The 55,829-nt window shown below is 63.0% G+C and carries 56 protein-coding genes and 1 pseudogene (1 of these 57 running past the window's edge); 31 read left to right on the top strand and 26 right to left on the bottom strand.

Annotated features, from left to right (window positions below; genetic code table 11):
• The 3 genes from IAG25_RS29130 to IAG25_RS29120 form a co-directional block, all read left to right on the top strand.
• A protein-coding gene (locus tag IAG25_RS29130) for a fimbria/pilus outer membrane usher protein (protein WP_187607928.1) crosses the window boundary here: on the top strand, window positions 1-2,416 show its 3' portion. 191 nt of this gene lie to the left of the window's left edge; 2,416 of the gene's 2,607 nt are visible here — the last part of the coding sequence; its start codon lies beyond the left edge, outside the window; it ends in the stop codon at window positions 2,414-2,416.
• A gap of 23 nt (window positions 2,417-2,439) precedes the next feature.
• The gene (locus IAG25_RS29125; protein ID WP_187607927.1) at window positions 2,440-3,462 is read left to right on the top strand and encodes a fimbrial protein; all 1,023 of its coding nucleotides are present in this window, start codon (window positions 2,440-2,442) and stop codon (window positions 3,460-3,462) included.
• Between the two features lie 120 nt (window positions 3,463-3,582).
• Complete coding sequence (locus IAG25_RS29120; protein WP_187607926.1) at window positions 3,583-3,789, top strand: hypothetical protein; 207 nt, start codon at window positions 3,583-3,585, stop codon at window positions 3,787-3,789.
• A gap of 11 nt (window positions 3,790-3,800) precedes the next feature.
• Here IAG25_RS29120 and IAG25_RS29115 read toward each other — a convergent pair whose 3' ends face one another.
• Window positions 3,801-4,232 (bottom strand): hypothetical protein, encoded by a 432-nt coding sequence (locus tag IAG25_RS29115; protein WP_187607925.1) that lies wholly within the window; start codon window positions 4,230-4,232, stop codon window positions 3,801-3,803.
• A gap of 294 nt (window positions 4,233-4,526) precedes the next feature.
• Here IAG25_RS29115 and IAG25_RS29110 point away from each other — a divergent pair, with 294 nt between their 5' ends.
• A complete protein-coding gene (locus tag IAG25_RS29110) occupies window positions 4,527-4,865 on the top strand; it encodes a hypothetical protein (protein WP_250484896.1) in 339 nt (112 codons plus the stop codon).
• 62 nt (window positions 4,866-4,927) lie between these two features.
• On the opposite strand, the gene IAG25_RS29105 is transcribed toward IAG25_RS29110, so the two are convergent.
• A complete protein-coding gene (locus IAG25_RS29105) occupies window positions 4,928-5,101 on the bottom strand; it encodes a hypothetical protein (RefSeq protein ID WP_187607923.1) in 174 nt (57 codons plus the stop codon).
• A 285-nt stretch (window positions 5,102-5,386) separates the two neighbouring features.
• Between IAG25_RS29105 and IAG25_RS29100 the strand changes: the two genes are divergently transcribed.
• Window positions 5,387-5,677 (top strand): hypothetical protein, encoded by a 291-nt coding sequence (locus tag IAG25_RS29100; RefSeq protein ID WP_035506045.1) that lies wholly within the window; start codon window positions 5,387-5,389, stop codon window positions 5,675-5,677.
• A gap of 63 nt (window positions 5,678-5,740) precedes the next feature.
• Here IAG25_RS29100 and IAG25_RS29095 read toward each other — a convergent pair whose 3' ends face one another.
• From IAG25_RS29095 to IAG25_RS29085, 3 genes are read right to left on the bottom strand one after another with little or no spacing between them, the layout of a single operon-like run.
• The gene (locus tag IAG25_RS29095; RefSeq protein WP_187607922.1) at window positions 5,741-6,778 is read right to left on the bottom strand and encodes a S1C family serine protease; all 1,038 of its coding nucleotides are present in this window, start codon (window positions 6,776-6,778) and stop codon (window positions 5,741-5,743) included.
• Between the two features lie 54 nt (window positions 6,779-6,832).
• Entirely contained in the window at window positions 6,833-7,708 is an 876-nt protein-coding gene (locus tag IAG25_RS29090; protein ID WP_187607921.1) for an ATP adenylyltransferase family protein, read from the bottom strand.
• Window positions 7,696-8,994, bottom strand: coding sequence for an L-fuconate dehydratase (locus tag IAG25_RS29085; RefSeq protein ID WP_187607920.1), 1,299 nt, complete (start codon window positions 8,992-8,994; stop codon window positions 7,696-7,698). The genes IAG25_RS29090 and IAG25_RS29085 overlap by 13 nt, the downstream gene beginning before the upstream one ends.
• Window positions 8,995-9,154: 160 nt before the next feature.
• Here IAG25_RS29085 and IAG25_RS29080 point away from each other — a divergent pair, with 160 nt between their 5' ends.
• The 6 genes from IAG25_RS29080 to IAG25_RS29055 all read left to right on the top strand — a co-directional run bounded on the left by IAG25_RS29080 (window position 9,155) and on the right by IAG25_RS29055 (window position 15,377).
• Window positions 9,155-9,883 (top strand): GntR family transcriptional regulator, encoded by a 729-nt coding sequence (locus IAG25_RS29080; RefSeq protein ID WP_309243984.1) that lies wholly within the window; start codon window positions 9,155-9,157, stop codon window positions 9,881-9,883.
• Window positions 9,884-9,937: 54 nt separating this feature from the next.
• Complete coding sequence (locus tag IAG25_RS29075; RefSeq protein ID WP_035506036.1) at window positions 9,938-11,416, top strand: extracellular solute-binding protein; 1,479 nt, start codon at window positions 9,938-9,940, stop codon at window positions 11,414-11,416.
• A gap of 54 nt (window positions 11,417-11,470) precedes the next feature.
• Window positions 11,471-12,619 carry a carbohydrate ABC transporter permease gene (locus IAG25_RS29070; protein ID WP_187607919.1) on the top strand — a complete coding sequence of 383 codons (1,149 nt, stop codon included), beginning with the start codon at window positions 11,471-11,473 and terminating at the stop codon, window positions 12,617-12,619.
• Window positions 12,619-13,656: a carbohydrate ABC transporter permease gene (locus IAG25_RS29065; protein WP_187607918.1), complete on the top strand. Its 1,038-nt coding sequence runs from the start codon at window positions 12,619-12,621 to the stop codon at window positions 13,654-13,656. The genes IAG25_RS29070 and IAG25_RS29065 overlap by 1 nt, the downstream gene beginning before the upstream one ends.
• A 5-nt stretch (window positions 13,657-13,661) precedes the next feature.
• On the top strand, window positions 13,662-14,780 hold the full coding sequence (locus IAG25_RS29060; RefSeq protein WP_309243983.1) for an ABC transporter ATP-binding protein: 1,119 nt from the start codon (window positions 13,662-13,664) through the stop codon (window positions 14,778-14,780).
• 87 nt (window positions 14,781-14,867) lie between these two features.
• Window positions 14,868-15,377: a hypothetical protein gene (locus IAG25_RS29055; RefSeq protein ID WP_035506030.1), complete on the top strand. Its 510-nt coding sequence runs from the start codon at window positions 14,868-14,870 to the stop codon at window positions 15,375-15,377.
• Here the strand turns inward: IAG25_RS29055 and IAG25_RS29050 are convergent.
• Entirely contained in the window at window positions 15,355-15,525 is a 171-nt protein-coding gene (locus IAG25_RS29050; RefSeq protein WP_187608072.1) for a hypothetical protein, read from the bottom strand. The two genes, IAG25_RS29055 and IAG25_RS29050, sit on opposite strands and share 23 nt — an antisense overlap.
• Before the next feature lie 578 nt (window positions 15,526-16,103).
• Here IAG25_RS29050 and IAG25_RS29045 point away from each other — a divergent pair.
• The 3 genes from IAG25_RS29045 to IAG25_RS29035 all read left to right on the top strand — a co-directional run bounded on the left by IAG25_RS29045 (window position 16,104) and on the right by IAG25_RS29035 (window position 18,402).
• Window positions 16,104-16,868: a ParA family protein gene (locus IAG25_RS29045; RefSeq protein WP_187608054.1), complete on the top strand. Its 765-nt coding sequence runs from the start codon at window positions 16,104-16,106 to the stop codon at window positions 16,866-16,868.
• Window positions 16,869-16,924: 56 nt separating this feature from the next.
• Window positions 16,925-17,308 (top strand): methyltransferase family protein, encoded by a 384-nt coding sequence (locus IAG25_RS29040; protein ID WP_255504021.1) that lies wholly within the window; start codon window positions 16,925-16,927, stop codon window positions 17,306-17,308.
• A 191-nt stretch (window positions 17,309-17,499) separates the two neighbouring features.
• The gene (locus IAG25_RS29035) at window positions 17,500-18,402 is read left to right on the top strand and encodes a LysR family transcriptional regulator (RefSeq protein ID WP_187607917.1); all 903 of its coding nucleotides are present in this window, start codon (window positions 17,500-17,502) and stop codon (window positions 18,400-18,402) included.
• A 9-nt stretch (window positions 18,403-18,411) separates the two neighbouring features.
• Here the strand turns inward: IAG25_RS29035 and IAG25_RS29030 are convergent, their stop codons facing one another.
• From IAG25_RS29030 to IAG25_RS29020, 3 genes are all read right to left on the bottom strand, one after another.
• Window positions 18,412-18,576, bottom strand: coding sequence for an FmdB family zinc ribbon protein (locus tag IAG25_RS29030; protein WP_187607916.1), 165 nt, complete (start codon window positions 18,574-18,576; stop codon window positions 18,412-18,414).
• A gap of 81 nt (window positions 18,577-18,657) precedes the next feature.
• A complete protein-coding gene (locus tag IAG25_RS29025) occupies window positions 18,658-19,470 on the bottom strand; it encodes a mechanosensitive ion channel family protein (RefSeq protein WP_187607915.1) in 813 nt (270 codons plus the stop codon).
• A gap of 159 nt (window positions 19,471-19,629) precedes the next feature.
• The gene (locus IAG25_RS29020; RefSeq protein ID WP_035506019.1) at window positions 19,630-20,160 is read right to left on the bottom strand and encodes an Lrp/AsnC family transcriptional regulator; all 531 of its coding nucleotides are present in this window, start codon (window positions 20,158-20,160) and stop codon (window positions 19,630-19,632) included.
• A gap of 138 nt (window positions 20,161-20,298) precedes the next feature.
• Here IAG25_RS29020 and mdeB point away from each other — a divergent pair, with 138 nt between their 5' ends.
• Window positions 20,299-23,010, top strand: a complete 2,712-nt coding sequence (gene mdeB, locus IAG25_RS29015) for an alpha-ketoglutarate dehydrogenase (protein ID WP_187607914.1) — start codon at window positions 20,299-20,301, stop codon at window positions 23,008-23,010.
• On the opposite strand, the gene IAG25_RS29010 is transcribed toward mdeB, so the two are convergent.
• Together IAG25_RS29010 and IAG25_RS29005 are read right to left on the bottom strand one after the other, a co-directional pair.
• Window positions 23,007-23,657: a phosphoribosyltransferase gene (locus tag IAG25_RS29010; protein WP_187607913.1), complete on the bottom strand. Its 651-nt coding sequence runs from the start codon at window positions 23,655-23,657 to the stop codon at window positions 23,007-23,009. The genes mdeB and IAG25_RS29010 overlap by 4 nt on opposite strands.
• Window positions 23,654-24,460: a crotonase/enoyl-CoA hydratase family protein gene (locus IAG25_RS29005; RefSeq protein ID WP_187607912.1), complete on the bottom strand. Its 807-nt coding sequence runs from the start codon at window positions 24,458-24,460 to the stop codon at window positions 23,654-23,656. Before IAG25_RS29005 ends, IAG25_RS29010 begins: the two co-directional genes overlap by 4 nt.
• 292 nt (window positions 24,461-24,752) lie before the next feature.
• Here IAG25_RS29005 and IAG25_RS29000 point away from each other — a divergent pair, with 292 nt between their 5' ends.
• From IAG25_RS29000 to IAG25_RS28990, 3 genes are all read left to right on the top strand, one after another.
• Window positions 24,753-25,955, top strand: a complete 1,203-nt coding sequence (locus tag IAG25_RS29000) for an ammonium transporter (protein ID WP_187607911.1) — start codon at window positions 24,753-24,755, stop codon at window positions 25,953-25,955.
• Between the two features lie 60 nt (window positions 25,956-26,015).
• The gene (gene nadE, locus IAG25_RS28995; protein WP_187607910.1) at window positions 26,016-26,873 is read left to right on the top strand and encodes an ammonia-dependent NAD(+) synthetase; all 858 of its coding nucleotides are present in this window, start codon (window positions 26,016-26,018) and stop codon (window positions 26,871-26,873) included.
• 86 nt (window positions 26,874-26,959) lie between these two features.
• Window positions 26,960-29,155: a hybrid sensor histidine kinase/response regulator gene (locus IAG25_RS28990; RefSeq protein ID WP_255504016.1), complete on the top strand. Its 2,196-nt coding sequence runs from the start codon at window positions 26,960-26,962 to the stop codon at window positions 29,153-29,155.
• Between the two features lie 6 nt (window positions 29,156-29,161).
• Here IAG25_RS28990 and IAG25_RS28985 read toward each other — a convergent pair whose 3' ends face one another.
• The 3 genes from IAG25_RS28985 to IAG25_RS28975 are packed head-to-tail and all read right to left on the bottom strand — an operon-like array spanning window position 29,162 to window position 31,129.
• Entirely contained in the window at window positions 29,162-29,623 is a 462-nt protein-coding gene (locus IAG25_RS28985; protein ID WP_187607909.1) for a hypothetical protein, read from the bottom strand.
• A complete protein-coding gene (locus IAG25_RS28980) occupies window positions 29,624-30,910 on the bottom strand; it encodes a PQQ-dependent sugar dehydrogenase (RefSeq protein WP_222946700.1) in 1,287 nt (428 codons plus the stop codon).
• Window positions 30,911-30,961: 51 nt separating this feature from the next.
• Window positions 30,962-31,129: a hypothetical protein gene (locus IAG25_RS28975; RefSeq protein ID WP_187607907.1), complete on the bottom strand. Its 168-nt coding sequence runs from the start codon at window positions 31,127-31,129 to the stop codon at window positions 30,962-30,964.
• 243 nt (window positions 31,130-31,372) lie between these two features.
• Here IAG25_RS28975 and IAG25_RS28970 point away from each other — a divergent pair, with 243 nt between their 5' ends.
• Window positions 31,373-31,555 (top strand): hypothetical protein, encoded by a 183-nt coding sequence (locus IAG25_RS28970; RefSeq protein ID WP_187608071.1) that lies wholly within the window; start codon window positions 31,373-31,375, stop codon window positions 31,553-31,555.
• Window positions 31,556-31,620: 65 nt separating this feature from the next.
• On the opposite strand, the gene IAG25_RS28965 is transcribed toward IAG25_RS28970, so the two are convergent.
• The 6 genes from IAG25_RS28965 to ehuB all read right to left on the bottom strand — a co-directional run bounded on the left by IAG25_RS28965 (window position 31,621) and on the right by ehuB (window position 36,790).
• Complete coding sequence (locus IAG25_RS28965) at window positions 31,621-31,995, bottom strand: DUF3175 domain-containing protein (protein ID WP_187607906.1); 375 nt, start codon at window positions 31,993-31,995, stop codon at window positions 31,621-31,623.
• A gap of 4 nt (window positions 31,996-31,999) precedes the next feature.
• Complete coding sequence (locus IAG25_RS28960) at window positions 32,000-33,562, bottom strand: FAD-dependent oxidoreductase (protein ID WP_187607905.1); 1,563 nt, start codon at window positions 33,560-33,562, stop codon at window positions 32,000-32,002.
• Window positions 33,563-33,638: 76 nt separating this feature from the next.
• Complete coding sequence (ehuA, locus tag IAG25_RS28955; protein ID WP_304502676.1) at window positions 33,639-34,463, bottom strand: ectoine/hydroxyectoine ABC transporter ATP-binding protein EhuA; 825 nt, start codon at window positions 34,461-34,463, stop codon at window positions 33,639-33,641.
• Window positions 34,464-34,536: 73 nt separating this feature from the next.
• On the bottom strand, window positions 34,537-35,205 hold the full coding sequence (gene ehuD / locus IAG25_RS28950; protein ID WP_187607904.1) for an ectoine/hydroxyectoine ABC transporter permease subunit EhuD: 669 nt from the start codon (window positions 35,203-35,205) through the stop codon (window positions 34,537-34,539).
• Window positions 35,202-35,885, bottom strand: coding sequence for an ectoine/hydroxyectoine ABC transporter permease subunit EhuC (gene ehuC / locus IAG25_RS28945; RefSeq protein ID WP_187607903.1), 684 nt, complete (start codon window positions 35,883-35,885; stop codon window positions 35,202-35,204). Before ehuC ends, ehuD begins: the two co-directional genes overlap by 4 nt.
• A 50-nt stretch (window positions 35,886-35,935) precedes the next feature.
• Window positions 35,936-36,790 (bottom strand): ectoine/hydroxyectoine ABC transporter substrate-binding protein EhuB, encoded by an 855-nt coding sequence (gene ehuB, locus IAG25_RS28940; RefSeq protein ID WP_187607902.1) that lies wholly within the window; start codon window positions 36,788-36,790, stop codon window positions 35,936-35,938.
• Window positions 36,791-37,023: 233 nt separating this feature from the next.
• Between ehuB and ehuR the strand changes: the two genes are divergently transcribed.
• The 9 genes from ehuR to IAG25_RS28895 all read left to right on the top strand — a co-directional run bounded on the left by ehuR (window position 37,024) and on the right by IAG25_RS28895 (window position 47,339).
• Entirely contained in the window at window positions 37,024-38,421 is a 1,398-nt protein-coding gene (gene ehuR, locus IAG25_RS28935) for a MocR-like ectoine utilization transcription factor EhuR (RefSeq protein ID WP_187607901.1), read from the top strand.
• 81 nt (window positions 38,422-38,502) lie between these two features.
• The gene (eutB, locus tag IAG25_RS28930; protein WP_187607900.1) at window positions 38,503-39,468 is read left to right on the top strand and encodes a hydroxyectoine utilization dehydratase EutB; all 966 of its coding nucleotides are present in this window, start codon (window positions 38,503-38,505) and stop codon (window positions 39,466-39,468) included.
• Window positions 39,469-39,472: 4 nt separating this feature from the next.
• A complete protein-coding gene (locus IAG25_RS28925; RefSeq protein WP_035505983.1) occupies window positions 39,473-40,477 on the top strand; it encodes a cyclodeaminase in 1,005 nt (334 codons plus the stop codon).
• Between the two features lie 11 nt (window positions 40,478-40,488).
• Window positions 40,489-41,715, top strand: a complete 1,227-nt coding sequence (gene doeA, locus IAG25_RS28920; RefSeq protein WP_187607899.1) for an ectoine hydrolase DoeA — start codon at window positions 40,489-40,491, stop codon at window positions 41,713-41,715.
• Window positions 41,716-41,719: 4 nt separating this feature from the next.
• Entirely contained in the window at window positions 41,720-42,742 is a 1,023-nt protein-coding gene (gene doeB, locus IAG25_RS28915) for a N(2)-acetyl-L-2,4-diaminobutanoate deacetylase DoeB (RefSeq protein WP_187607898.1), read from the top strand.
• A gap of 1 nt (window position 42,743) precedes the next feature.
• Window positions 42,744-43,226 (top strand): Lrp/AsnC family transcriptional regulator, encoded by a 483-nt coding sequence (locus tag IAG25_RS28910; RefSeq protein ID WP_187607897.1) that lies wholly within the window; start codon window positions 42,744-42,746, stop codon window positions 43,224-43,226.
• Between the two features lie 818 nt (window positions 43,227-44,044).
• Window positions 44,045-45,523, top strand: a complete 1,479-nt coding sequence (locus IAG25_RS28905; protein ID WP_187607896.1) for an NAD-dependent succinate-semialdehyde dehydrogenase — start codon at window positions 44,045-44,047, stop codon at window positions 45,521-45,523.
• 46 nt (window positions 45,524-45,569) lie between these two features.
• Entirely contained in the window at window positions 45,570-46,988 is a 1,419-nt protein-coding gene (locus tag IAG25_RS28900; protein ID WP_187607895.1) for an aspartate aminotransferase family protein, read from the top strand.
• A gap of 117 nt (window positions 46,989-47,105) precedes the next feature.
• Window positions 47,106-47,339 (top strand): hypothetical protein, encoded by a 234-nt coding sequence (locus IAG25_RS28895; protein ID WP_255504014.1) that lies wholly within the window; start codon window positions 47,106-47,108, stop codon window positions 47,337-47,339.
• A 62-nt stretch (window positions 47,340-47,401) separates the two neighbouring features.
• On the opposite strand, the gene pqqA is transcribed toward IAG25_RS28895, so the two are convergent.
• The 4 genes and pseudogenes from pqqA to IAG25_RS28875 all read right to left on the bottom strand — a co-directional run bounded on the left by pqqA (window position 47,402) and on the right by IAG25_RS28875 (window position 52,221).
• Window positions 47,402-47,476: a pyrroloquinoline quinone precursor peptide PqqA gene (gene pqqA, locus IAG25_RS28890; RefSeq protein WP_008353049.1), complete on the bottom strand. Its 75-nt coding sequence runs from the start codon at window positions 47,474-47,476 to the stop codon at window positions 47,402-47,404.
• 273 nt (window positions 47,477-47,749) lie between these two features.
• Window positions 47,750-47,983 carry a DUF2795 domain-containing protein gene (locus IAG25_RS28885; protein ID WP_187607894.1) on the bottom strand — a complete coding sequence of 78 codons (234 nt, stop codon included), beginning with the start codon at window positions 47,981-47,983 and terminating at the stop codon, window positions 47,750-47,752.
• A gap of 84 nt (window positions 47,984-48,067) precedes the next feature.
• Window positions 48,068-50,989, bottom strand: a complete 2,922-nt coding sequence (locus IAG25_RS28880; RefSeq protein ID WP_187607893.1) for a bifunctional diguanylate cyclase/phosphodiesterase — start codon at window positions 50,987-50,989, stop codon at window positions 48,068-48,070.
• Between the two features lie 175 nt (window positions 50,990-51,164).
• Window positions 51,165-52,221: pseudogene (locus tag IAG25_RS28875) on the bottom strand (GlxA family transcriptional regulator).
• 57 nt (window positions 52,222-52,278) lie between these two features.
• Here IAG25_RS28875 and IAG25_RS28870 point away from each other — a divergent pair.
• Complete coding sequence (locus tag IAG25_RS28870; protein ID WP_187607891.1) at window positions 52,279-52,968, top strand: DJ-1/PfpI family protein; 690 nt, start codon at window positions 52,279-52,281, stop codon at window positions 52,966-52,968.
• Window positions 52,969-53,025: 57 nt separating this feature from the next.
• Here the strand turns inward: IAG25_RS28870 and IAG25_RS28865 are convergent, their stop codons facing one another.
• Complete coding sequence (locus IAG25_RS28865; RefSeq protein ID WP_187607890.1) at window positions 53,026-53,448, bottom strand: GNAT family N-acetyltransferase; 423 nt, start codon at window positions 53,446-53,448, stop codon at window positions 53,026-53,028.
• Between the two features lie 10 nt (window positions 53,449-53,458).
• Complete coding sequence (locus IAG25_RS28860; protein WP_187607889.1) at window positions 53,459-54,196, bottom strand: ABC transporter substrate-binding protein; 738 nt, start codon at window positions 54,194-54,196, stop codon at window positions 53,459-53,461.
• An 89-nt stretch (window positions 54,197-54,285) separates the two neighbouring features.
• On the opposite strand from IAG25_RS28860, the gene IAG25_RS28855 reads away from it, so the two are divergent.
• On the top strand, window positions 54,286-54,795 hold the full coding sequence (locus IAG25_RS28855) for a cupin domain-containing protein (RefSeq protein ID WP_187607888.1): 510 nt from the start codon (window positions 54,286-54,288) through the stop codon (window positions 54,793-54,795).
• 55 nt (window positions 54,796-54,850) lie between these two features.
• Complete coding sequence (locus tag IAG25_RS28850; protein WP_187607887.1) at window positions 54,851-55,633, top strand: IclR family transcriptional regulator; 783 nt, start codon at window positions 54,851-54,853, stop codon at window positions 55,631-55,633.
• The last annotated feature ends 196 nt before the right edge of the window (window positions 55,634-55,829 follow it).

Genomic DNA, 55,829 nt, shown 5'->3' with positions numbered 1-55,829 from the left:
ATTTTCACGCGGCAACATCGTGTCGCCGGGAGTCTACGCGGTCGATATCGTCGTCAACGACAATCGCGTCGCGCGTGACGAAGTGCGTTTCGTGGCGGCGGACGAAGGCGGCAACGCGATGCCGTGCCTGACGAGCAAGATGCTCGAGAGCGCGGGCCTCGACCTCGCCCGACTCGCGGCCGAGCGCGGGCAAAAGGACGAGACGCCGGCCGACGCCTGCATCGATTTGCGCGCGCTCGTGCCGGAAGCCTCGATCGACTTCGATTTCAGCGAACAGAAACTGGCGCTTTCCATTCCGCAGCGTTACATGCGCGCATCGGCGCGCGGATACGTGTCGCCGGAATTGTGGGATCGCGGCGTGAATGCGGGCTTCCTGAGTTATAACGCGAACACCTATCGGACGCGGGCGGGCGGCGAGCAATCGACGCAGAATTATCTTGGGCTCAACGCGGGCGTGAACGTCGGCGGATGGAACCTGCGTCATCAGTCGTCGCTGACTACATCAACCGGGCAGGCAACGCAGTTCGACAACATCGCGACTTACGTCCAGCACGACCTAACCCGCTTGCGCGCGCAAGCCGTGATCGGCGACGCGCAGACGACCGGCGACGTGTTCGACTCCGTGGCGTTTCGCGGTGCGCAGATCGCCACGGACGATCGCATGGTGCCCGAATCGTTGCGCGGTTTCGCGCCTGTCGTGCGTGGCACGGCGGATTCGAACGCGCTCGTGACGGTGCGTCAGAACGGGCAGATCATCTACGAAACGGGCGTGACGCCCGGCCCGTTCGAAATCCGCGATCTCTATGCAACGGGTTCGGGCGGCAATCTCGATGTCACCGTCATGGAAGCCGACGGACGCGCGAAGCGCTTCACGGTGCCGTATGCATCGGTTGCGCAATCGCTGCGTCCGGGCACGACGCGCTTCGCGGTCACGGCGGGACAACTCCGCGACGATTCGCTGGGCACGAAGCCCAGCTTCGCGCAATTCACGCTACAGCGCGGCCTGACGAATTTGGTCACGCTCTATGGCGGCGCGATTGCATCGGAGGGCTATGCCGCCGTGAATGCCGGCGCGGCGCTCAATACGAAGTACGGCGCATTTGCGAGCGATATCACGGTCGCGCGCACGCAGGTTCCGGGCAAACACGCGATGCAGGGCAAGAGCCTGCATATCGGCTATGCCAAATTCGTCGATCCGACCGGCACCAACCTCACGCTCGGCGCATACCGTTATTCCGACAGCAGCTATCTTTCCTTCGCCGATGCCGCCCGCGTGCGCGACGCCGCGCGAGACGGCGGCAATCCGGCCGATCGCAATCGCGGCCGCGCGCAACTGACCATCGATCAGCGGCTCGGCAATCAAGGCTCGGTGTTTGCGACGGTCTCGTCGCAAAGCTACTGGAACCGTCCGGGAAACGACACGTTTTTTCAGGCGGGTTATTCGAACCGTTTCAAATACGGCACCTATAGTGTGACTGCGGACCGCACGCAGAACTCGGACGGCGCCATGTCGAATCGGTTGATGGTGAGCACGACCATTCCGCTCGGTCATTCACGTCATGCGCCGCAACTCACGACGAGTCTGAACACGGGCGGCGGCGCGACGAACATGCAGGCGAACATCGGCGGAACGGCGGGGGAACGCAATCAGTACTCGTACAACGCGTATGGTTCGCTGGGGCAGCAGCCGGGCACGGCCATCGATTCGAACGCGGGCGTGAGCGGCGCGTGGCGCGCGCCGCGTGCGCAGGTCAGCGCGTCGGCAAGCGGCGGGCCGGGCTCATCGCAGGTGTCGGCGGGCGTGAGCGGATCGATCGTCGCGCATCCGGGCGGCGTGACGTTCTCGCAGACGGTCGGCGATACTTTCGGCATCGTCGAGGCGAAGGGCGCGGAGGGCGCCAGCGTGTCGAGCGCGACCGGCGTGAAGATCGATTCGCACGGTTACGCGGTCGTGCCTTATCTCACGCCCTACAGCATGAATAACGTGGACATCGATCCGAAGGGCAGTTCGCTCGATACGGAACTTCAGTCGACGTCCGAACAGGTGGCGCCGCGTTCCGGTTCGATCGTCATGCTCAAGTACAAGACGGTAACGGGACGCGCCGCGCTGATCCGCGCGCCGCGCCTCGGCGGCGATGCGCTGCCGTTCGGCGCGGAAGTGTCCGATGGCGCGGGTCATGTGGTGGGCGTCGTCGCGCAGGACAGCCGCATTTTCGCGCGTGGCGTCGAGGAGAAGGGCACGCTCGTCGTCAAGTGGGGCAACGAGGCGAGAGAGCAATGCAGCATCGCGTATGCGTTGCCCGCGAAGAGCAATAAGTTGACTGCGGGGTATGTGTCGGTGGAGTCGCATTGCGTGGCGTCGCATGCATTCATTGCTGCGTCAGCCGGCGACGCGGGTTCTCAAGACCGATGGTGATCGAGATGAGCTTAGGCGAATGGATGAACACGCTTCGCAAGGACCGCACGCCCAACGCTTCGCGCGCGATGTGCAGGATCATTTCGAAAGGCGGAGCAGCGAAAACATGCGCGATCCTCGCGCTAGCTGCGTCGTGTCTCCAGGCAGTGGCCGGCACCTTAACATTTCCGACCGCCGGTTCCATGCCTGTCCTGAGCTTTCCCGCCACCCTGTCAGCGTCGCGCGATGCACCCGTCGGCAGCATTCTGAATACGGCAGCGGGCAACGGGGGCCTTGCCGCCACCGGCTTCACCTGTGATGTGCAGAAGAATGTGACGGTGAGCGGCACGCTCGTTCCGGGAAGCACGAATGTCTATCAGACGAGCGTCCCGGGCATCGGCGTGCACTTTTACATCACGAGCGGATGGGGCGGCTCATGGGTTTCGGTGCCGGTGTCGCAGACGCTGACACAGCCGAACGGAAGTACGGCGCACTACATGCGGGCCGATCTGGTGGTAACGGGGCCGGTCGGCAGTGGCGCCATTGCAACGTGGCCTTCCGCGACAGTGACGTTCACGGGCAGTTGCATGACGACCGTGACGGCGACGCAGTACCTCACAGGCAGCGTGGCGATGACGAGCAACACATGTAGCGTGACCACGCCGAGCCTCGACTTTGCGCTTCCGAAGGGGTTGAGCAAGGATCTGGTCGCGCCCGGCGCCACTTCGGGCGATACGACCGTGTCGCTCGGTCTGAACTGCGCTGCGGGCGTCAAGGTTGCCGTGACGCTGTCGGATGTCGTCAGTCCACAGAACCGGTCTACCACCTTGAGCCTGGCTCCCGAATCATCGGCTGCCGGAATCGGCCTGCAAATCCTGAATGGAGCGACTCCCGTGGCGTTCGGCGCAGATTCGGCGGTTGCGGGCAACACGAATCAGTGGACGGCGGGCACGGCAAGCGGCGGCGTCATGCAGATTCCGCTCACGGCGCGCTACGTTCGCACAACAGGCACGCTCATTCCGGGAAGCGTTCACGGCAAGGCGACCTTCACGATGTCCTATCAGTAGCGCGACACTCGTCCGGAAAGCATCGGAACCGGACTTGTTTGTTTCACACGAAAGCCTTGCCAACCTCGCTCCGACGCCTACACTTAAAGTAGTTTCTGAACTGCTTCAACGGAGGCAACAATGAGAACGAGAACTCGCGAAGTCGTACGCATGCTCGCGACATTCCGTCATTCGGCGCATTGCCGAAACTTGCGTGCTGCGGCGGCAGCTCAGGAAGTTCGCGATCTCGCCAACGAAACGTCGTCCGTCGGGACATCCGAAGAGGACGAGCGTGCTGAACCGGAGATCGGACCGGTTGTCCGCAAGCCGCATCCCGGCATGCATTGAAATGCGCACGCTCAGACGCCTGCCGGATTCCTGAACGGCGAGAAGCGCCAGTGCCCGCCCGCATCCTTCACGGCGATCGCCCCATGCTCGTGCAGCACTTCGCCGATGGCGCCCGGCTTGATGTCGTCGGAGATACGGATGACGAGCAAGGTGCGTTGCGGCGCGGCGTCGTCGCTGACTGACGGCGTCTGCGGTGGCTGTAGCGGCTCTTGCGGCACGTAGCGGTTGCGCGAGCCGATCACGCCCTGATGTTCGCCGTGCGCAACGTACTCGGCATCGTCTTCGTCGTGCGTGGGTGGCAGCAGCGCATCGATGTCGATTTCGCCGCGTCCTGCCCGGTAAAGATGCGCATCGTCGCGTCGCAGGCCTGCGAGCTGCAATGCGCGAAGCGCGTCATGTCCGTCGCGATAGCATCCGAACACCCCAACTATGACCTGATTCATCGTCGCCCCCTCTCTCGGCCCGCATCGTTTCCTCGAACCAAGCAACTGATGTCATCATGCGCGGTCTTCGATTCGCTTCCGCGCTGTTCGATTCGTCAGATGATCTCCAGCAACGGGCGTTCCCGCATGATGGTTTTGAAAGGAATACTGTCAATGAGCCGTTTCCCGCAGGTTGCGACCCCAACGGCTATCACCTAAAGTAGCTGAGCTTCTTTCCCGGATCCGCGCGTCACGCAACGCGCTCTTCGCGAGGTTCGAATGATTGCGAAAGCCTGTGCTTGGGTACTTGTACTGATGGCAGGCTCCGCAGCGGCGGCGCCTTGCTACAACGACGGCGATGTCGTCACGCTCGAAGGCACGGCGACGCGCCAGGCCGCGCATGAAGGGGATGCGTCCGCGAAGCCCGCGTGGGTGCTTGCGCTGTCGGGCCCGATCTGCGTGCTGAGCGCGAGCACGGGCCAGAACGCGCGGCAGCAGTCGAACGTGTCGGCGGTGCAGATCATCGATGCAACGCCCACGGAAAACGCGCGCATCCAGGTGACGGGCAAGCTCGTCACCGGCAACGTCAGCGGTTATTACGCGGTGCCCACCGCGATCTGGGTGCTCAAGCAGCGCGTGCTATCGGGACAATGACGCCCTCGGCCCGCATGGGCGATGCGTCGAAACCCACGAGAAGTGCGAACGATCAGGAACGATCAGGCCGCTTTCGCGTGCGCCTGATAGCGCCAGTATTCAGCGACGACGATATGCAGCGGTTGATCGTCGAGCTTGCGTTCCTCGGCAAATCGCAATAAGGCGTCGAGTTGCGCGCCGGTGCAACGGAACGCTTCGCGGCGCGGAGCCGTCTGGTTTTTCTTGTGCGTGGTCATGGCAATCCTTTTTAGGACCTTCCCCGACAGGGCAGGATCGTTCGACGGGGCGGCCCGTGCGCGCGAACGCAGCCTGCTGCTTTCACATTAAGCCGGAGCCGGGCACGCGCGACCGGCTGTTAGCGCACATAGCCGTCAAGACATGACAGATAACGCAAAGCGCGGACCCGGGTATGTGCTTAGGTCTCGTTTGCTTTCACCGCTGGAATAAACCGTTCGACTGTGCCGTTTAGCATGTGTGAACCCGCGCGGGAACCGAGACGCGGGACGAGGGAGGAGAAGCCTGTGAGCGCCGATCAACAAGCGCACGAGGAGCTCGCGCACATCGGGCGGATGATCGCAGAACTGGAGCGCGTCGCGGCGACGGAGCGCGGCGAACCGAAACGGTATGCGGTCATGCGGCCGGAGTACTGGCAGCGGCGCATCGATGCGTTGATCGTCGCATCGACGAACGAGCCGCTGCGGCGCGATGCGGCCGCGTTGCGCGAGCGCCTGGCGGAAGTATTCGCCGATGCGCACGAACGAGATACGGGGCACGCGGGAGAACCGGCGCGGGAGACCGGCAGCAGAAAATGAAGCGAAGCGACGTGCGTGGCGGCGCGTGTGACGATCGGACGATCGACACGCGCCGCCGCAGCGTCAACCCGTTTGCTCGACGGGCGTCACGTCGATATCGAGCTTCTGCGTGCCGCGCAGCACCGCGATCTTCACGGGCTTGTCGATACGCGATGCATCCAGCGTGCGCTGCAAGCCATCGACACTATCGACGGCGATGCCATCCACCGCGACGATACGATCGCCCGTGCGCAAACCGCCGAGCGCGGCCGGACTGCCTTTCACGATCTCCATCACATGCACGCCGCTCGCAAATGCGAGCTCGAAGAAGCGCTGCACGCGCCGCGAGATCGGCGTAGTCGTGCCCGCCACGCCGATATACGCACGCCGCACGCGCCCATACGCGAAGATCTGCATGATGACCCACTTGGCCGTGTCGATCGCGGTGGCGAAGGAGATGGCCTGCGCGCCGGAAATGATCGCGGTGTTCACACCGATCACTTGCCCCGCCGAATTGATGAGCGGCCCGCCCGAGTTGCCGGGATTGAGCGCGGCATCGGTCTGGATGACGTCGTAGATCATGCGGCCCGAGGTCGAACGCAGCGAGCGGCCGAGCGCGGACACGACGCCTGTCGTGACGGTCTGCGCGAGCCCGAGCGGATTGCCCACCGCGATCGCGATCTGCCCGACGCGCAGGCTGCCCGAATCGCCCAACTCGACATGCGGCAGCGGCTCCGCCGAGCCGATGCGCAGCACCGCGAGATCGCTCGCGGGATCGTCGCCGACGAGATCGGCGTCGAAACGCGCGCCATCCGCGAGCGTGACCACGATATGCGTCGCGCCGTGCACGACATGGCTATTCGTCAGCAGATAGCCGTCCGGCGTGAAGATGAATCCCGAGCCCGTGCCGCCGACATTGCGGCGCGTGCCGCGCGGATCGGCGACCTGGCGCTCGACTGCGATGAACACTACGGCTTGCTGCACGCGCTCGAGTGCGCCGATGACCGTGCGCGAATAGGTGTCGAGCAGGGCTGAATCGTCGATATTGCCGAGCGGGGCGGAGGGCGCGGCGTCCTGCGCCCCGCGCGCAAGATCGTCGATGAATTGAGGCCGGCTTCCCATGTTCCTAGAACTCCCGATGTCTGGAAGCCGACATGCGGGTCGCTGCCGCCGATTTCAAGAGATGGTTGCGTTTGCGAGCAGCTTCATCGGCCCGAGCGATTCGACGACGTCGCGCTGTGCGGCGTCGCGCACGAAGAGCGAGCCGGCGAAGCCGAGCGCATTCACGGCGACGCCTTCGACATGCGAGACCCCGCGCGGCACCGCGAGCATCCAGCGGCGCGTGACGAGGAGGTTGTAAGGCGCGCTCTGATGCGCGACGCCCGCGACGTCGAGCGGCTGCACGCCGATCGCGTCGAGCAGTTGCAGATAGTTTGCGTGGGCGTTCGCGGGATCATCGCCGTCGAGCCATGCGGCCGCGTGCGCGAACGCGAGTTGCGGCGCGCGAAAAATGCCGCTCGTGTGCGCGGCGTCGATGAACGGTTCGATGGGCAAGGCGTGACCATCGAGCGGCAGCGGCACGATCTGCAGATGCTTGTGCGGCTGGCTCGATCCGGCGATCGTGCCGCCGTTATAGAAGCCGAGCCCATCGAAGCGCTCGAGGCATGCGAGGAGCGCCGCGAAGTCATCCTCGCCGATGAGCGATTCCTGCGGCTCGAAGTCCGTCGTCACGATCAGCAGATGATGCGCGAGCACGTTGAACTTGTTGAGCAGCAGGAAGTGCCGCTCGCCGATATCGCCCACACGCAGCGCTTCCTCGCAGGGAGAAAACGGATCGCGCCATGCGCTTGCGGCGTCCGCCGTGGCCTTCGCCGCGAGCTTCGATGCTTCCTCCTTGCGCGCGAGGTTTGCCGCTTGCCGCACGAGAAACGGTACGCCGCCATCTTCGATCACGCTTTGCACCGTGTCGAAGGAACGCAGCGCGCCGCATGCGAGCGCGCGCTCCGTTTGCGTGACGACGTCCTGCCACGAAGGGGCGTTCATTCGCGCCATGCTTCTCCTTTGCCGAACTCGTATCGATCGAGCGATGCCGCGTGCATCTCGATGCTGTAGCCGGGCGCCTGCGGCGGCATATAGCGCCCGTTTTCGATGACGACGGGATCGAGAAAATGCTCGTGCAGATGATCGACGTATTCGAGCACGCGACGATCGAGCGAGCCCGACACGCAGATGTAATCGAACAGCGAAATATGCTGCACATACTCGCACAAGCCGACGCCGCCCGCATGCGGACACACCGGCACGCCGAACTTCGCGGCCATCAGCAGCACGACGAGCACTTCGTTGAGACCGCCGAGACGGCAGCTATCGATCTGACAGAAATCGATCGCTTCCGCTTGCAGCAACTGCTTGAAGATCACGCGGTTCTGGCAATGCTCGCCGGTCGCGACGCCGATCATCGGTGCGAGGCGCCTGCGAATCGCGGCGTGGCCGAGCACGTCGTCGGGGTTCGTGGGCTCTTCGATCCACCACGGATCGAACTCCGCGAGACGGCGCATGTTCGCGATCGCTTCATCGACTTCCCAGACCTGGTTCGCGTCCATCATCAGCTTGCGCTCGGGGCCGATTTCCTCGCGCAGAATGCGCGCGCGCCGCATATCTTCGTCGAGATTGCCGCCGACCTTCTGCTTGAAATGCGTCCAGCCCGCCGCGACGCCTTCACGCGCGAGCCGGCGAATCTTGTCGTCGTCATAGCCTAGCCAGCCCGCGGACGTCGTGTACGCGGGAAAGCCCTGAGCGAGCATTTCCTTTTCCCGTTCGCCGCGTGTTCCATGAATGCGCTTCAATAAGGCCAGTGCTTCGGATGGCGTGATCGCATCGGTCACATAGCGGAAGTCGAGACAACGCACGAGCTGCTCCGGACTCATGTCGACGAGCAGTTTCCACACGGGCTTCTTCTCGCTCTTCGCCCACAGATCCCACACGGCATTGACGACGGCAGCCGTCGCGAGATGGATCACGCCTTTCTCCGGGCCGATCCAGCGCAATTGACTATCGGATGTGAACGCGCGCCAGAAGCCGCCCATGTCCGCGGCGATATCTTCGATGCTCCTGCCGACGACGAGCGGCGCCAGCGCCTCGACCGCCGCGACGACGACTTCGGTGCCGCGTCCGATCGTGAACGTGAGGCCATGACCCGCGAGTCCGGGCGCATCGGTTTCGAGTATCACGTAGGCGGCGGAATAGTCGGGCGCGGCGTTCATCGCGTCCGAACCGTCGAGCGAACGCGACGTGGGAAAGCGGATATCGCGCACGGAGAGCTTCGTGATGCTGGTCATGTTCATCTCCTCAGATGGTGTCGTGACGGCGATGCTCAGGGTTCGAACGGAGGCCTTTATAAAGGCCCGAATATGCTGCAACGCACGGGCGCAATGGACATTGACAACCCGTGTTGCACCTCCTAGCCTGCTAGCATGTTAGTGCGAAATCAAGGGCGGCGTGAGCTCATCGACGAATGAAAACAGTCTTGCCGCCGACCCTTACCGCGCGTTGCCCCGCTTGCACGGTTCGGAGCGCGGCAGCCTCACCGACGCCGTCGAGGAGGCGCTGCGCGCGGCCATCGTCAATCTGGCGATGGAGCCCGGCATGATGATCGACAAGCTCGCGGTGTGCGAGCGCATGGGCGTATCGCGCTTTCCGGTTTCGTCCGCACTGGCCAAGCTTGCAACCGTGGGGCTCGTCGAAGTCTTGCCGCAGCGCGGCACACGCGTCATGCCCATCGTCATGCACGACATACGTCAGCATCTGTTCATCCGCAGCGCGCTCGAAGTGGAGACCGTGCGCACGCTTGCCGTTGCGTGCGATGCAGCCACGCTCGATGCACTCGATGCGAACCTCGAACGGGAAGTCGAAGCAGTGCAGCAAGGTCTGCGCCGCGAGTTTCATCTGCTCGATCTCGCGTTCCATGAACTGCTTCTCGATGCAATCGACTTGCCGCGCGTGAAGGAAATCGTCGCTGCATCGCGCAATGCGCTCGATCGCGCGCGCCGTCTGATGGCGAGTCCAGAGCGTCACGCGCATACGCTCGCCGAGCACACACGTATCGCCGATGCGATCCGCGCACGCGATGGCGATGCCGCCGCGCGCGCGATGCACGATCACCTGGATGAAGTCGTCGCGGAACTGCGGCGCTTTTCCGCTGAAAGACCGGACCTGTTCAGGGAGTAGGAGACAAGAAAGACGAGCGATACATGTGGTCAACCGCAATGGAGGAGACACACAATGAACCTGTTCAAGCAAATGGGCGCCGTGACCGCGCTTGCGGCCGCATGTCTCGCCGCTTCGCCGGCGATCGCGGCCGAGGACTTCAAGGGCGTGACCGTCAACGTGATGACTTTCGTCGGTCCGCAAATCGCCGAGCCGCTGCAACGCCGCGCGCCCGAGTTCGAGAAGCTCACGGGCGCGAAGGTGAATGTGCTGACGGTGCCGTTCTCTGACCTTTATCAGAAGCTTTTGACGGACTGGGCGTCGGGCACGAATTCCGTCGATGCGGCGGTCTTCGCGCCGCAATGGATGGTCGATTACACGAAGGGCGCCTTCCTCGAAGACCTGACGCAGCGTGTCGCCAAAGACACGGCGTTGAAGGAAGACGACGTCATGCCGTTCTTCGTCGATTTCTCGCAGAAGTACAACGGCAAGACCTATCTCGTCGCGCTCGACGGCGACTTCCAGATGGTCTACTACCGCACGGATATCCTTCAGCAGCTCGGCAAGCAGCCGCCGAAAACCTGGGACGATTACCTCGATATCGCGAAAGCCGCGAACGGCAAGGCCTTCGGCGGCGACGGCAAGCCGGTCGCGGGTTCGTGCATTTCCAAGAAGCGTAACGCGCAGGCGTATTGGGCGATCATCTCGATCGCGGGCGGTTATCTGCAATCGAAGGGCACGGCGCAGGGCGCGTTCTTCGATCCGCGCAACTTCAAGGCGCTCGTGAACAACGACGGCTTCAAGGAAGCGTTGCGCATCTACAAGGAATCGACGACTTATGGACCGCCCAACGAAATCAATCTCGATGTCGGCGACACGCGCAGCGCGTTCATCTCTGGCCATTGCGCATTGACGCTCGACTGGGGCGATGTCGGCGTGCTCGCGATCGATCCGAAGCAGTCGAAGGTGATCGATAAAGTAGGCGCGGTGATTCTGCCCGGCTCGCGCAAGGTGGTCGACCGCGACACGGGCAAGCTCGTGCCGTGCGACAAGACCCGGTGTCCTTATGCGATCGACGGCGTGAATCACGCACCGTTCGCGGCCTTCGGCGGCTGGTCCGGCGGCATCAATGCGAAGGCGAAGCCGAAGGTGAAGGACGCCGCTTATGCGTTCCTGTCGTTCATGAGCCAGCCGGCGCAATCGAACGTCGATGTGACGATCGGCGCATCGGGCTTCAATCCGTATCGGCGTTCGCAATTCACGGACATGTCGGCGTGGAAGAAGGCAGGCATGAGCGACGCGGCCGCCAAGTCGTATCTCGGCGCGATCCAGCAGAGCCTGCAAAGCCCGAACATGATTATCGATCTGCGCATTCCGCAGAACCAGCGCTATGAACAGGTCGTGCTCGATACGGCGGTCGCGCGCTTCGTTGCTGGAGAAATCGATGCGGACGCCACGATGAAAGCCATCGATAGCGGCTGGGGCGAAATCACCGACGATCTCGGCAAGGACACCCAGTTGCGCGCATACAAGGCATCGATCGGCGCGAAGTGACGAGTAAGGCGGGCGCGTTCTTTCCCGACGCGCCCGCGTCGCAATGGAGATTCGATGATTACGCCGTCCCACGCATCGTCCGTGGTCGCGAACGAGCGAGGCTCGCGCGCGCGTGTCGCCAACTGGCTCGACCGGCAGGCGCCCTTCGTATTCGTGTTGCCTACCGTGCTGCTGATTCTTGCGTTCTCGATCTTTCCGCTCGTGGCGTCGGCCTATCTTTCGCTCACGCGTTTCGAACTCGGGGAGGGCGGCTATCAACTGACCTTCACGGGACTGCGCAACTACGTGCGGCTCTTTTCCGGCAGCCAGCAATATCACTTCACCGGCGTGTTCCGCGCGCCGGGAATCGTCAGCATTGCGACTATCGTGGTCGCCGTGCTCGCGGTGATCTACTGGTTCTATCGCTATCTAAGGAGCGACGGGCGCTCGATCATGGGCACGCTCGGCCGATCGATCAGCGCGGCCGCGTTTCTCGCGCTCGTGTGGCTCGCAGCGAACACGCTCGGCGGCGGTGGCGCGCTCGGCAGCCTGATGGTGACGATCTTCTATGTCGTGCTCGGCGTCGCGCTGCAATTTCTCGTCGGCCTGGGTCTGGCCTATCTGTGCACGCTGCCGCTGAAGGGCGGGCGCTTCTTCCGGCTCCTCTTCTTCTTGCCGCTGATGGTGACGCCCGTCGGCATTGCGTATATGTTTCGCATGATGGCCGATACGTCCATCGGACCGCTTGCGCCGGTATGGTCGTGGCTCGGCCTCGGCCAGATTTCGTGGGCGGCGGACCCGTGGCTTGCGCGGCTCGTCGTCGTGATCGGCGATACATGGCAATGGGTGCCCTTCATGTTCCTCGTGATGCTCGCCGCGCTCGAAGGCACCTCGCGCGAGCAGATCGAAGCGGCGCAACTCGACGGCGCATCGGCGTGGCGCGTGTTCCGCGATGTCACGTGGCCGTCCATCGCGCCGGTCGCGGCGAGCGCGGTGCTGATCCGGCTGATCGAGGCGTTCAAGATCGTCGACTTGCCGAACGTGCTGACGAATGGCGGCCCCGGCATCGCGACCGAATCGATGACGCTGCACGCGTTCATCGAATGGCGCGCGCTGAATCTCGGCGGCGCTTCAGCGGTGGCGTACATGCTGTTCTTCGTCTCGACGATCGCATGCGTGTCGTTCTTCCAGTTCGTCGTGCGGCGCGCGCGGGGAGATCAGTGATGAACGCGTTGAAACGCTGGTTCGTGCCCGCGCGTCTGGATGAGCTGCCGATCGGCGGCAAGGCGATCGCGTATCTGCTGCTCGGGTTCTGGTCGCTCGTCGTGCTGTTTCCGCTTTACTGGATGGCGATAACGTCGTTCAAGCTGCCGGTGGATGTATCGACGGGACCGCTCTACGTTCCCTTCGTCGACTTCGAGCCGCATCTCGACGCGTGGCATTACATCTTCGTCGATCTCGGGCCGGACACGTATCGGCCTTATATGAACTCGCTGATCGTCGCGACATGCGGCACGGCAGCTTCGGTCTTTCTCGGCTCGATGGCCGCGTATGCACTCGCGCGCATCGAGTATCGGCCGCCGGTTGCAGCGGTGGGTTTCGGCATCGTGCTGATCGCGTTGCTGATCGCGGCGGTCGCGTGGGGACATGTCGATCTGCGCATCGCGCTCGCGGTCGCGCTCGCGCTCTTCTTCCTGCTGTTGCGCCCGATCGTGCGGCGCGCGCGCAGGCATCTGAGCAACGACGACATTCTCTTCTGGGTCGTATCGCAGCGCATTTTGCCGCCCGTCGTCACGGTGATCCCGATCTATCTCACCTTCAGGGACGTCGGCCTGCTCGACACGCATCTCGCGCTCATCATCACCTATGCGACGGCGAACCTGCCGATCGTCGTATGGCTGATGTTCGATTTCTTCGATGGCGTCCCGCGCGAGATCGAAGAGAGCGCGCAGATAGACGGCGCGACGCGCTTCTCGATACTCTTCGGCATCGTGCTGCCGCTCGTTGCGCCGGGTCTCGTCGCAACGGGTCTGCTCGTGCTGATCCTCTCGTGGAACGAGTACCTTTTCGCGCTGTTTCTGACGACAGCGAACGCGCAGACGATGCCCTTGCTCGTCGCCGCGCAGAACGCGACACGCGGACCGCAATGGTGGAACATGTCGGTGCTGATACTCATCATGATCCTGCCGGTGATGCTGCTGACGCTCACGCTTCAGCGCTTCATCGTGCGGGGCATTCTCGTGGGAGCCGTGAAAGGATGACGGTCATGGATAGCGAGGCGGTGAAGGTCGATGACGCCCGCCTGACGAAGATCGCGACGGCGCGCCAGTCGAAGAGCGTGTCGTTGAGGAACGTCGGCAAGACGTTCGGCGATACACGCGTGCTGCACGATTTGTCGCTCGACGTGCAGGCGGGCGAATTCCTCGTGCTGCTCGGCGAATCTGGTTGCGGCAAGACGACGGCGCTGCGCATCGTCGCGGGACTCGAATCGGCGACGGAAGGCGCGGTGTTCGTCGGCGATACCGATGTCACGCATCAGTTGCCGCGTGATCGCGATGTGGCGATGGTGTTCCAGTCGTATGCGCTCTATCCGCACAAGACCGTGTTCGAGAACATCGCGTATCCGCTCATCGTGCGAAAGCGCCCGAAAGCCGAGATCGATGCCGCCGTGCGCGAAGTGGCCGCGAGCGTGCAACTGGAGCCGTTGCTGTCGCGCTTTCCGCGACAGTTGTCCGGTGGACAGCGTCAGCGCGTGGCGCTTGCGCGCGCGATCGTGCGCCGGCCTGCGGCGTTCCTGATGGACGAGCCGCTCTCCAATCTCGATGCCAAGCTGCGCGGCCACATGCGCGCCGAGTTGAAGCACATGCAGCACGAACTCGGCATCACGACGATCTATGTGACGCACGATCAGATCGAAGCGATGACGCTCGCGCATCGCGTGGCCGTCCTCGACAAGGGCGCGCTGCAGCAACTCGATACGCCCGCGCGCATCTATTCGGACCCGGCGAATCTGTTCGTCGCGGGCTTCATCGGTTCGCCGCCGATGAATTTTCTGCGCGGCACGCTCGCGCAAGGACGCTTCGATGCGCCCGGCATCTCGCTCGACACCTCGGCTCGTCACGAGGGCCGGGCGGTGCTCGGTGTGCGCCCCGAGGAATGCTCGCTCGTGGCGCAAGGTGATGGCGAATTGCAGGGGCGCATCTATTCGGTCGAGTTGATCGGCGATCATTCGCTCGTCACGATGAACGTCGGTGAGCAGCAGGTGGTCGTGAAGGTGCCGAATACGTTTGCGGGCGAGATCGGCGGGGGCGCCGGGGTGCGCGTGAATCGCGAGCGCATCTATTTCTTCGATGAGAGCGGCGCGCGCATTCGCTCGACCGTTTGAAAAACGTAAGCCTTCAGGCGGGCCGCGAAGCGTTCCCGTGCGTGTGGTCTATATTGGATTTATGACGATCCGATATGGAGGTGCGACATGAGGCGCATCTATTTTCTGCTCCCGAACGTGGCGAGCGCAAAGGGGATCATCGACGAACTGCTGCTGAAGCGAATCGAATGGCGGCATATGCATGTGCTCGCGCGGCCTCATGAACCGCTGGAGGACTTGCCGCAGGCGACACTCGTTCAACGCAGTGATCTTTTGCCCGCACTGGCACGCGGAACGGCTGCCGGCGGCGTGACGGGCGTGCTCGCGGGGCTCGTGGCGATGGCGTTTCCACCCGCGGGTTTGACGATAGCCGGTGGCGCGGTTGTCTGCATGACGCTCGCGAGCATGGGGTTCGGCGCCTGGGCCGCGACGATGATCGGAGTGGGTATTCCGAATACGCGATTGCGGCGCTTCGAGCACGCGATCGAAGAGGGCGAGTTGCTGATGATGGTCGATGTGCCGAAGGATCGGGTCGAGGAGATCGAGGCGCTGGTGAAGAGTCATCATCCGGAGGCCGATGTCGAAGGGGCCGATCCTACGATTCCGGCTTTTCCTTGATGGTTTTGTTTTTTGCCGGATCCCGGTTTGTTGTTGGTCTATTAGCGTTGCCCCTGTGCGGGGCGGCAGTCACTTTCTTTGCTGCTGCAAAGAAAGTAACCAAAGAAAGCAGCTTCTCATCGCCCGCGGTCACACGCACGTTGGCCATGCTTGCCAGCCGCCCGTGGCACTCGCCTAAGTGTCGCCCTCAAAGGCCCATTCGGGCTTGGCTCGCGCACGGTCTGACAAGCTAGAAGTTTCAGCGCACTGGTTCAGCACCAAATAGCTTCGGCACAGCGCTACGCGCTGCCGTTGGGTTTGCATGGGAAACCATCGAAGAAGCGCGTGCGCACCCGATTGACCCATCGGCCGCGAAGCGGGCCGGAGCTATTTGGTGCTGAACCAGTTCGTTGTGTGGTGCGATGAGTCAGACCGTGCGCGGTCCAAGCCCCGCGAGACCTACGAGGGCACTCGCTACAGCCGGGCCATTCAGCCAATCGCCTGTGCCGCGGCCGGTGTGAAGTGCTTAGGCTGGGGATAGCTGTTTCTTTGGTTACTTTCTTTGCAGCAGCAAAGAAAGTGACTGCCGCCCCGCATAGGGGCAACACAAATAGACCGACGCGAATCCGGGATCCGGCAAAAAAACAAAAACCAATACGCTAAGATCACACCTCGGGAACCGAATCGCAACCCACCCAGAACGCCTTAAAAAAACCGAGCGTTCATAAACCGAGGATGAATAACCCGATGCGCCGTGTGGTCTTCAATCAAAAGGGTGGCGTAGGCAAGTCCACCATCGTCTGCAATCTCGCCGCGATCAGCGCCTCGCGCGGCCTGCGCACCCTGGTGATCGACCTCGATCCGCAAGGCAACGCGAGCCAGTACCTGCTCGGCGCCGAATCCCGCGACGCCCAGCCGAATCTCGCGAGCTTCTTCGAATCCGCATTGAGTTATAGCTTTCGCGAACCGGCGTTCGAATCTTTCATTCATTCGACGCCCTTCGAAAATCTCGACATCGTGCCGTCGCATCCGACCCTCGAAGCGCTGCAAAGCAAGCTCGAATCGCGATACAAGATCTACAAGCTGCGCGACGCGCTGAAGGGTATGCAGCAATACGACGCCGTCTATATCGACACGCCGCCCGCGCTGAACTTCTTCACGCGTTCGGCGCTCATCGCGGTCGAGCGCTGCCTGATTCCGTTCGATTGCGACGACTTCTCGCGTCGCGCGCTCTATTCGGTGCTCGATAACGTGCAGGAAATCCGCCACGATCACAATCCGGACCTGAGCGTCGAAGGCATCGTCATCAATCAGTTTCAGCCGCGCGCGAGCCTGCCGCAGCAACTCGTCGACGAACTGCGCAAGGAAGATCTGCCCGTGCTCAATTCGCATCTGTCGCTCTCCGTGAAAATTCGCGAGAGCCATCAGCACGCGCGCCCCATGATCTATCTCGAACCTCGTCACAAGCTCGCGCAGGAATATGTCGCGCTGCACGAGGAACTGAACGGCTGAGGCGCACGGAACGCCAACGCGCCATCACGCCATGCCGCTCGCATCGAAAGTTGCGATTGCAGTCATCGTCGAAGCAGCGCTGGCTCGCATCGGTCGGCGCGGCGCTCGTCGCCATGTCGTTCTGGCTCGTCGCGCGCGTGTTTCTCGCGAACACGTTTCTCGCGCCCGTCGTGAAGATTCAAAAGGAGCGCGGGCATCGCGTCGTATCGAGCGGGCCGTATGCAATCGTGCGTCATCCGCTTTATGCGGCCGCCTGCATCATGATTCCGGCGAGCGCGCTCGTGCTCGGCTCGTGGTGGGGCCTCGCGTTCTCCATGCTGCTGCTCGCGGGGATCGTCTGGCGCACGGTGATGGAAGAGCGCGAACTCGTCGCGCATCTCGAAGGCTATGCCCAATATGCGCAACGCGTGCGCTATCGGCTCGTGCCCTTCGTCTGGTAAGCGCGCGCGATACGAAATTGCGGGAATAAATCGGCGTCGGGAACGTTCATGCAGGAGACAGGCGCATTCCGTCGCGCCTCATTTCCCGCCAGATCATGAACAATATGACGACCGTTCCATCGCAGGCTCCGCATGGGTCTCTTGCCGGGAATTCCCCCGGGGCGTCTCCCTCGACAGAAAGTCTCTCCGGCATGGTCGCGTTCGTGCGCGCGGCGGAGTCGGGCAGTTTCGTGGCGGCGGGGCGCGCGCTCGGGCTCTCGGCGTCGGCGGTGGGCAAGAGCGTGATGCGCCTCGAAGCGAAGCTCGGCGTGCAACTGCTCAATCGCACGACGCGCAGGATCGGTCTCACGCACGAAGGCGCGCGCTTCTTCGCGCGCTGCAAGCGCATGCTCGCCGATCTCGAAGAAGCGGAGAGCGAGCTGTTCCATTCGACCTCTTCGCCGCGCGGCCGGTTGCGGATCGCCGCGCCGTCGCTCGGCAGCCGGCTTTTGATGCCGCTCGTGCCGGAATTCAGGCGGCGTTTTCCAGATATCGAACTGGATATCGATTTCAGCGACCGCGTGGTCGATATCACGCAGGAAGGTTATGACGCCGTGATCCGCACGGGGCGTCTCGCCGATTCGCAATTGCTTGCGCGGCCGCTCGCGCAGTACGGGCCGGTGGTGGTCGGCTCACCCGCCTATTTCGCGGGACACGGCGAGCCGATGACGCCCACCGATCTCGAAGGCCACGCCTGCATCCGCTTCCGCTCTCCGACAAGCGGCCGGCCCGAACCCTGGCGCTTCGCACGCGACGATCACACCTTCGCCATCGATCCGCACGCGACGCTCACGTTCAACGACATGGAAGCGGTGCTTGCCGCCTGCATCTCGGGCCTGGGCCTCGCATGCGTGCCGGATTTCGTCGCGAAGAGCGCGCTGGAAGGCGGACTGTTGCGCGCGGTGCTCGGCGCGCATATGCGCACCGAAGGCGTGTTCCAGATTCTGTGGCCGCCGAGCCGTCACGAAGCGCCGCGCCTGCGCGCGTTCATCGATCACGTCGCGCAGCGTCTGGGCGGCCTGCCGTCACACGAGGTGCGGTTCCGCGCGGCGTAAAGGTAAAGATCAGCTTTTCTTCGTGGTCTTCGCGACGAACGGCGCGGGCGCGTGCGCGATTTTCTCGCTGCCGCACTTCGGACATTTGAGCTGCACCGTTGCATGCTCGGCCATGTGCTCCGCGTGTTCGAAGTTCTCGCCGCAATCCTGACAACGGTACTGATAAGTCGGCATGGCATCCTCCGCGCGCGCGCGGTGATCCGGCGCGAGCGGCGCCGGTTCCACCCATTCTAGTTCAGCAATGGCGCATGAAAATCAGTTCAGGACGCGGCGCACGAGCGGCGTTTCCGGCGTCGGATAGCCGGCTTGCTTGAATGTCTCGATGATCGCGCGATTGGTATCGAAATAGACCTGCCAGTAGTCGTTGGTATTGGTATAGGGCCGCACGCACAAGAGCGGGCCTTCGGGCGTGAAGGACAGCACTTCCACATCCGGCGGCGGCGTGGTCGCGACATTCGGGATCTTCGCGACGGCTTCCTTCAGCCGCGCGATGGCATCGAGCGGATCGACACCATTGGCGATCTTCGCCGTCAGTTCGACACGCCGATGCGGCAGCAAGCTGAAATTCCAGATGATGTCGGAAAATATCTTGTTGTTTCCGATGATCGCGGCGACGTTGTCCGGCGTCGTGATCGTCGTGCCGAAGAGGCCGAGCTCGGTGACGGTGCCGGTCACGCCGCCCGCGGTCACGAAATCGCCCACTTTGAACGGGCGCAGCACCTGCATGAATATGCCCGCGGCGAAGTGCGCGAGCAGCCCGCCCCACGCGGTACCGATCGCGAGACCGAGACCCGCGAGCAGCGCCGCGAAAGACGTGGTCTGAACGCCAAAGATCTGCAGAATCGCGAGGACGAGCAGCAGATTGAGAATGACGCCGACGATCGAGCCGAGATAATGCGCGAGCGTCGGATCCACACGGCCGTTACGCGAGAGCAGCTTGCGCATCGTGCCCGTGACGAGGTTGATGAGCCAGCGGCCGATGATCCAGAGCGCAATCGCGCCGGCGACCATGATCGCGAAGTCGACGCCGCGCGTCATGATGAATACACGTACGGTATCGAGGTTCATGTCGTTCTCGCGTGCGTGAAGCTTTGTCAGAGGAACACGTCAAGCCGGGAAAACATGCCGCATGGGCCTCACGAGTTATAGGCGACGCCCCGCGTCATCGCAAGAATTACAGGAGCAGTTAAGTTTGATCGGAAGCATTGCCCGCGGGTCGCGCGAGCGTCATGTCCATTCTGCTTCGTCGGCGTTCTGATCGGGCAGGGTTAGTCCGGATGCGGGCAAAGGCAGCGCGGTCTTGTAGCGCACCTGTTTGAGCGCGAAGCTCGAACGAATGTTGGAAACGCCCGGCATTTTCGTGAGCCGCTCCAGGATAAAGCGCTCCAGCGCGGCGACATCGGGCAACACGACACGCAACAGGTAATCCGCATCGCCCGTCATCAGATAACACTCCATCACTTCGGGACGCTCGCTGATCGCCTGCTCGAAGCGCGCGAGCGCGTCCTTGATCTGCTTTTCCAGACTGACCTGAATGAACACGTTGATGGAAAGGCCCAGCGCTTCCGGGTTGAGCAACGTGACGTGCTGCTTGAAAAGCCCCGCTTTTTCCAGTGCGCGCACGCGATTGAAGCAGGGCGTCGGCGAGAGGTTCACCGCGCGCGCAAGCTCCGAATTGGTGATGCGCGCGTTTTGCTGAAGCTGATTCAATATGCCGATGTCGGTGCGGTCGAGGCGCTGCTTGGTATTTGCCGTCATAGTCGAAACATTCCGGTTTCTGGCGTTTTCGAAGAATAAACACACTACCGCAAAGCGCGGCGCCAGCCAAATGAGACGCACATTCTGCGCATCAATGGATATGCTTGGATCATCCTTCAGCCACAGCGGAGTCGCGCCATGACCGACTTATCGAGCGGAACCCACCAGCTTCTTTCCATCGCCAAGGGACGCGAGGACACCGATCCCGGCGAAACCGCCGAATGGCTGGAGGCGCTCGATGCGGTCGTCGCGCATGTTGGACGGGATCGCGCGCAATACATCTTCGACAGGCTCGCGGAGCACGCACTGTCGGTGGGCGTCGAATCGGCGCGGGCGCGCGCGACGCCCTACGCGAACACGATTCCCGTATCGCAGCAGCCGCCTTATCCCGGCAACCTCGACATCGAGGAAAGGCTCGCCGCCGTTCTGCGCTGGAACGCGCTCGCGATGGTCGTGCGTGCGAACCGCGCGTACGGCGAACTGGGCGGCCATATCGCGAGCTATGCGTCGGCGGCGGATCTGTTCGAAGTCGGCTTCAATCACTTCTTCAAAGCCGCCGATGCAAACAATGGCGGCGACCTCGTCTACTTCCAGCCGCATTCGTCGCCGGGCGTGTATGCGCGCGCGTATCTCGAAGGCTTTCTCGGCGAAGAGCATTTGAAGCACTATCGGCGCGAGATCGCCGGACCGGGTTTGTGCTCGTATCCGCATCCGTGGCTGATGCCCGACTTCTGGCAATTCCCGACGGGCTCGATGGGCATCGGTCCGATCAACTCGATTTATCAAGCGCGCTTCATGCGCTACTTGCAGAACCGGAATCTGCAGCACACGGAAGGGCGCAAGGTGTGGGGCTTCTTCGGCGACGGCGAAATGGACGAGCCCGAATCGATCGGCGCGTTGTCGCTCGCGGCGCGCGAACAGCTCGATAACCTCGTGTTCGTCATCAATTGCAATCTGCAGCGGCTCGATGGTCCCGTGCGCAGCAACGGACGCATCGTCGATGAACTCGAAGCGCAGTTCACCGGCGCGGGCTGGAACGTGATCAAGGTGCTGTGGGGATCGGACTGGGATGCGCTGTTCGCCCGCGATCGCACGAACGCGTTGCTGCGCGCCTTCGCGCATACCGTCGATGGACAATTCCAGACTTTCTCGGCCAACGATGGCCGCTATAACCGGGAACGCTTCTTCGGCCAGAATCCGGAACTCGCGGCGCTCGTCGCGCATATGTCGGATGAAGATATCGACCGCTTGCGCCGTGGCGGCCACGATGTGCGCAAGCTGCATGCTGCGTACGCGAAAGCGCTGTCGCACAAGGGCCAGCCGACCGTGATTCTCGCCAAGACGATGAAAGGCTTCGGCATGGGCACGGTGGGACAGGGCCGCATGACGACGCATCAGCAGAAGAAGCTCGATCTCGACGATCTCAAGCAGTTCCGCGATCGCTTCCGCCTGCCGCTTTCCGATGAAGACGTCGAGCAGGTCAGGTTCTACAAGCCCGCCGATAACGCGCCCGAGATGCGCTATCTGCATGAGCGCCGCGCGGCTTTGGGCGGTTATCTGCCGCGCCGTCGCGCGAAGGCGTCGCAAGGCATCACGCCGCCCGCGCTCGATTCGTGGGGGCAATTCGCGCTCGATGCATCCGGCAAGGAGATGTCGACGACGATGGCCTTCGTGCGCATGCTCGGCAGCCTGCTGAAGGACAAGACGCTCGGCCCGCGCGTCGTGCCCGTGGTCGCGGACGAGGCGCGCACGTTCGGCATGGCGAACCTCTTCAGGCAGATAGGCATCTATTCGCCGCTCGGCCAGTTGTACGAGCCGGAGGACATGGGCTCGATGCTCTATTACCGCGAGGACACGCGCGGGCAGATTCTCGAAGAGGGCATCTCGGAGGCGGGCGCGGTGTCGTCGTGGATCGCGGCGGCGACATCGTACAGCGTGCACGATCTGCCGATGCTGCCGTTCTACATCTACTACTCGATGTTCGGCTTTCAGCGCATCGGCGATCTGATTTTCGCGGCGGCGGACCAGCGTTCGCGCGGCTTTCTCATCGGCGCGACGGCGGGGCGCACGACGCTCGGCGGCGAAGGCTTGCAGCATCAGGACGGCACGAGCCATCTCGCCGCATCGACGATTCCGAATTGCCGCGCCTACGATCCCGCGTTCGCGTACGAAGTCGCCGCGATCGTCGATGAAGGCATGAAGGACATGATGGAGCGCCAGAACGACGTGTTCTACTACGTCACGGTGACCAACGAGAATTACGCGCAGCCGTCCGCGCCCGGCAACTCACTCGATGCGCACACGCGCGAAGGCATTCTGCGCGGCATCTATCGCATCGGCGGCGATGCGGCCGACGCCCAGGTGCAGTTGCTCGGCTCCGGCGCGATTCTCAACGAAGCCATCGCCGCGCGCACGATGCTCATGGAAGACTGGAACATCGGCGCCGCCGTGTGGAGCGTGACGAGCTTTACGGAATTGCATCGCGATGGCGCGTCATGCGAGCGTCTCGCGCGCCTGCACGACGACGATGCGAACGTGCCGTTCGTCACGCGTGCGCTCGAAGGCTCGCGTGGTCCCGTGATCGCCGCGACCGATTACGTGCGCGCGGTGCCGGAACTCATTCGCGCGTATGTGCCGAGCCGCTACGTCACGCTCGGCACCGATGGCTTCGGCCGCAGCGACACGCGTCAATCGTTGCGTGCGTTCTTCGAAGTGGATCGCGTGTCGATCGTGATTGCCGCGTTGAAATCGCTCGTGGACGAAGGCGTCATCGAGCAAACGGTGTTGCAGGCCGCGCGCGAGAAATACGGCAAGGCGCAGGAAGCGCACGACGCGCCCTGGATGCGTTAGGCCGCCTTGCGCGCTGCGTCGAGCAGTTCGCGCACTTCGTCGTCGCTCGTCTGATCGAAGTCGATATAGAACTGCCCGACGCCGAAATAATGGCGCGGGCGCATCACGCAGACGAATTCGTCGACGACTTCTTCCACGCGCGCTTCGGAATCGAGCGGCGCGACCGGCAGCGCCGCGACGATCTTCGACGGATGCGCGTAACGCAGCGACATCGCCGCAGCCTTCATCGTCGCGCCGGTCGCCATGCCGTCATCCACGACGATCGCGACGCGGCCCTCGACATCGAGCGGCGGCAGTGAGCCGCGATACAGTTTCTCGCGGCGGGCGAGTTCGGCGCGTTCCTTTGCGATCACGTGTTCGAGATCGTCCTTCGCAACGCCCGCGTACTGCACGATGCGCTCGTCGAGATAGAACGCATCGCCGGATGCGATCGCGCCCATCGCGAGCTCGGGCTGAACCGGCACGCCCAGCTTGCGCACGACGAGCACGTCGAGCCGCGCGCCGAGTGCGCACGCCACTTCATACGCGACGGGCACGCCGCCGCGCGGCAGCGCGAGCACGGTGACATCGTTGCGGCCCGCGTAAGCGGTGAGATGCTGCGCGAGCTCGCGGCCCGCCGCTCTGCGATTCTCGAACACTGAGTTCATGTCGCCTGTCCTTTCGGGCTCGACGCGCGCGAAAGAAAACGCGTCGCACCGTCGAGACCTTCATCGAATATCGAGCGATATCCGTTCGCGCCTTCACGCTGCAATGCCCGGGCGATGTCGGCGTCGAACGCGTTCTCGTGCACCGAGCGCAGGTCGGCGCGCAACGCGGCCTGCGGCACCGCGGCCAGCTCGCATGCGAGCGCTTCCGCCACGCTGCGCGCTTCGCCTTGCGGCGCGATGCGATTCGCGAGGCCGATGGCGAGCGCCTCGTGCCCATCGATCGCGCGCCCTGTGAGTATCAGATCCAGCGCGCGCGACATGCCGATGAGCCGCGGCAGGCGTATCGTGCCGCCGTCGACGAGCGGCACGCCCACGCGCCTGCAGAACACGCCGAGCACCGCGTGTTCCTCGACGACGCGCATATCGCACCACGCCGCGAGTTCGAGCCCGCCCGCGACTGCATGTCCCGCGATCGCCGCGATCACGGGCTTGTTCAGCGCGAGGCGCGTCGGCCCCATCGGGCCGGGGCCGCTGCCGTCCGGATGGATCTCGTTGCGGCGCGCGTCGTCGTCGAGCGCGGAGAGATCCGCGCCCGCGCAGAACGTGCCGCCTGCGCCCCACAGCACGGCGACCGACAACGCGTCGTCGGCGTCGAAGCGCTCGAACGCTTCGCGCAGCGCATCCGCGATCTCGCGATCCACCGCGTTGCGCCGTTGCGCGCGATCGAGCACGACCGTGACGACGCGCGGATCGAGCGCGTGCGGTTCCATGCGCACGTGCTCGCCCAGATATTCGACGGACATCGACGCCTCCTTTTGCGCGATGCAGACTTCAGGATACTCGCCGCGCGACGCGTCGGTGCGCCGCGTCGAATACTTGCAAAAGTGAAATTTTTGGCCCGCGTCCGGTGCATGCGATGCGACACGACGGGGCATTGCACCAACATCGAGCGAAACGGTACGAACCTTCGCGGCGCACGTTGCACCATGCGTAACCGCGTCAATGCACGCCTGCGCACTGTTTCGATGCTTTGTGCGCCAACTTGGCCCGGAACTTGCAAAATCAGCGCCTCCTTCAGACCCGAGCGCTCGAAACATGCAGGCACTTCAATCCGGAACCAACACTCTTTTCCTGCTGCTGGGCGCCGCGATGGTGCTTGCGATGCACGCGGGCTTCGCCTTTCTCGAACTCGGCACGGTGCGCCGCGAGAATCAGGTGAACGCGCTCGTGAAGATCCTCGTGGACTTCGCGGTATCGACGCTCGCGTACTTCTTCATCGGCTACAACATCGCGTATGGCGTGCAGTTCATGCACAGCGCCGATATCCTCGGCGAGCACAACGGCTATGCGCTCGTGCGCTTCTTCTTTCTGCTGACCTTCGCGGCCGCGATTCCGGCGATCGTGTCGGGCGGCATCGCCGAGCGCTCGAAGTTCAATCCGCAACTGTTCGCGACCTGCGTGATCGTCGGCTTCATCTATCCGTTGCTCGAAGGCGTGGCGTGGAACGAGCGCTTCGGCATTCAGGGCTGGCTGACGCAGGCCTTTGGCGCGCCGTTTCACGACTTCGCGGGCTCCGTCGTCGTCCATGCATTCGGCGGCTGGGTCGCGCTGCCGGCGGTGCTGCTGCTCGGGCCGCGTCACGGGCGTTATCACAAGGATGGACGTATCGCCGCGCATCCGCCGTCGAGCATTCCGTTTCTCGCGCTGGGCGCGTGGGTGCTGGCGGTCGGCTGGTTCGGCTTCAACGTGATGAGCGCGCAGACGGTCGACAAGATCAGCGGCCTCGTCGCGGTGAACTCGCTGATGGCGATGGTCGGCGGCACGCTCGCCGCGTGGGTCGCCGGCCGCAACGATCCGGGCTTCACCTACAACGGGCCGCTCGCGGGTCTCGTCGCGGTGTGCGCGGGCTCGGACCTCATGCATCCGTTAGGCGCGCTGATCGTCGGCGCGGTCGCGGGCGTGCTGTTCGTGCAGATGTTCACGTGCGTGCAGAACCGCTGGCGTATCGACGACGTGCTCGGCGTGTGGCCGCTGCACGGCATGTGCGGCGCGTGGGGCGGCATCGCTGCGGGCATCTTCGGGCAGAAGGTGTTCGGCGGCATCGGCGGCGTGTCGATGTGGTCGCAGGTCATCGGCACGGTGGGCGCGGTGGCCCTCGCGCTCGCGGGCGGCGCGGCGGTCTATGGCGCGATCAAGATGACCGTCGGTTTGCGGCTCGATCGCGAGGAAGAATTCAACGGCGCCGATCTCGCGATCCATCGCATTTCGGCCACGCCGGATCGGGAAATGGCGGGCTGACGCCAGAGACTCGCGCTTTGCTGTAGCGTTACGAGTTCATCAGCCCAACGCGAGCACACGATGTCGAACGATCACGCCTCACGCCAGCGCGGCATCATCGAGGAACTGAAGGTCGCGCCGGTCTTCGATCTCGACGCCGAACGCGAACGCCGCATCGCGTTCCTCGCCGACTATCTCGAAGCGCAGAAGCTCAGCACCTATGTGCTCGGCATCAGCGGCGGCGTGGATTCATCGACGGCGGGCCGTCTCGCGCAACTCGCCGTCGAGCGCCTGCGGGCGCGTCATGTCGATGCGCGCTTCATCGCGATGCGTCTTCCCTACGGCGAGCAGCGCGACGAAGCCGATGCGCAACGCGCACTCGCATTCATCCGGCCCGACGAAACGCTCACGGTCAACATAAAGCCCGCCGCCGACGCGATGCGCGAATCGCTCGCGTCATCGGGCCTGCTGTATCGCGACGAGCGGCACGAGGACTTCGTGCTCGGCAACATCAAGGCGCGCCAGCGGATGATCGCGCAATACGCGGTGGCCGCCGCGCACGCGGGCGTCGTGATCGGCACGGACCACGCGGCCGAATCGCTGATGGGCTTCTTCACCAAGTTCGGCGATGGCGGCGCGGACGTGCTGCCGCTCTACGGCCTGAACAAGCGCCGCGTGCGCGCGCTCGCTGAAGCGCTCGGCGCGGGCAACGAGATATCCGCAAAGGTGCCGACCGCCGACCTCGAAACCCTCACGCCGATGAAGCCCGATGAAGACAGCTACGGCATAAGCTACGAGGACATAGACGATTTTCTCGAAGGCAAGCCGGTTTCCGATACGGTCTACGCGACCATTTACCGCTTCCATGACGCGACGCATCACAAGCGCGCGTTGCCGATCACACCCGATGACGACTGGCGCATGCAGGCGCTTTGCTGAACGGCAAATTTCATAGTTGATGTCGCTTTCCGGCGCACGCCGGGTACGATGTATTGGGTACCGGTCGATTTCTCGGAGACGCAACGTTGGACTCCACCGAGACCGCGACATTCGATTTGCCGCTGCCCGCTCGCAATTTCGCGTCGATGCGAAAGATGCTGCTGCTTGCGCTCTGCGCGTCGGTCGTGATTCCGCTCGCGAGCCTTTGCATTTACGGTTACCACGATCATCAGCGCCGCTTTGCGGAAGCACAGGAACTGACCGGGCGCCTCACGCGCATCGCGGACGAGCACGCGCTGAAGGTGATCGACCTGAATCGGCAACTGGAGACGCGCATCGTCGATCTGCTCGGCGACAGCGACGATGCCTCCATCAAGCGTCGCGAGGTTGGACTGCATCGCACGCTCGACGACATGAGCGGCACGCTCGCGCAGATCGCCGCAATTTCCGTTTTCGGCGTAAAAGGCGCGCTGCTCGCGAATAGCCGCTGGTATCCGGCGCCTGCCGTGTCGATTGCGGAGCGCGACGATTTTCAGTCCGCGCGCGCGGTCGCGCCCGTCACGTACTTCTCGCTGCCGTTGCTCGGCAAGGTGGCGCGTTCCGATGTGTTCACGACGACGAGAGGCCGCATCGGTCGCAACGGACAGTTTCTCGGCGTCGTTTCGATCGCGTTGAAGCGCGACTTTTTCACCGATTTCTATCGCGAACTCGCGGCGGGCGATCATGCGCTCGTCATCGGACTGTATCGCCGCGACGGCAATATCCTCGCGCGCTTTCCGGAGAGCGCGGACAGCACGGAACCTGCGACGAACACGCCCTTTACCAGCGAGTTTCGCAACAACGAACTGTACGGCAGCACGCGCATGCGTTCGGGCATCGATCAAGTCGAGCGGCTGCTCGCCTTCAGGCGCGTGGGCGACGCGCCGCTCTATGTATCGACCGGTTATGCGACGTCCGCCGTCGAGACGCGCTGGCGCGACAACCTCGCGTTCGTCGCGGCGATCGCGCTGATGCCGTGCATCGCGGTGTGGCTGCTGATCGCGTTTTCGATTCGCCGGCTCGATGCCGAACAGGCCGCATGGGAGCACTGGCAGGCCGAAGTCGCAACGCGGCTTTCCAACGAAGCGTCGAGCCGGCAATTGCGGCGCACGGGCGCGCTCGGCAATCTCGTCGCCAACGTCGCGCACGACTTCAACAATCTGCTGATGGTGGTCGGATCGAACATGGAGCTCGCGCGCCGCAAGCGCTTCAACGACGTCGAGAGCGAAGTGCTCGCGGTGGAGCGCGCCACCGCCGGCGCCAAGTCGCTCGCGCGCCGGCTCATGAGCGTCGCGCGCAAACAGCCGCTCAAACAGGAGTTGATCGATCCGGCCAACTGGCTGAGAAGCGTGCTCGATCTCGTGAAGAAGTCGATGGATCCGTCCGTCACGGTGACGCTGGAGCTGTCGCCCGGTCTGTGGAAGGTGATGGCCGATCCGGTCGAGCTGGAACTCGCGCTCGTGAATATCGCAGTGAATGCGAACGATGCGATGCCGGATGGCGGGCGCATGCTTATCCGTTGCCAGAACGCGCCCATGCGCGGCGCGGAAACGAATATTCCCGATGGCGATTATGTGCTCGTTTCGATCACCGACAACGGCGAAGGCATGACCGAGCAGGTTCAGCGGCGCGCATTCGAACCGCTTTTCACGATGAAGCAGCGCGGTGCGGGCACCGGTCTCGGTCTGACGCAAGTGCTCGCCGCGTGCGAGCAGGCGGGCGGCGCCGCGCGCATCGCGAGCGTGACGGGCGCGGGCACCACTGTCCGGCTCTATCTGCCGCGTCATGATGGTCCGGTGCCCGAGGCATCGAAAGCCGGTATGCCGTCCGATTTCGCGACGCTGTCGCTCGTACCCGCGACGGACGACCAGGATGAGCCGCTGCGCGGCAAGTCGGTGCTGCTGGTGGAGGACAACGCGGATGTCGCGGCGGGCGTGACAGCGGTGCTCGAAATGTTCGGCTGCACGGTGCATCACGAGGAAAGCGCCGATGCCGCGTTCGCGCTATTGAGCGAAGGCCATGCATTCGATCTGGTGCTGTCCGATGTGCAGATGCCTGGCCGCATGAACGGCATCGATCTGGCCGAGGAGATCGTCAAGCGACGTCCTTCGCAAAAACTCGTGCTGATGACAGGCTATGCCGACGAACTGGAGCGCGCGAAGCATCTCGGCGTGCCGATCCTCGCGAAGCCTTTCGACATGGACGATCTGCTCGATCTGATCGCGCCGGGCGGGCCGCGTTGATCGCGATCAGCGCTTGTCGCGGCCCTGCACGGCCCGCGCGCCGACGAGCGGATTGAACGCCGCGCGCTTCGGTTGCGCTGCCTGCGTGCTCTTCCTGTTCGTCTTCGAGCTCGTATTGCCGCCAAGTTGACTGAGCAGGTCTTCGTCGTCCTTCGCCTGCGCTGCTTCGTCGTCTGCGGGCGATTCGCCGCCCGCGAGATGCGCGACCACCGACATGAAGTCCTTCCGTGCGTTCTTGAGTGCGCGTCCCGGCATCATGACGAGCACGACGGCCTCATGCACCGTATGTGCATCCACGGTCTTCAACGCGCTGTCCTCATTCCAGTCGATGCCGCTATCCGCATACGCCGCGACGACGTGATGCAATACGGCGGGCGACATTACGCCCGCATCGTAAAGGCCGACGATCTGCCGCTCCGCGAGCGCGAACAGGCTCTTTTCGGCGCGATTCGGCTTCTTCGCGGCCATTTACTTCGCGGCGGGCGCGACCCGCCACACCGTGTTGCCGACATCATCGGCGACGAGCAACGCGCCTTTGCTGTCCACCGCGACGCCGACGGGTCGGCCAAGCGCATGCCCGTCGGATGAGAGAAAGCCCGTCAGGATATCTTCGGGCGGACCCGAGGGCTTGCCGTCCTCGAACGGCACGAAGACGACCTTATAGCCGCTTCTCGGCTTGCGATTCCACGAGCCATGCTGACCGATGAATGCACCGTTGCGATAGTGCTCCGGGAACGCCTTGCCGTCGTAAAACGTGAGTCCGAGCGATGCGGTGTGCGCGCCCAACGCATAGTCAGGCACGATCGCCGATTGAACGAGATCCGCGCGCTGCGGCTTCACGCGGTCATCGACATGCTGGCCGTAATAGCTGTACGGCCATCCATAGAACGCCCCATCCTTTACCGAGGTCAGATAGTCAGGCACGAGTTCGTCGCCGAGTTCGTCGCGTTCGTTCACCACGGTCCAGAGCGCGCCGCTTTGCGGTTGCCACGACATGCCGTTCGGATTGCGTAAACCCGTTGCGAACAGACGCGATTGTTTCGATTCGATATCGACTTCCATGATCGCCGCGCGGCCATTCTCGGCGTCGATGCCGTTCTCCGCGGCATTGCTGTTGGAACCGACCGTCACATAGAGCTTCTTGCCGTCGCGGCTCGCGATGATGTTCTTGGTCCAGTGATGATTGATATCGCCAGCGGGCAGGTCGATGAACTTTTCGCCGGGCGTCGCGATCTGCGTCGCGCCGTTTTCGTACTTGAAGCGCAGGATCGCGTCGGTATCCGCAACGTACAGATCATCGCCGACGAGCGCCATGCCGAACGGAGAATGCAGCTTGTCGATGAACACGGTGCGCGTCTCGGCGACGCCATCGCCATCGGCATCGCGCAGCAGCATGATGCGGTCCGGGCTCTCCACCGCGGCGCCCGCGCGTTTCTGGACCTTCTTCATCACGAAGCCCTTGAGACCGGCGTTTTCATCGTGCTGCGCGGGCGCGTTGCTCTCGGCGACGAGCACATCGCCATTGGGCAGCGTCGCGATCCAGCGCGGATGAATAAGCCCCGTGCCGAAAGCGGTCACGTCGAAACCTGCGGGCGCGATGGGCTTTTGTCCTTGCGCCCACGGTTTGGCGGGTGCGATGTTGACCGTGGGCATCAGCGATTTGCGCGGCGCGGGCAGCGTGGGATTCGGGCCGAAGCCCTGCGCGTAGTCATCGGCGATGGCCGCGCCGCTCGCGAGCATCAAGGCAAACGCCATTGCTCGCGTGAGTTGCTTTGTTTGCGTTTTCAAACTTGCGCTCCTGACGGGTCAGCCGCCGCCGATGCCTTGCGTGACCTTGCCGGTGCCGCCGCAAGTGTTGCACTCGGCGCCATCGAGCTTGCCCGAGCCGTTGCAGTCCGGACAGATTTCTTCGCCTGTGCCTGGCGCGCCGGGCTCGGCTTCATCGCCGGGATTGAGAGGGGGTTCCTGGGCCATCGCCGTCTCCTTGAGTTGTTTTCCTGGAAGAAGAGAGCAAGCGACGTTCCTTGCAAGGGTTTCCATTGAACTGGCAGTTTTTTGCAGGCGCGCGGCGTTCATGGCGTCGAGGCACGCGCGCGCAGGCGGCTGTGCCTTCTGGTACGCATGATGCTCCGACCATAATGCGGCGCGAGCCGTGGCTTTCACCACTGCAACGTCATCCCGTGTTTCAAGGCGCGATGACATAGCCAGGAGGGTTTCATGAGCGGAAATCAAAAGCAGATGGGCAACCAGCCGTCGACGCCGAATCAGTCGAATCCGTCGCAGCGGCAACACGGCCAGCAGGAAAAGTCACCGGGGCAGCCGCAACAAGACCATCAATCCGGTCAGCGGCAACAGAACCAGCCGTTGCCGCAACATAAGGGCGGTCAGCGTCAACCCTGATGGTTGTTAGAAGTGGCAGGAAGCAACGCGCGCGGCTTCGTTTCGACGGGGCCGCGCGCTCGTATTCAGGGCTTGCGTCCGAATGCTTCGCGCAAGCGTTTCTTCGCGCGTTCGAGTGTGCTCTTGCGCGACTTCGGCAGATTGCGTCCCGCGCGATTGATATAGAAATTGAGCATCGACATCGCCGATTGAAACGGCGAGCCTTTGCGTCGCGTGCTGCGTGTCGATGAGCGTTTGAGCGAGTCGGCGATTTCCTGCGCATTGCCCGTCTTGAAGATATCGCGCTGGATATCCATCGCATCGCTCGTTTCCATCACGTGATGCGACCAGCGATGCGAGGCACGCTCCGGCTTCTTTCGAGCGCTCGCAAGCGAATGTCTTTGCCTTGTGCTCGGTCGCTTGCCGCCGCCAGTTTTCTTCTTCGATGTAGTCGTTGCCATAGCCTCACCTCAACGATGCGATGCGCCGCGCGTCCTCCAGCGTGAGCGGCTCGCGCATCGCTACGGCGAGACGGCACACGGCGACGTCGTGTTCGCATGCAATGACCGCGCCCACCCGTCCATCCTTCAGCAGATAGGCGATGAAATGCTGCGCGTCGAGATCGCCATCGATTTCAATGTCGTCCGGTTTTTCGACATGCCCGAGGTAGTCGAAAGTCTTCTCGTAGTGATACGTCCAGAAATACGGCACGCCGACATACTCGCGTGTGCTGCCAGCCATGTTATAGGCGGCGACGCGCGCATGCTGCTGTGCAACGCGCCAGTGTTCTATGCGTGCACTTTGATCCGAGCGCGGCAGAGGAAAGCGCGCGATATCGCCAGCGGCGTATAACGCGGGCGCGGCGAGCATCGTTGCATCGACATTGACGGCGTGGTCATCCGCGAGCGCGAGGCCCGACAGAAACGATGTCGCCGGCTCGACGCCCGTGCCCGCGATCACGACATCGGCCGCGATCTTCCCGCCCGAATCGAGGATCACTTCGCTGACCGCGGTCTCGCCTGCGAATTCAGTAATGCGCGCATTCATATGAAACGTCACGCCGTTCTTCTCGTGCAGCGTCCTGAACATTTCGCCGATACGCTCGCCGAACTGTTTCGCGAACGGCACCTTGCCCGGCGCGACCACGGTTACGTCGATCTCGCGTTTCCGCAAACACGAGGCCACTTCGAGCCCGATGAAACTCGCGCCGACGATCACCACGTGCTTGCACCCTTCGAGCGATGCGAGAATCGCGCGCGCATCTTCGCGCGTGCGCAGCAGATGCACGTGTTCGAGTTTCGCGCCGGGTATATCGAGCGGCTTCGGAACGCCGCCGGTGCACACGAGCGCGGCTTCATAATCGATCTTCTGGCCGTTCGCGAGTTCGGCGCGCTTCTCCTTCGGATCGAGATGAACGGCCTGCGATTCGATGCGTTCGATGTCGTGCTTCGCGAAGAAATCGTCGTCGAGCAGGGCAGGGACATCATCGGGCGGCATGTCGCCTGCAAGCGTGAACTTGCTGAGCGACGTGCGATCGTAGGGCTCGCGCGCATCGTCGCCCGCGAGCACGATGCGTCCGTCGAAGCCCGCTTCGCGCAACGCCGAACATGCGGCCGCGCCCGCTGCGCCCGCGCCGACGATAAGCATGGTCCGGCTCGCGTTCGCCTGCTTCTTCGACGCTTCGCCGCTGTCCATGGGCTGCGCGGACACGTACACATCGCCGTCCTTGATGGTCGCTTCGTAGCGCGTCAATGCCTTCAGTGGCGGCGGCTCGACGAGACTGCCGTCGCGCACCTCGAACGTGCCTTTGTGCCAGGGACAAACGATACGCCCGTTGCAGATCGCGCCTTCATCGAGCGGGCCGCCTGCGTGAGGGCATTCGGCGGTATAGGCGCGCACGTCGTCGCCATCGCGCACGAGCAGGATCGGGATTTCCTTCGCGTCGTCGCCGCCTTTGACGCACACGCGTGTACCGCGCTCGGCGGAAAGATCCGCGAAACGCGCGACTTTATGCAGGGTGGGGGACATCGCACTCTCCGTTGGCTGAAGCATCAGGCCATGCGAAGAGCGCGAAGCAATTATCGGACCGCGAAAAAGCGCCTGTTCAAAGCGCTTCGGTCACCGCGCGCAGAAACTGCCGCGTGCGCTCATGCTGCGGCGCGGAGAAGAACTGCTGCGGCGGCGCCTGCTCGATGATCTTGCCTTGCGAGAAGAAGCACACGCGATCGGCGAAATCTTTGGCGAAGCCCATCTGGTGCGTGACCATCAGCATCGTGAGATTGTGCTCTTCGCCGAGACGGCGGATCACGTTGAGCACTTCGCCGCACAACTCCGGATCGAGCGCGGAGGTCACTTCGTCGAAGAGCATGATCTTGGGGCGCATCGCGAGCGCGCGCGCAATCGCGACACGCTGCTGCTGTCCGCCCGACAATTGCGACGGATAGTGATTGCACTTTTCGGAAAGGCCGACCATCGAAAGCAGGTCGCGCCCGCGCTCGGTCGCTTCCTTCTTCGACAACCCGGCCACGCTCATCGGCGCTTCGATCACGTTCGCGAGCGCGCTCATGTGCGGAAACAGATTGAAGCTCTGAAACACCATGCCGATCTTGCTGCGCACCTGGCGAACATGTCGCGGCGATGCGGGCACGAGCTTGCCGCCGCGCATCTCATGCGTGAGCGGTTCACCGTCCACGTCGATGACGCCATCGGTGAGCGGGTCGAGCGTCATCAGCACGCGCAAGAGCGTGGACTTGCCCGAGCCGCTCGGCCCGATGATCGCCACCTTCTCGTTGCGGGCGACATCGAGATCGAGGCCGTCGAGCACGGTGAGCGCGCCATAGCGCTTGGTGACATTGCGAAAGCGCACCATCGGCGTGTTCGCGCTGGCATCGGCCGCTGCGCCCAGCGCCGGGTCGAGGTCTCGTTTCATCTGCTGCTCCTGGAGTTGCATTACCGTGCGCCGTCCAGCGGGGTCTGAGTGGTCGATACGCGAGGCTGAACCATCATGGCAGCCTCACGCGCCGTTCGAGATGACGCACGCCCGAAGCGAACGTCACGCTGATGAGAAGAAAGAAGATCCCGGTCATGGTGATCGGCTCGAGATAGCGGAACGTCTCGGAACCGATGTTCTTCGCCTGCTGCATCAGTTCGACGACGGTGATCGCGGAGAGCACCGGCGTGTCCTTGAACATCGCGACGAGATAGTTGCCGAGCGCGGGAATCACCGGGCGAATCGCCTGCGGCAAAACCACGCCGGTATAAGTGCGCCACGGCGAAAGCGACAGCGCGCACGATGCTTCCCACTGTCCGCGCGCGACGCCGTTGAGTCCCGCGCGATACACCTCGGAGACATAGCACGCGTAGTGCACCGCGATGCCGAGCGTGCCCGCCATCAGCGCGGACATCGTGAAGCCATAGAGCGGCGCGACATAGAAGAGCACGTACACCTGAATCAGGAGCGGCGTGCTGCGAATGAACTCGATGAAGAACGCGGTCGTCTTCGCGAGCAGCGCGAAATCGCTGCGCCGCATGATCGCGAGCACGAGGCCGAGCACGAGCGCAATCGCGAAACCGACGAGCGTGATGCCGATCGTGTAAATCGCCGCGCGCGCCAGTTCGGGGAGGATATGCAGCGCGTATTTCACATCGAAGAGTTGACCCAGCGATGTCATGATGCAGCCCTCGGAACAGTGCGGCGAATGGCGACATGACTGCTCACGCGTCGCTCGAACACGCGCATGACGGCGACGATCACCTGCGCAAGCACGAAGTAAATGAGCAGCGTGAGACCGAAGACTTCCGCCGTCTTGAAGGTCGCCTCGTCGAGCTGGCGCGCGCGGAACGTGAGGTCCGAGAGCGTGATCAGCGAGACGAGCGACGTGCCCTTCAGAAGCTCGATCATCAGGTTGGTCGCGGGCGGCAGCGCGTTGATCATCGCCTGCGGCAGCACGATACGGCGCAACCGCGCGGCGGCAGGCATGTTCAGCGCAAGCGCCGCTTCATACTGGCCGCCGGGCACGGAGCGCAGCGCGCCGCGCAGGATCTCCGAGCCATACGCGCCGTAGTGCAATCCCAGACCGACGATCGCAACCGTGAACGGCGTCAGTTGCACGTTGAAGGGCGGCAGCGGCAGCACGAAGAAGAGCCAGAATAGTTGCACCAGCAGCGACGTGCCGCGAAACACCTCGACATACACGTTGCCGGCCCAGCGCACGGCGCGGTAAGGCGCGGCGCGCAACGCCGTCGCGACACCCGCCATGACGATCGCGAGAAGGATGCTGATGACGGCGATCTGGATCGTGACGAGCGTGCCCTTCATCATCAGGGGCAGAAGCTCATTGAGGTCACTCATGACGGTTCCTCGCAAATTGATGAACGCTGCGCGTCGCTATACGACGATGTTCAACCGGCGCACAGCTCCGGCGCTTTCTTGGTCGTCACGTTGGTCTTGTCGAAGCCGAAGGGTTTGACCGTTTTCAGGTGATCGTCGGTGCCGAGCCACTGATGCAGTTCCTTGTTGACGGCGTCGCGCAGGTCCGTGTCTTCGGGGCGAAACGCGAGGGCGCCATAACCGGTGTGCTTCGGATCGTCGTTGAACTGGCTGATCGCTTCGACCTGCGGGCCGCCCTTTTCGGCGAGACCTTTCATCGTCAATGCGGTGCCGACCGCTGCATCGGCGCGGCGCGCGCGCACGGCCTGCAATTGCGCGGTGGTGTCCGGAACCTGCAGGATCTGGTCGTCCTTGATACCGGCCTGACGCGCATAGCCCAGCTCGGCTGTTCCTGCCATCACAGCAAGTTTCGTGTCCGGTTGCTTCGCGACATCGGCGTAGCTGTGCAGGGCCTTCGGATTGCCCTTCATCGTCAGCAGCGTGTCGGGAATCTGGTATTGCGGATCGGCGAAGGCCACCTGCTTGCAGCGTTCCGGCGTGATGTACATGCCCGCCGCGATCACGTCAAAGCGCCCGGCCTTCAGGCCCGGAATCAATGCGCCCCATTCGGTCAGCACTGCATCGACCTTCTTCACGCCGAGCTTGGCGAACACTTTCTTCGCGATTTCGGGCGATTCGCCGGTCACGGTGCCGTCGGGCGTCGTGTAGGCGAACGGCGTTTCGTTCGCGTAGCCGATACGCACCTCGCCGGTGCGCTGGATGCGCTGCAACGTGGTTTCCGCGCTCGCGCTCGTGGTGTAGGCGGCAAGGCTCGCTGCCGCGACGCACGCCGCTGCCAGCATGCCAGACAGTCGCTTCGTGTTCATATCGTTCCCGTAGTGATGGTTCTTCAAGCGTGGTCGAGTAGGCAATCCAATGGCGCGAACGCGCGAGACACAGAGAAAACCCTTATTCCGCAGGGCTTTGAAGCGACTCGCAGCGCAGCCACCGACGCAGAATACAAAGCCATATATTTGTTCCAATTGCTCTAGGACAATTATTTTCATGCGCGCTTTTGCGCCACTATTGCGCATGGAACGAGGCATGTGAGGAGCAGCAAGTGAATGAACGATGGCGCGACGCCGTGCGCACGGTGCAGGGCGTGCAGTCCAAATACAAGCGGCTCGTCAAGGCGATGGCCGCCGACATAGAAAGCGGCGCGCTCGCATCGGGCGAACGTTTGCCGCCGCAGCGCGAAGTCGCGGCGGATCTCGCGATCAGCGTGCAGACCGTCACCAACGCCTACAAGGAACTCGAACGGCAAGGGCTGATTCGTTGCGAAGTCGGGCGCGGCAGCTTCGTCAGCGCGCGCGTGACCGAAACGATGTCCAACTACATGCTCGACACCGCCGAGCGCTCGGTGGTCGATTTTTCCATCGCGCGCATCGTGCATACGCCCGAGCACGACGCGATGTGGCGCAAGGTCTGCGCGACGCTGTCCACCATCGAGGATCAGCCGTGGATTCGCGCATTCAGGCCGATTGCGGGCTTCGACAGCCATCGTCAGGCGGGCGTCGAATGGCTCGCGTCGCTCAACATGCCCGCGAAGGTGGAGACGCTGCTCGTCACCAATGGCGTCGCGCACAGCATCTTTCTGGCGCTGGCGAGCATCGTCGGGCCGGGCGATACGGTGCTGTGCGAAAGCCTCACGGATCACGGCGTGATCGGCTCGGCAAACGTGCTGGGGTTTACGCTCAAGGGTCTGGAGATCGACGAGCACGGCATTCGCCCGGAGCACTTCGAGGAAGTCTGCGACAGCGAGCGCGTGAGCGCGCTCGTCTGCACGCCGACGCTGAACAATCCCACGGTCGCGATGATGACCGATTCGCGCCGCCGCGCGATTGCGCGCATCGCGGAGCGCTATGGCGTGTATGTGATCGAGGACGATGTCTACGGCGCGTTGCCCGCCAAAACTCAGACGCCTATCGCGAGCCTGATTCCCGAACTCGCGTTCTATTGCACGAGCATGACGAAGTCGGTGCTGAGCGGTCTGCGTACCGGCTTCATGACGGTGCCGCGGCGGCTCGCATTGCGTGCTGAAAGCGTGCTGCGCGTGAGTTGCTGGATGGCGACGTCGCCGATCGCGGAAGTCAGCGCGCGCTGGATCATGGACGGCACGGCGCAGCGCCTCGTGCAGATTCAGCGCGAGCGGCTTGCGGCGCGTCAGAGCGTCGTGCGCGAAGTGCTTGGCGAATATGTGCTCGGCAGTCATCCGAACGCGCTATCCGTCTGGTTGCGCGTGCCCGACGAATGGGAAGCGGAGCGCATCACGCGCGAACTGCGCAATCGCAATATCGCGGTGACGTCGCCCGATCCGTTTCTCGTGCGCGGCGCGGACCGGCCCAATGCGGTGCGGCTGTGCGTGGGCGCGGAAGTCGGCGAGAGCACGTTCCGCACGGCTGTCGAAACCATGCGCGAAGTCTTCGGCCAGTTCCCGCACGTACATGACTTCAACTAAATGAACTAGGACAATCGAAAACGATTTTTTAGGACATTAGACTGGGTTGCATCGATACCCGAACTCGCAGCTCAGTCACTTATGTCAGCACTCACGCTCGCCGATGTCTACCGCGCCCGCCAGCGCATCGAAGGCCGCGCGCTCGTCACGCCGCTGGTTCATTCGTTGTCGCTCTCGCGCCTCGCGGGCGTGCCGGTTCATCTCAAGCTCGAAACGCTGCAACCCACGGGCAGCTTCAAGTTGCGCGGCGCGACGAATGCACTCGCGCAGATCGCGGAACAAGGCTGCACGCGTGTCGTCACGGCATCGACGGGCAATCATGGCCGCGCGGTCGCGCACGCGGCTCGCGCACTCGGCATCGAAGCGGCGGTGTGCATGTCGTCGCTCGTGCCCAAGAACAAGGTCGATGCGGTGGCCGCGCTCGGCGCGCGCGTCGTCATCGAGGGCAAGAGTCAGGACGATGCGCAGAGGGAAGCGCAACGTCTCGTGCGCGAGGAAGGCTATGCGTTCGTGCCGCCTTTCGACGATGAACGCGTGATCGCGGGACAGGCCACCATCGGCCTCGAAATTCTCGAAGCGCTGCCGGATACGGAGAGCATCGTCGTGCCCTTGTCGGGCGGCGGGCTTTTCAGCGGCATCGCGTTCGCTGCAAAGAACATTCGCGCCGACGTGAAGCTGATCGGCGTCTCCATGCAACGCGGCGCCGCGATGCACGCGAGTCTCGCAGCGGGCAAGCCGGTCTTCGTCGATGAACTGGAGACGCTCGCCGATTCGCTCGGCGGCGGCATCGGCCTCGATAACCGGCATACGTTCTCCATGACGCGCGATCTCATCGACGACATCGTGCTGCTCGATGAAGTGTCGATCGCGCGCGGCATCGTGCATGCGTATCGCGAGGAGCGGCTCGTCGTCGAAGGCGCGGCGGCGGTGGGCATCGCGGCGCTGCTCGATGGCGCGATCGCCGTGCAGAACGGTCCCATCGTCATCGTCGTGAGCGGCAGCAACATCGATATCGAAACACATCGCCGCCTGATCGGAGCAGCCTGAACCCATGTCCAACATCGATACCTCCACCGTGCTGCTCGGGCAGGCGCAATTGCGCAAGCTCGTGCCGCTCGACCTCGACGCGATCGAACAAGTCGAAGCCGCGTTCAGATCGCTCGCGACCGAAGCCGTTGCGATGCCGCCGATCCTCCGTCTCGACATTCCCGAGCACGCGGGCGAAGTCGATGTGAAAACCGCTTATTTGCCGCGCTTTCCGAGCTTCGCGATCAAGGTGAGCCCGGGCTTCTTCAACAATCCGTCGCTCGGTTTGCCGAGCCTGAACGGTCTGATGCTGGTGCTATCGGCGCGCACGGGTCTCACCGAGGCCGTGTTGCTCGACAACGGCTATCTCACCGCGGTGCGCACCGCCGCGGCGGGTGCTGTCGCATCACGCTGGCTCGCGCGCAAGGATGCGAAGCGCGTGGCGATCATCGGCGCGGGCGAGCAGGCGCGTCTGCAATTGAAGGCGTTGCGGCTCGTGCGCGATATCGAGCACGTCACCGTATGGGCGCGCGATGCCGAAAGCGCGCATCGATTCGCGCGTGATTGCGAAGGCTTGCCGTGCGATGTCGCAGGCAGCGTCAATGAGGCGCTCAGGCACGCGGACATCGCCATCACGACAACGCCGAGCCGCGAGCCTTTGATTCACGCGCGCGATCTGCATCCCGGCCTGCATATCACGGCGATGGGATCGGATGCCGAGCACAAGAACGAAATCGCGCCGGACGTGTTTGCGAAAGCGCGCTATGTATGCGATCGCTTGCAGCAAGTGCGTGTGCTGGGCGAACTGCATCATGCGATCGAAAGAGGCGTGATCGCAGCCGATGCTTCTTTTGCCGAGCTCGGCGAAGTCATCGCGCAGAAGGCGCAGGGCCGCGCACACGATGACGAAATCACCGTGTGCGATCTCACCGGCACCGGCGCACAGGACACCGCGATCGCAACGCTCGCCATTCAGCGTGCGCGCGCGAGTCATGCAGGAACCATTTTCCACAACGATGTGACCGCTTGATAGAGGGGACGATGTCCGAAATCATGCAACAGAAGAAAGCGGAAGAACGAGGGGCGCCCGTGGTACGCCTGCCGTTCGAGCGCAGCGAGTACGACGCGCGCATCGCGAAGACGCGGCGTGCGATGGAGAAGGCGGGCATCGATCTGATGATCGTGACCGACCCGACCAACATGGCGTGGCTCACGGGCTACGATGGCTGGTCGTTCTACGTGCATCAATGCGTGCTGCTCGCGATGGAAGGCGAGCCGGTCTGGTACGGCCGGGGCCAGGATGCGAACGGCGCGAAGCGCACGGTGTTCATGTCGCACGACAACATCGTCGGCTATCCGGATCACTATGTGCAGTCGTCGGTGCGCCATCCGATGGATTACCTGTCGAGCGAAGTGATCGCGGCGCGCGGCTGGGACAAGAAGCGCATCGGCGTCGAGATGGACAACTACTACTTCAGCGCGAAGGCGTATGCGTCGTTGACGCAGCATCTGCCCGGCGCGAAGTTCGTCGATGCCACCGCGCTCGTGAACTGGCAGCGCGCGGTGAAGTCGCCGCGCGAGATCGAATACATGCGTGTCGCGGCGCGCATCGTGGAGAAGATGCATGCGCGCATTCTCGACAAGGTCGAGCCGGGCATGAAGAAGAGCGACCTCGTCGCGCAGATTTACGAAGCGGGCATTACGGGCGCCGATGGATATGGCGGCGACTATCCTGCGATCGTGCCGCTGTTGCCGACCGGTTCCGATGCCGCCGCGCCCCATCTCACATGGGACGACTCGGCATTCACCGCGAACGCGGGCACGTTCTTCGAAATCGCCGGATGTTTCAGGCGTTATCACTGCCCGCTCTCGCGCACGGTGTATCTCGGCAAGCCGCCGCAGCATTTCATCGAAGGCGAGAAGGCGGTTGTCGAAGGCATCGAAGCGGGTCTCGCGATGGCGAAGCCGGGCAACAAGACCGAGGACATCGCCAATGCGTTCTTCGCGGTGCTGCGCAAGTTCGGCATCGAGAAGGACAGCCGCTGCGGCTATCCGATCGGCGCGAGCTATCCGCCGGACTGGGGCGAGCGCACGATGAGCTTGCGTCCGGGGGACAAGACTGTCCTCGAACCCGGCATGACGTTCCACTTCATGCCGGGCCTGTGGCTCGACGACTGGGGCCTCGAAATCACGGAGAGCATCCTGATTACGGATACCGGCGTCGAGACCTTCTGCAACACGCCTCGCAAATTGTTCGTGAAGGAGTAGCACGATGCGCGCGTCACCGATCAGTCCGACCGTCGACTTCGACGCCGATGGAGAACAGCACGGCTTCCTGAAGCTGCCGTACTCGCGCAACGATTCTGCGTGGGGCGCCGTGATGATTCCGGTCACCGTGATCAAGCGCGGCGACGGACCGACGGCGCTGCTCACGGGCGGCAATCATGGCGACGAGTACGAAGGGCCGATCGCGCTGGCGAAGCTCGCATCGACGCTCAAGGCCAGCGACGTGAACGGCCGCGTGATCATCGTGCCGTTCATGAACTATCCCGCGTTTCGTGCGGGCTCGCGCACCTCGCCGATCGACGCGGGCAACCTGAATCGCAGCTTCCCCGGCAAGCCGGACGGCACGGTGACGGAGAAGATCGCGGATTACTTTCAGCGGCATCTGTTGCCGCTCGCCGATTACGTGCTCGATATCCACGCGGGCGGCCGCACGCTCGACTTCCTGCCGTTCGCGGCGATTCACGTGCTGAACGACGCGACGCAGCAATCGCGTTGCGAAGCCGCGATGCGCGCGTTCGGCGCGCCGTACTCGATGCGCATGCTGGAGCTCGATAGCATCGGTCTCTATGACAGCGCGGCGGAGGAAGCGGGCAAGGTGTTCGTATCGACGGAACTGGGCGGCGGCGGTTCGTCGACCGCGAAGAGCGTCGCGGTTGCGGAGCGTGGCGTGCATGGCTTTCTCGCGTATGCTGGCATCATCGAAAAAGAGGTGACGCGCGGCGCGGCGCGCACGACGACGCTGCTCGACATGCCGGACGGTTCTTGCTACACGACGAGCGAGCATACGGGCCTGCTCGAAATGTGCCGCGATCTCGGCGACATGGTGAAAGTGAACGACGTGCTCGCGCGCGTGTATGACATCACGCGCACGGGCGCGGCGCCGGTCGAATATCGCGCGAAGCGTGATGGCTTGCTGGCGGCGCGGCATTTTCCGGGTCTTGTACAAACGGGCGATACCGTGGCTGTAGTCGCGGATATCGTCGAACGCAACATTGCCGTGAGCGTGTAATTTGATCAAGCTCGACCGCTACGATCTGGCTATCCTGCGCATTCTTGCGCGGGATGGCCGCATTACGAAATCGCGCCTGGCGGATGAGGTCAATCTTTCGATCTCGCCCGCATGGGAGCGCGTGAAGAAACTCGAAGACAGCGGACTCATCAAGGGTTATCGCGCGGATATCGACTGGACGGCTGCTTTCAAGGGCAGCCGTATCGTTGTCGAGGTGACGCTTTCGCGTCATACCGCGCAGGATATGCGGCGTTTCGAGGAACGTGTTTGTTCTGCTCCCGAGATCGTGCAATGTTTTGCCACCGGGGGTGGCGTGGATTATGTGCTGCATGTCGTGGCGCGGGATATCGATCACTATCAGCGGTTTATCGATTCTTTGCTCGTCGAGGAGTTGGGGATCGAGAGGTATTTCACTTATATCGTTACTAAAGTCGTCAAGGATGTGGCGGGTGGCCCGCCGGATGGGGTTGATGATTTGGTGTGATCTTTTTTGCTCTCGCTTTTGCTTTTGCTTTTGCTTTTGCTTTCGCTTTCGCTTTCGCTTTCGGGGAATCCTGATTTCGTGTTGGTCTATTAGCGTTGCCCCTGTGCGGGGCGGGGGTCACTTTCTTTGCTGCTGCAAAGAAAGTAACCAAAGAAACAGCTATCCCCAGCCTAAGCACTTCACACCGGCCGCGGCACAGGCGATTGGCTGAATGGCCCGGCAGTAGCGAGTGCCCCCACAAGCAGATAAGGGCTTGGACCGCGCACGGTCTGACGCACCAAATGTTTAAGCGCGCTGGTTCAGCACCAAATAGCTCCGGCCCGCTTCGCGGCCGATGGGTCAATCGGGTTTGCGCGTGCTTCTTCTCGATGGTTTCCCTCGCATACCCAACGGCAGCGCGTAGCGCTGTGCCGAAGCTATTTGGTGCTGAACCATTCCATAGTGCGGTGCGATGTGTCAGACCGTGCGCGAGCCAAGCCCGGTTGGGCCTGTGAGGGCGACACTTAGGCGAGTGCCACCGCGGGCTGGCAAGCATGGCCAACGTGCGTGTGACCGCGGGCGGTGAGAAGCTGCTTTCTTTGGTTACTTTCTTTGCAGCAGCAAAGAAAGTGACCCCCGCCCCGGGGAGGGGCAGTGCTAATAGACCGACACGAACACAGGATTCCACGAAAGCCGAGAAACCTTAAGAACCACAACCCCAAACAGAAAAAACACCAACCCGCCCCAGCGATAACAAAAAAACCACCGACCGCAAGCCCCATAAACTAGACGCATCGAATCAATCAAGCGAAACGCACGCTGTGAGCAAGGAGACAAACATGCTGCTGGGTCATCCCGTTCTATTCAAATCGCTGTGTTACATCGACGGCCGTTGGGTTCATAGCGAAAGCGCCGCATCGATCGCGGTAACCAATCCCGCGGATCAAAAAGTTATCGGCCACGTCCCGATGCTCGAGCAATCGCAAATCAAAAACGCAATCGACGCCGCCGATCGCGCATTCCAGTCCTGGCGCTGGATGCCGCAACAAAAGCGCAGCGCGCTGCTCTTGCGCTGGCACGAACTCATCATGCGTCATCAGTCCGACCTCGCGGGCATTCTGTCTCTCGAACAGGGCAAGCCGCTCGCCGAATCCAAAGGCGAGATTGCATACGCGGCGAGTTTCGTCGAATGGTTCGCGAACGAAGCCAAGCGTCTGACGGGTCGCACCATTCCCACGCATATCGATGGCGCGCATCTCGGCACGGTGATGGAGCCTGTCGGTGTCGCCGCGCTCATCACGCCGTGGAACTTTCCGGTCGCGATGATCACGCGCAAGGCCGCCGCCGCCATCGCAGCGGGCTGTACCGTCGTCGTGAAACCCGCGCACGAAACGCCGTTCTCGGCGATCGCGCTCGCGCAACTCGCCGAAGAAGCCGGCTTCCCGCCGGGCGTGTTCAACGTCGTCATCGGCGAACCGCAAATGGCGATGGAAACGCTCGTCAGCGATACACGTGTGCGCGCCGTGAGCTTCACGGGTTCGACACGCGTCGGCGGTCTTGTTTCGAAGACAGCCGCGCAAGCGGGCATCAAGAAGCTCGCGCTGGAACTGGGCGGCAATGCGCCTTTCATCGTGACCGAAGATGCGGACCTGGAACAGGCCGTGCGCGTCGCGGTAGGCGCGAAGTTTCAAACGTCGGGTCAGGATTGCTGCGCTGCAAACCGCATTCTCGTCGCGCGTCCGCTTTATGAACAATTCGTCGAACGCTATACGGAAGCGGTAAAAAAGCTGAAAGTAGGGACCGCATTCGAAGCGAATGTCGATGTCGGCCCGCTCATGCATCAGGCCGCATTCGATGCGACCGTCGCACGCGTCGAGGATGCGAAAGCGCAAGGCGCGCGCATCACCGTGGGCGGCAACGCGCATGAGCTCGGCGGCTGGTTTTATGAACCGACCGTCGTCGCCGATGCCAAACCAGGCATGCGCATCTACGACGAAGAGAACTTCGCGCCGATCTCCGCGATTTCCCCGTTCGATACGCTCGACGAAGCCATCACGCGCGCGAACGACACGGAGTACGGCCTCGCCGCCTATGTCTGCGCGAATCGTATCGACACGATCTTCCAGCTCGTGCGTCGGCTCGACTTCGCGATGGTGTCGGTCAATGGCGTGAAGTTCACCGGCGCGCCGATTCCGTTCGGCGGCATGAAAGCATCGGGTCTCGGCCGCGAAGGCGGCGCTGAAGGCTTCGAGCCCTTCGTCGAAACGAAATACTTTTGCCTCGGCAATCTCGGCCTGCCGCTCACGACCGCGGCCTGAAAGAAACATCCTCAAAGACACGCATCATCGAATCAAGGAGAAGCATATGGCCCAGCAAAATCAATCGCTCGATCAACTGTTCGCCGAAGACCGCGCGCATTTCATGCACCCGTCGACTCACGCGCACGATCACGCCAGCGGCGCGCTGCCCGGCAAGATCGTCACGGGCGCGAAGGGCATCCGCATTCAGGATCATCAGGGCAAAAGTTATATCGATGCGTTCGCGGGTCTCTATTGCGTGAACATCGGCTATGGCCGCACCGAAGTCGCGGAAGCGATCTATGAGCAGGCGAAAAAGCTAGCGTATTACCACACGTATGTCGGCCACTCGACGGATACGATCATCGAATTGTCCTCGCGCATCATCGACTGGTCGCCCGAAGGCATGAAGAAGGTGTACTACGGCATGTCGGGATCGGATGCGAACGAAACGCAGATCAAGATCGTCTGGTACTACAACAATGTGCTGGGCCGTCCGAACAAGAAGAAGATCATTTCGCGCGAGCGCGGCTATCACGGCTCGGGCATCGTGACGGGCAGCCTCACGGGATTGCCGAGCTTTCATCAGAACTTCGATCTGCCGATCGAACGCGTGAAGCACACGGTTTGCCCGCACTGGTATCGCAAGGCGCCGGCCGGCATGAGCGAAGCGCAATTCACCGCTTATTGCGTGGAAGAACTGGAAAAGCTGATCGCGAAGGAAGGCGCCGATACGATCGCCGCATTCATCGCCGAACCGGTGATGGGCACGGGCGGCATCATCGCGCCGCCGCAAGGCTACTGGGAAGCGATCCAGGACGTGCTCAGGAAGCACGACATCCTCCTGATCTCCGATGAAGTCGTGTGCGGTTTCGGCCGTCTCGGCTCGAAGATGGGCGCGCAGCACTTCGGCATCAAGCCGGACCTCATTACCGTCGCGAAGGGCCTGACGAGCGCGTATGCGCCGCTGTCGGGCGTGATCGTCGGCGAGAAGGTGTGGGATGTTATCGAAAAGGGTTCGCAGGAATTCGGTCCGATGGGTCACGGCTGGACGTATTCGGGACATCCGATTTGCGCGGCCGCTGCGATCGCCAATCTGGATATCCTCGAACGTGAGAACCTCACGCAGAATGCCGCCGATGTCGGCGCGTATTTGCAGCAGCAATTGCACACGGCTTTCGATGCGCATCCGCTCGTCGGTGAAGTGCGCGGCGCGGGCATGCTTGCGGCGCTCGAATTCATGGCCGACAAGGACGCGCGCACGCCGTTCGATGCGGCGCTGAAGGTCGGCCCGAAGGTATCGGCGGCGGCGCTGGAACGCGGCGTGATCGCGCGCGCGATGCCGCATGGCGATATCCTCGGCTTCGCGCCGCCGCTCGTTACGACGCGCGCCGAAGTGGACGAAATCATCGGTATCGTGAAGCAGGCCGTCGATGCGGTGGCAAACGAGGTGATCGGTTCGGCGCTCACGACGCAGGCGATCTGAGCTTTTTGCAACTGTGGTGGTAACGGAGGCCCGCAAAAGATGCGGGCCTTTTTATTTGGCGCGAAGTGGTACGCGCGTTGCTGCATAGCTTTCGACCAGATCGAAAGGAGACTTACGATGAGCGATAGTGAAGAGAAGCGCCATCAGCAACCGCATTCGGCGCCTAATCCGAATGCTGCGGAAATCGAACCGGAGAATCGGCGGCTGGATCAGCATCCGCATCAAACGGCGGAAGTGCCCTATGGCTCGGGTAACGAACCGGAGGTCGCGGGCAAGGGTGGTTTCGATGCACAGGATGTGGAGCTTCCGCGTCCGGCGAATAAGCATACGGAACCGCTGCAACGCAAATAGATATCTTCCGCTAGCCCCAAAAAACAAAACGGCCACTTTTATGGCCGTTTTGTCATTTCCGATTAGCGGGTGGCTATGTACATCGTGATTTCGAAGCCGAAGCGCATATCGGTGAAACTCGGGGTTTCCCACTTCATAGAGCCTCCTTGTGCTTGATTGGCCAGACGGATGCCGGGCCATTGCGCGGTTCATCTGCTGCGGGCGCCGTGCAAAGCCGCGCATCCTAAATCGACGCTCTTTCATCCTAGCGCGATAACACATGATGCACGATTAGAAATTGCACCGGCGTTCATTTAATTTATCTATAGCGTCTGCCATCGATCGATTCTGGACAAGGGATTACCCTATACAGACGGTATTGCTCCGATAATAATGCCGCATCGCGATATCCGTTCAAAACTAGTGCGAGATCAGCCCGTACGCATTGCCTCGCGCATCACCGCGTCCGCGCTGTCGAAATGACGATTGGTCATCTTTTCGAGCACGGCGATGACTTCGCCGTCCGCGCCGTTGCATTTCGCCAGCGCCATGAGCTTTTCCTTGCCCATCGGATAATCGGCGCCCTTGAGCGCGCGTGCGATCTGTTCCGGCGGCGGTTCGTCCGGATGTCGATGATTCTGCGAATGCGCGGGATGCTGTGCCATTTACGCCTCCTTTCAATTCGACGATAACGCTTACGAATAAGCAACGCGCGTACCCGTCGCGTCTGGAGGAGGCTTATAAGCGGCTTATAGCGCCGCGCTTGCCGTCGTCGACCGCGGCGCGAGCGATGCGCGCGTGAGTGCGTCGAGCGGCAGCGGCTTGTCGAAGAAATAGCCCTGCGCTTGCGCCGCGCCCATGTCGCGCAGCACCGCAAGCGTAGCCGCATCCTCAACGCCCTCCGCGACGAGCGTCAGATCGAGCGATTCGGCCATGCGCACGATGGCCCGCACGATCGCCCGGCTGCGCGGACTTTCGGTCAGTTCGAGAATGAATGACTTGTCGATCTTCAGGCCCGTGAACTGATACTGGTGCACATAGCTGAGCGACGAGAAGCCGGCGCCGAAATCATCGAGCACCACGGACATGCCGTTGTCCGCGAGGCGTTGCATCGTGCGACGCGCGAGCGCGGGTTCGGCGACGAGCGCGCCTTCCGTCAACTCGAGACATACGCGCGACGGCGATACGCGATAACGTCGCAATAGCGCGAGCACGTCATCGGCGAATTCAGGGCGCGTCATGCTATAGCTGGAGCAATTCACATGCACCGGCGGCCAGTGCGCAAAATGCGCATTGGAGAGAATCGCCGCAACGCGCTCGAGCATGTAGAGATCGAGCCTGCCGATGAGTCTCAAGCCTTCGACCGAAGGAAGAAACTCGCCCGGCCCGACGAGGCGTCCGTCGGGCTGACGCCAGCGTATCAATGCTTCGAGCGCGACGACTTCGCCACTCTTCACATCGACGATAGGCTGAAAGTAGGGCAGCAGTTCGTCGTCGCGCTTGATCGCATTGCGCAGCGCGCCTTCACGTTCCACCTGGTCCGACACCTGGCGTCGCAGTTCCTGATTGAACACGACGAAGCTGTCGCGGCCCGCGTTCTTCACGCGATACATCGCGGTATCGGCATCGCGCAACAGGTCGGCGGGCTCGGTATGGAACTGACTGTCCGCACTCACGATGCCGATGCTGCACGACGAAAACACCACATGCTCTTCGATATGAAACGGCAGATCGAACGCGGCGAGAATGCGCTTCGCGATCGATACCGCATCGCGCACGTGCGCATTCGGCGAAAGCACGGCGAATTCATCGCCGCCCAGACGCGCGAGCAAATCCGTCGAGCGCAGACAATCGCGCAGACGTGCGGCGGCCTGCACGAGCAGCATGTCGCCGAAGTGATGGCCGAGACTGTCGTTGACGACCTTGAATCGATCGAGGTCGATGAACATCACCGAAAGCTGTTCGTCGCGCGTCTGATAGTCACGCCATGCGCAACGCAACCTCTGCATCAGATGGCTGCGATTGGGCAGGCCCGTCAATGCATCGTGCGAGTTCTCGTAGAGGAGGCGCGCGTTGACATCGTCGAGTTCGCGCGTGCGGGCCTGCACGCGTGCTTCGAGTTCGAGGTTCGCGGCATGCAGCGCTTCGGCATCGCGACGGCGCGAGAGCGCGGTGTCGATATGACGCGATACGAAGGTCAGTAATTCCTGATCGCGCAGCGAATAGCGCACGAGCGGAGAATAGCTTTGCACGGCGAGCACGCCTCGCACGACGTCGCCATCGAAGAGCGGAATGCCGAGCCACGAGCGCAGGCGCACTTCGCTGTGCTCGATCTCGAATGCCCCCTCTTCGATGAGACGCAACGCTTCCGAATGATCGATGAGCCGCGCGCGCCGCTCGTGGATCACATATTCCGTGAGGCCGCGCTGATTGCGTCGCGGTGCGGGGCGCTCCTGCACGATCTCATCGACGTAATACGGGAACGACACTTCGCCCGTTTTCGTTTCGAAGAGCGCGATATAGAAGTTGCGCGCATAGAGCAGCTCGCCGACGATACCGTGCAGGCTGCGAAAGAACTCCATCGTGTCGCCTGGACGGCTGGACAATTCGGCGATCTGATACAGCGCTGCCTGCAAGTGCTCGGAACGCTCGCGCTCCGCGATGCCATGACGCAGCGCCGCGTTGAGCTTCGACAATTCGGAGGTGCGCCGCGCGACCTGCTCTTCGAGATCGGCGCGGTGCAGGATACGGTCGAGCGCCATCGCCACATGGCGCGCGACGACGAGAAAGAGCGCGCGGTCCTCGGCGGTGTAGATGCGCGACACGTCGTAGACCTGCATTGCCAGCATGCCGAACACTTCGTCGCTGGCGTTCTTGAGCGGCGCGCCCATCCAGAACTCGGGGCGATCGCCGATGCAATAGAAACGGCCCGCGCGCTCGGCCGCGCAGATATCGGCCGCGGTGATGAAAAGCGGCTGCGCGCTCGTGAGCACCTGACCGGTCATCGATAGATGCGCCGGATTCAGAATGTCGTAGTTCTCTGCCGCGACGACATCGGTATCGATCACATCGACGTAATACGGATACGTGACCCGGCCCGTCTTGCGATCGTAGAGCGCGAGATAGAAGTTTTCGGCGTCGATGAGCGTGCCGAGCCGTTCGTGTACGCCGCGCAGAAAATCGGCGCGCTCGGGCACGGAGCTCGCGAGATAAGCGATTTCATAGAGCACGCGCTGCGTGAGTTGCGCGCGCGCGAGAACATCGGCCTGCACGCGCTCGCCGAGCGTGCGCGCGAGTTCGGCGAGATGCGCGTCGTCGCAAAGCGTGACAGGCGCGAGCAGCCAGCCGAGTGCGCTTTCGCCGCGCCCGGTTGGCCACGCATGCCAGCCCTGTGTCGCGCATAGGTCCGCGAGACGTTCTTCCGCGATGTCATGCGGCCATGCCTGCGCGTGGGGCAATGGTGCATCGCCGCGCCGCTCCAGATGCAATTGCTCGCCCGCGCGATACCACGCCCATTGCTGCGGGCAGCCCGTCGCGGCGGCCTCGCGCAGCAAGGCGTCGATCGATGGCGCGACGCGGGCGAAGACCTTGTCGTCGGTCGCCGTCGCGGCTGCAGGTTCGACCGCGGTTGCGCGGGCAACCTGAGCGTCGTACGCGGGAAACACACTCATCGGCGCTCCAGGCCATATTGTCGCCACGGCGGGCGGTTCTCGTTCAGCGACTGCGTGCGCACGCGGCCCCGGGCGCGCGTCTCAAGCAAACGTTCTAAATGGGGTAACGGCAGCGAGCATACAGGCTTGAGTGCGCGGGACAAAAAAAGCCGGGGCGACGAAACAATATGGGCATTCATGCCGGATGTGCAGCGTCGGCGCGGTCGTGCCCGGTAAATCTCTCGCGATAAGCCTGCGGCGAAACGCCGAGCGAACGCAGAAAACCACGGCGCATGGTTTCTTCGGTGCCGAAGCCGCAGCGCGCAGCGACACGCTTCACGGGCAGCGCCGTATCGCCGAGCAGTCGTCGCGCCGCTTCGAGGCGCATGTGTTCGATCGAGCGCGCGGGCGTCGTGCCGGTCTGCGCGCGGTAATGGCGCACGAAGCTGCGCTCGCTCATACCGACGCGCGCGGCCAGCACGCCGACCGACAAATCCGCCGCCAAATTTTCGGCGATCCACGCGTGCAACTCGCCGAAGCGCTCGCCCGATTTCTGCAGCGACAGCGCCGCGCTGAACTGCGCCTGCCCGCCGGGGCGCTTCAGGAACACGACGAGCTGGCGCGCGACATCGAGCGCGAGCGCACGCCCGAGATCGTCTTCGACGAGCGCGAGCGACAGATCGATGCCCGCCGTGACGCCGGCGGACGTCCACACGTCGCCGTCGCGGATGAAGATCGGATCCGGCTCGACATGAACCGACGGAAAGCGCGTGGCGAGTTCCGCGCAGCGCGTCCAGTGCGTGACCGCGCGGCGCTCGTTCAGGAGACCCGCCGCCGCGAGCAGAAACGCGCCGGTGCAGACCGACGCGGTGCGCCGCGCGTGCGTCGAGCGCGCGCGCACCCAGTCGACCAGTTCGCGGTCGTGCACCGCTCTGTGCACGCCCCATCCGCCCGCGACGATCAGCGTGTCGCACGCTTCGTTCGCGTCGGGCAACACGTCGCCGACGAGCCCCAGTCCCGCCGACGCGTTGACCGTGCCGCTTCGCGATACGACGCGCGGACGATACGGCGGCGGCAAGCCCGCTGCCACCGCCAGATCGTTCGCCGACGCGAACACCTGCAAGGGACCGGCGACATCGAGCAACTGGACGTCAGGGAAGGCGAGCACGTCGATAGTGCGTGGAGCGTCGGCCGGCATGGCGGCCTCCCGGAGAGAATGGCGGAAAACGTGGGTTCTGTGTCAACTTCGCCATAGCGTAGCGGCGTAGCATCGGTTCGTCTACTGCATACAATCGACCAAGGAGAAGACGATGACGCTACATATCGGCCTGTTGCTGTTCCCGCGCGTGCAGCAACTCGACATGACCGGCCCCTACGACGTTTTCGCGTCCATGCCCGACGTGAAGGTGCATCTCGTCGCAAAGACGGGCGAACCGGTGAAATCGAGCGCCGGCATGATTCTGACCCCCGACGCGACCTACGCCGATTGCCCCGCGCTCGACGTGGTGTGCGTGCCGGGCGGATCGGGCGTCGGCGACCTGATGGAGGACGAGGCGACGCTCGCGTTCCTTCGCGAGCAGGCGGCGAGCGCGCGTTACGTGACGTCGGTTTGCACCGGCTCGCTCGTGCTCGGCGCGGCGGGCCTGTTGCGCGGCAAACGCGCGACGACGCACTGGGCGTATCACGAACTGCTCGCGGAACTGGGCGCCATACCGGTGCACGGACGCGTGGTGCGCGACGGCAACGTGTTTACTGGCGGCGGCATTACGGCGGGGATCGATTTCGCGTTGACGCTCGCGGCGGAACTCGTCGGCGAACACGAGGCGCAGGCGATCCAATTGCAGATGGAATACGCGCCCGCGCCGCCGTTCGATTCGGGCGACCCGGCGCACGCGCACGCGGCTGTCGTCAGCGATGTGCGCGAACGGTGCGCGCCGTCGCTGGCGCAGCGTGGCGCGGTGACGGCGCGCGTGGCGGAGCGGCTGAAATTGAATGCGTAATGCAAAACGCATCATGCAAGATGGTTCAATGCATGCGTAATGCCAAACACCAAACGATCAAAACCGCTTCTGCATGAAATAACGTGTCTGGCCGGCGTGAAAATCAGCGAGTTCGCCGAAGGTCTCGTAACCGCTGCGCACATAGAGTGCGCGCGCTGCGGGGTTGACCGTGTCGAGCCACGCGGCGCGGCAGCCGCGTTTTTTCGCCTCGTTTTCGGCGGCTTCGAGCGCGCGTGCGCCGAGTCCGGCGCCGCGCGCGTCTTCGCGTATCCACAGCCATTTCACGAAGAGCCAGTCCCACGCGGTGTAGCCCGCAAGCCCGCCGAGGAAATCGTCATCGCGATACAGCGACACGGCGAGATCGCGCTGCTGGCTCGGCCCGAGTCGCGCGCGATTGAATGCGGCGAGGCCGCCCGCGACGTCCTGCTCGAAGGTCGCGTCGATCCAGTCGGTCACCGCGAGCGTGACGTCCGCGCTCATATCGCGTCGCTCAGCTCTGCGCGGCGGGTGCAACCGATGCGCCCTTGATGCCGTGCCGTGCGAGCGCTTCGGCGACGAAGCCCGAGCGTTTCACATCCTCGACGAATTCGCCCAGATAGCGTGCGGCTTCGTCACCGCGCGTCTTCGACAAGCCCATCGCCTGCTGGATCACCATGAAACGTCCGTCGAGAAGACGCAGGCCGGGCGTGCGCGCCGCATCGGCTTCGAGTTGCTGCTTCACGCCCGCCGCGACTTCGAGGTTATCGCGCAGAAACTCTTCGACCACCGTTTGCGACAACGCCGTGCGCACGATCTGCGCATGCTTGATCTCGCGCGTGAGAAAGAGATCGTATGCGCTGCCCTTGCCGACCATGATGCGGTTGCCTTCGCGATCGACGTCTTCGTTGCGCGTGAGCGGCGACGCATCGCGCACGAGATAGCAGCCTTCGATCAGCACGTAAGGCGCGGTGAACGCGATGCCCGCGCCGCGCAGCGGATCGATCGCGAAGAAGCCGATGTCGGCGCCTCCGTTCGTGACGGTTTCGACCGACTCTGCGGCGCGGTCGAACGACGTGAACGCGACGGGCACTCCGAGCCGCGACGCGAGCTCGCGCGCGATATCCACCGATACGCCGCCCGGCTCGCCGCTGTCGGTCCGGTGCGCGAGAATCGGATTGCCGAGATTGATCGATGCGCGCAGCGTGCCCGTCGGCACGAAGGCATTCAGCAAGGAAGTGGAAAGAGTCATGGTGTGAGTCGATTGAATGAAGGGAAGTGGCCACACGAGCAATCCGATGCAGAATACGCGAACCGCAACCGCTCTGGCAAAGGAACGACATGCAACGCACACGCATCGACAGCCGGGAATTGATCGCGCGCCTGAAGCTCGAACCGCATCCCGAAGGCGGATTTTTTCGCGAGACGTATCGCGCGAGCGGCAACGTCGCGCGCGAGAACGAAGGCGAATTACGCTCGGCGTCGACTGCGATCTACTTCCTGCTATGCGACGGCGCGCATTCCGCGTGGCATCGCATCCGCTCCGACGAAGTCTGGCATTTTTATGCAGGCGATCCCATCGACGTGCATATGCTCGATGCACACGGCGCGCTCGTCACGCATCGTCTCGGCAACGCGCTCGAACATGCGGATTCGGTGTTTCAAGCGGTCGTCAAAGCGGGCGACTGGTTCGCGGCCGAGTGTCGCGATGAAGACGGCGCGGCGCTCGTCGGCTGCACGGTCGCGCCGGGCTTCGAGTTCAGCGAGTTCGAACTCGCGGCGCCGGGCACGCTGGAAGCACGTTATCCGCAACATCGCGAACTGATCGCCAGACTCGGACCCAAACCATGACGATGCGAGTGCGGTTATCATCGCGCGCATCATCGACAACGACACAAGGTCAGGCATGAGCGGAGTGCGCCGGGGGATTCAATCGATCGAAGTCGGGGGCGCGCTTTTGCGTGCGCTGGTGGATCATGGCGGGCCGATGCTGCTCGGCGATCTCGCCAGGAAGGCGGGCATGCCGTCGGCGAAGGCGCATCCGTATCTCGTGTCGTACGGCAATCTCGGGCTGATTCAGCAGGACGCCGCGACGGGTCGATACGAGCTCGGGCCGTTCGCGTTGCAAATGGGATTGATCAGCCTGCAGCGCGTCGATCCGGTGCGTCTCGCGATCGCGGAAGTGGCGAACATGACGCCGGGTATCGAGCATACGGTCGCGCTCGCGAGCGCGGGCAGCTATGGGCCGACCATCGTGCATATTCAGCAGGCGAGCGTGCCGATCCACGTGACGATGCGCACGGGCACGGTGATGTCGCTGTTGCAGACCGCGACGGGCCGCGCATTCGCCGCGTATCTGCCACCCATGACGGTCGATGCGCTCGTCGCGATCGAGCGCGCGGGCGCGTTGCAGATCGGTGCCGGGCGTCGCGACTATACGCGCGCGCAGATCGACGCGATGCTCGGCGAAGTGCGTGAGCATGGCATCGCGAGAGCGATCGACGAACCGGTCGCCGGGATCAGCGCGATCAGCGCGCCGGTGTTCGATCACACGCGCAATATCGTGCTCGCGATTACGGCGATCGGACCGAGTGGGTCGTTCGATGGTGCCTGGGATGGGGGCATCGCGAAGGCGCTGCACGCGTGTGCGCTGCGCGTGTCGAAGATGTTGGGGTTTGTTGCCGTCTGATTTTCGGCGAATTTCGAAAGCGAGCGTGGGTGTGGTGGGTTTGTTTTCGCCGGATCCCGGTTTCGCGGTGGTTTATTAGCACTGCCCCTCCCCGGGGCGGGGGTCACTTTCTTTGCTGCTGCAAAGAAAGTAACCAAAGAAAGCAGCTTCTCACCGCCCGCGGTCACACGCACGTTGGCCATGCTTGCCAGCCCGC

The organism is Caballeronia sp. EK, assembly GCF_014384845.1.
Lineage (GTDB): Bacteria > Pseudomonadota > Gammaproteobacteria > Burkholderiales > Burkholderiaceae > Caballeronia > Caballeronia jiangsuensis.
The sequence above is the reverse complement of the archived record's forward strand: the minus strand, read 5'-3'. Positions and strand labels throughout refer to the sequence as shown.

Coding starts and splice junctions, on each gene's coding strand:
- IAG25_RS28855 (WP_187607888.1), top strand. CDS start 54,286: ATGCAACGCACACGCATCGACAGCCGGGAATTGATCGCGCGCCTGAAG.
- IAG25_RS28885 (WP_187607894.1), bottom strand. CDS start 47,983: ATGGCACAGCATCCCGCGCATTCGCAGAATCATCGACATCCGGACGAA.
- IAG25_RS29065 (WP_187607918.1), top strand. CDS start 12,619: ATGAACGCGTTGAAACGCTGGTTCGTGCCCGCGCGTCTGGATGAGCTG.
- IAG25_RS28975 (WP_187607907.1), bottom strand. CDS start 31,129: ATGGCCCAGGAACCCCCTCTCAATCCCGGCGATGAAGCCGAGCCCGGC.
- IAG25_RS29070 (WP_187607919.1), top strand. CDS start 11,471: ATGATTACGCCGTCCCACGCATCGTCCGTGGTCGCGAACGAGCGAGGC.
- IAG25_RS28970 (WP_187608071.1), top strand. CDS start 31,373: ATGAGCGGAAATCAAAAGCAGATGGGCAACCAGCCGTCGACGCCGAAT.
- IAG25_RS29025 (WP_187607915.1), bottom strand. CDS start 19,470: ATGAACCTCGATACCGTACGTGTATTCATCATGACGCGCGGCGTCGAC.
- IAG25_RS29055 (WP_035506030.1), top strand. CDS start 14,868: ATGAGGCGCATCTATTTTCTGCTCCCGAACGTGGCGAGCGCAAAGGGG.
- IAG25_RS28850 (WP_187607887.1), top strand. CDS start 54,851: ATGAGCGGAGTGCGCCGGGGGATTCAATCGATCGAAGTCGGGGGCGCG.
- ehuA (WP_304502676.1), bottom strand. CDS start 34,463: ATGAAACGAGACCTCGACCCGGCGCTGGGCGCAGCGGCCGATGCCAGC.
- doeB (WP_187607898.1), top strand. CDS start 41,720: ATGCGCGCGTCACCGATCAGTCCGACCGTCGACTTCGACGCCGATGGA.
- IAG25_RS29010 (WP_187607913.1), bottom strand. CDS start 23,657: ATGAACTCAGTGTTCGAGAATCGCAGAGCGGCGGGCCGCGAGCTCGCG.
- ehuC (WP_187607903.1), bottom strand. CDS start 35,885: ATGAGTGACCTCAATGAGCTTCTGCCCCTGATGATGAAGGGCACGCTC.
- IAG25_RS28925 (WP_035505983.1), top strand. CDS start 39,473: ATGTCCAACATCGATACCTCCACCGTGCTGCTCGGGCAGGCGCAATTG.
- IAG25_RS29000 (WP_187607911.1), top strand. CDS start 24,753: ATGCAGGCACTTCAATCCGGAACCAACACTCTTTTCCTGCTGCTGGGC.
- doeA (WP_187607899.1), top strand. CDS start 40,489: ATGTCCGAAATCATGCAACAGAAGAAAGCGGAAGAACGAGGGGCGCCC.
- IAG25_RS28860 (WP_187607889.1), bottom strand. CDS start 54,196: ATGACTCTTTCCACTTCCTTGCTGAATGCCTTCGTGCCGACGGGCACG.
- IAG25_RS28895 (WP_255504014.1), top strand. CDS start 47,106: ATGAGCGATAGTGAAGAGAAGCGCCATCAGCAACCGCATTCGGCGCCT.
- IAG25_RS29105 (WP_187607923.1), bottom strand. CDS start 5,101: ATGACCACGCACAAGAAAAACCAGACGGCTCCGCGCCGCGAAGCGTTC.
- eutB (WP_187607900.1), top strand. CDS start 38,503: ATGTCAGCACTCACGCTCGCCGATGTCTACCGCGCCCGCCAGCGCATC.
- IAG25_RS28960 (WP_187607905.1), bottom strand. CDS start 33,562: ATGTCCCCCACCCTGCATAAAGTCGCGCGTTTCGCGGATCTTTCCGCC.
- IAG25_RS28865 (WP_187607890.1), bottom strand. CDS start 53,448: ATGAGCGCGGACGTCACGCTCGCGGTGACCGACTGGATCGACGCGACC.
- IAG25_RS29030 (WP_187607916.1), bottom strand. CDS start 18,576: ATGCCGACTTATCAGTACCGTTGTCAGGATTGCGGCGAGAACTTCGAA.
- IAG25_RS29115 (WP_187607925.1), bottom strand. CDS start 4,232: ATGAATCAGGTCATAGTTGGGGTGTTCGGATGCTATCGCGACGGACAT.
- IAG25_RS29020 (WP_035506019.1), bottom strand. CDS start 20,160: ATGACGGCAAATACCAAGCAGCGCCTCGACCGCACCGACATCGGCATA.
- IAG25_RS29075 (WP_035506036.1), top strand. CDS start 9,938: ATGAACCTGTTCAAGCAAATGGGCGCCGTGACCGCGCTTGCGGCCGCA.
- IAG25_RS29110 (WP_250484896.1), top strand. CDS start 4,527: ATGGCAGGCTCCGCAGCGGCGGCGCCTTGCTACAACGACGGCGATGTC.
- IAG25_RS29060 (WP_309243983.1), top strand. CDS start 13,662: ATGGATAGCGAGGCGGTGAAGGTCGATGACGCCCGCCTGACGAAGATC.
- IAG25_RS28900 (WP_187607895.1), top strand. CDS start 45,570: ATGGCCCAGCAAAATCAATCGCTCGATCAACTGTTCGCCGAAGACCGC.
- IAG25_RS28985 (WP_187607909.1), bottom strand. CDS start 29,623: ATGGCCGCGAAGAAGCCGAATCGCGCCGAAAAGAGCCTGTTCGCGCTC.
- nadE (WP_187607910.1), top strand. CDS start 26,016: ATGTCGAACGATCACGCCTCACGCCAGCGCGGCATCATCGAGGAACTG.
- mdeB (WP_187607914.1), top strand. CDS start 20,299: ATGACCGACTTATCGAGCGGAACCCACCAGCTTCTTTCCATCGCCAAG.
- IAG25_RS29090 (WP_187607921.1), bottom strand. CDS start 7,708: ATGGCGCGAATGAACGCCCCTTCGTGGCAGGACGTCGTCACGCAAACG.
- IAG25_RS29005 (WP_187607912.1), bottom strand. CDS start 24,460: ATGTCCGTCGAATATCTGGGCGAGCACGTGCGCATGGAACCGCACGCG.
- IAG25_RS28870 (WP_187607891.1), top strand. CDS start 52,279: ATGACGCTACATATCGGCCTGTTGCTGTTCCCGCGCGTGCAGCAACTC.
- IAG25_RS29045 (WP_187608054.1), top strand. CDS start 16,104: ATGCGCCGTGTGGTCTTCAATCAAAAGGGTGGCGTAGGCAAGTCCACC.
- IAG25_RS28980 (WP_222946700.1), bottom strand. CDS start 30,910: ATGGCGTTTGCCTTGATGCTCGCGAGCGGCGCGGCCATCGCCGATGAC.
- IAG25_RS29125 (WP_187607927.1), top strand. CDS start 2,440: ATGAACACGCTTCGCAAGGACCGCACGCCCAACGCTTCGCGCGCGATG.
- IAG25_RS28965 (WP_187607906.1), bottom strand. CDS start 31,995: ATGGCAACGACTACATCGAAGAAGAAAACTGGCGGCGGCAAGCGACCG.
- IAG25_RS28880 (WP_187607893.1), bottom strand. CDS start 50,989: ATGAGTGTGTTTCCCGCGTACGACGCTCAGGTTGCCCGCGCAACCGCG.
- ehuB (WP_187607902.1), bottom strand. CDS start 36,790: ATGAACACGAAGCGACTGTCTGGCATGCTGGCAGCGGCGTGCGTCGCG.
- IAG25_RS28905 (WP_187607896.1), top strand. CDS start 44,045: ATGCTGCTGGGTCATCCCGTTCTATTCAAATCGCTGTGTTACATCGAC.
- IAG25_RS29035 (WP_187607917.1), top strand. CDS start 17,500: ATGGTCGCGTTCGTGCGCGCGGCGGAGTCGGGCAGTTTCGTGGCGGCG.
- IAG25_RS29085 (WP_187607920.1), bottom strand. CDS start 8,994: ATGACCAGCATCACGAAGCTCTCCGTGCGCGATATCCGCTTTCCCACG.
- IAG25_RS29120 (WP_187607926.1), top strand. CDS start 3,583: ATGAGAACGAGAACTCGCGAAGTCGTACGCATGCTCGCGACATTCCGT.
- IAG25_RS29050 (WP_187608072.1), bottom strand. CDS start 15,525: ATGGCCAACGTGCGTGTGACCGCGGGCGATGAGAAGCTGCTTTCTTTG.
- ehuD (WP_187607904.1), bottom strand. CDS start 35,205: ATGACATCGCTGGGTCAACTCTTCGATGTGAAATACGCGCTGCATATC.
- IAG25_RS29095 (WP_187607922.1), bottom strand. CDS start 6,778: ATGGGAAGCCGGCCTCAATTCATCGACGATCTTGCGCGCGGGGCGCAG.